The organism is Massilia horti (assembly GCF_004614195.1).
Lineage (GTDB): Bacteria > Pseudomonadota > Gammaproteobacteria > Burkholderiales > Burkholderiaceae_D > Telluria > Telluria horti.
The window spans coordinates 1-50,945 of the sequence record NZ_SPUM01000072.1 but is presented as its reverse complement, the minus strand read 5'-3'; the positions used below and the strand labels follow the sequence as shown (position 1 = coordinate 50,945).

41 protein-coding genes are annotated in these 50,945 nt (G+C 64.0%); 19 read left to right on the top strand and 22 right to left on the bottom strand.

Features of this window, described 5'->3' with window-relative positions:
• Positions 1–242: 242 nt before the first annotated feature.
• On the bottom strand, positions 243–2,498 hold the full coding sequence (locus E4O92_RS11690; RefSeq protein ID WP_135189942.1) for an OPT family oligopeptide transporter: 2,256 nt from the start codon (positions 2,496–2,498) through the stop codon (positions 243–245).
• 117 nt (positions 2,499–2,615) lie between these two features.
• Between E4O92_RS11690 and E4O92_RS11685 the strand changes: the two genes are divergently transcribed.
• Together E4O92_RS11685 and E4O92_RS11680 are read left to right on the top strand one after the other, a co-directional pair.
• Positions 2,616–4,982, top strand: coding sequence for a penicillin-binding protein 1A (locus E4O92_RS11685; protein WP_135189941.1), 2,367 nt, complete (start codon positions 2,616–2,618; stop codon positions 4,980–4,982).
• Between the two features lie 227 nt (positions 4,983–5,209).
• Positions 5,210–6,076, top strand: a complete 867-nt coding sequence (locus tag E4O92_RS11680; protein WP_206076852.1) for a PP2C family protein-serine/threonine phosphatase — start codon at positions 5,210–5,212, stop codon at positions 6,074–6,076.
• Positions 6,077–6,080: 4 nt separating this feature from the next.
• Here E4O92_RS11680 and tagF read toward each other — a convergent pair whose 3' ends face one another.
• The 17 genes from tagF to tssA form a co-directional block, all read right to left on the bottom strand.
• Positions 6,081–6,743, bottom strand: coding sequence for a type VI secretion system-associated protein TagF (gene tagF, locus E4O92_RS11675; RefSeq protein WP_206076851.1), 663 nt, complete (start codon positions 6,741–6,743; stop codon positions 6,081–6,083).
• Positions 6,725–10,270 (bottom strand): type VI secretion system membrane subunit TssM, encoded by a 3,546-nt coding sequence (gene tssM, locus E4O92_RS11670; protein ID WP_135189940.1) that lies wholly within the window; start codon positions 10,268–10,270, stop codon positions 6,725–6,727. Before tssM ends, tagF begins: the two co-directional genes overlap by 19 nt.
• On the bottom strand, positions 10,267–11,586 hold the full coding sequence (gene icmH, locus E4O92_RS11665) for a type IVB secretion system protein IcmH/DotU (protein WP_135189939.1): 1,320 nt from the start codon (positions 11,584–11,586) through the stop codon (positions 10,267–10,269). The genes tssM and icmH overlap by 4 nt, the downstream gene beginning before the upstream one ends.
• A gap of 3 nt (positions 11,587–11,589) precedes the next feature.
• Positions 11,590–12,921, bottom strand: a complete 1,332-nt coding sequence (tssK, locus tag E4O92_RS11660; protein ID WP_135189938.1) for a type VI secretion system baseplate subunit TssK — start codon at positions 12,919–12,921, stop codon at positions 11,590–11,592.
• Positions 12,922–12,927: 6 nt separating this feature from the next.
• Positions 12,928–14,289: a type VI secretion system-associated FHA domain protein TagH gene (tagH, locus tag E4O92_RS11655; protein WP_135189937.1), complete on the bottom strand. Its 1,362-nt coding sequence runs from the start codon at positions 14,287–14,289 to the stop codon at positions 12,928–12,930.
• 90 nt (positions 14,290–14,379) lie between these two features.
• On the bottom strand, positions 14,380–16,305 hold the full coding sequence (locus E4O92_RS11650) for a type VI secretion system Vgr family protein (protein ID WP_135189936.1): 1,926 nt from the start codon (positions 16,303–16,305) through the stop codon (positions 14,380–14,382).
• A 23-nt stretch (positions 16,306–16,328) separates the two neighbouring features.
• Positions 16,329–16,718 (bottom strand): DUF4280 domain-containing protein, encoded by a 390-nt coding sequence (locus E4O92_RS11645; protein ID WP_135189935.1) that lies wholly within the window; start codon positions 16,716–16,718, stop codon positions 16,329–16,331.
• A 46-nt stretch (positions 16,719–16,764) separates the two neighbouring features.
• Positions 16,765–17,289 (bottom strand): putative adhesin, encoded by a 525-nt coding sequence (locus E4O92_RS11640; RefSeq protein ID WP_135189934.1) that lies wholly within the window; start codon positions 17,287–17,289, stop codon positions 16,765–16,767.
• An 82-nt stretch (positions 17,290–17,371) separates the two neighbouring features.
• Entirely contained in the window at positions 17,372–20,098 is a 2,727-nt protein-coding gene (gene tssH, locus E4O92_RS11635; RefSeq protein ID WP_135189933.1) for a type VI secretion system ATPase TssH, read from the bottom strand.
• Between the two features lie 9 nt (positions 20,099–20,107).
• Positions 20,108–21,118, bottom strand: a complete 1,011-nt coding sequence (tssG, locus tag E4O92_RS11630) for a type VI secretion system baseplate subunit TssG (RefSeq protein ID WP_206076850.1) — start codon at positions 21,116–21,118, stop codon at positions 20,108–20,110.
• Positions 21,103–22,977 carry a type VI secretion system baseplate subunit TssF gene (gene tssF / locus E4O92_RS11625; protein ID WP_135189931.1) on the bottom strand — a complete coding sequence of 625 codons (1,875 nt, stop codon included), beginning with the start codon at positions 22,975–22,977 and terminating at the stop codon, positions 21,103–21,105. The genes tssG and tssF overlap by 16 nt, the downstream gene beginning before the upstream one ends.
• Positions 22,974–23,477 carry a type VI secretion system baseplate subunit TssE gene (tssE, locus tag E4O92_RS11620; RefSeq protein WP_135189930.1) on the bottom strand — a complete coding sequence of 168 codons (504 nt, stop codon included), beginning with the start codon at positions 23,475–23,477 and terminating at the stop codon, positions 22,974–22,976. The genes tssF and tssE overlap by 4 nt, the downstream gene beginning before the upstream one ends.
• Positions 23,470–24,273: a type VI secretion system accessory protein TagJ gene (locus tag E4O92_RS11615; RefSeq protein ID WP_229483264.1), complete on the bottom strand. Its 804-nt coding sequence runs from the start codon at positions 24,271–24,273 to the stop codon at positions 23,470–23,472. Before E4O92_RS11615 ends, tssE begins: the two co-directional genes overlap by 8 nt.
• A 50-nt stretch (positions 24,274–24,323) precedes the next feature.
• Positions 24,324–24,815 carry an Hcp family type VI secretion system effector gene (locus E4O92_RS11610; protein WP_135189929.1) on the bottom strand — a complete coding sequence of 164 codons (492 nt, stop codon included), beginning with the start codon at positions 24,813–24,815 and terminating at the stop codon, positions 24,324–24,326.
• Between the two features lie 99 nt (positions 24,816–24,914).
• Entirely contained in the window at positions 24,915–26,405 is a 1,491-nt protein-coding gene (gene tssC, locus E4O92_RS11605; RefSeq protein WP_135189928.1) for a type VI secretion system contractile sheath large subunit, read from the bottom strand.
• Between the two features lie 21 nt (positions 26,406–26,426).
• The gene (gene tssB / locus E4O92_RS11600) at positions 26,427–26,927 is read right to left on the bottom strand and encodes a type VI secretion system contractile sheath small subunit (protein ID WP_135189927.1); all 501 of its coding nucleotides are present in this window, start codon (positions 26,925–26,927) and stop codon (positions 26,427–26,429) included.
• A 33-nt stretch (positions 26,928–26,960) separates the two neighbouring features.
• A complete protein-coding gene (tssA, locus tag E4O92_RS11595; RefSeq protein ID WP_135189926.1) occupies positions 26,961–27,995 on the bottom strand; it encodes a type VI secretion system protein TssA in 1,035 nt (344 codons plus the stop codon).
• A gap of 743 nt (positions 27,996–28,738) precedes the next feature.
• Here tssA and E4O92_RS11590 point away from each other — a divergent pair.
• The 12 genes from E4O92_RS11590 (at position 28,739) to E4O92_RS11535 (ending at position 43,767) form a co-directional block, all read left to right on the top strand.
• Positions 28,739–29,713 carry an HDOD domain-containing protein gene (locus E4O92_RS11590; RefSeq protein ID WP_229483262.1) on the top strand — a complete coding sequence of 325 codons (975 nt, stop codon included), beginning with the start codon at positions 28,739–28,741 and terminating at the stop codon, positions 29,711–29,713.
• Between the two features lie 100 nt (positions 29,714–29,813).
• Positions 29,814–30,308, top strand: coding sequence for a hypothetical protein (locus E4O92_RS11585; RefSeq protein WP_135189925.1), 495 nt, complete (start codon positions 29,814–29,816; stop codon positions 30,306–30,308).
• A gap of 233 nt (positions 30,309–30,541) precedes the next feature.
• Entirely contained in the window at positions 30,542–31,234 is a 693-nt protein-coding gene (locus E4O92_RS11580; protein ID WP_167759768.1) for a helix-turn-helix transcriptional regulator, read from the top strand.
• Positions 31,235–31,296: 62 nt separating this feature from the next.
• A complete protein-coding gene (locus E4O92_RS11575; protein ID WP_135189924.1) occupies positions 31,297–31,914 on the top strand; it encodes a glutathione S-transferase family protein in 618 nt (205 codons plus the stop codon).
• Between the two features lie 132 nt (positions 31,915–32,046).
• The gene (gene mfd / locus E4O92_RS11570) at positions 32,047–35,493 is read left to right on the top strand and encodes a transcription-repair coupling factor (protein WP_135189923.1); all 3,447 of its coding nucleotides are present in this window, start codon (positions 32,047–32,049) and stop codon (positions 35,491–35,493) included.
• A gap of 13 nt (positions 35,494–35,506) precedes the next feature.
• Positions 35,507–36,349 carry a phosphoserine phosphatase SerB gene (serB, locus tag E4O92_RS11565; RefSeq protein ID WP_135189922.1) on the top strand — a complete coding sequence of 281 codons (843 nt, stop codon included), beginning with the start codon at positions 35,507–35,509 and terminating at the stop codon, positions 36,347–36,349.
• A 535-nt stretch (positions 36,350–36,884) separates the two neighbouring features.
• Complete coding sequence (locus E4O92_RS25495; protein WP_370660004.1) at positions 36,885–37,166, top strand: hypothetical protein; 282 nt, start codon at positions 36,885–36,887, stop codon at positions 37,164–37,166.
• Between the two features lie 243 nt (positions 37,167–37,409).
• Positions 37,410–38,567 carry an ABC transporter substrate-binding protein gene (locus E4O92_RS11555; protein ID WP_135189920.1) on the top strand — a complete coding sequence of 386 codons (1,158 nt, stop codon included), beginning with the start codon at positions 37,410–37,412 and terminating at the stop codon, positions 38,565–38,567.
• A 103-nt stretch (positions 38,568–38,670) separates the two neighbouring features.
• Entirely contained in the window at positions 38,671–39,561 is an 891-nt protein-coding gene (locus E4O92_RS11550) for a branched-chain amino acid ABC transporter permease (protein WP_135189919.1), read from the top strand.
• 2 nt (positions 39,562–39,563) lie between these two features.
• Positions 39,564–41,510, top strand: coding sequence for a branched-chain amino acid ABC transporter ATP-binding protein/permease (locus E4O92_RS11545; protein ID WP_135189918.1), 1,947 nt, complete (start codon positions 39,564–39,566; stop codon positions 41,508–41,510).
• 11 nt (positions 41,511–41,521) lie between these two features.
• On the top strand, positions 41,522–42,250 hold the full coding sequence (locus E4O92_RS11540; protein ID WP_135189917.1) for an ABC transporter ATP-binding protein: 729 nt from the start codon (positions 41,522–41,524) through the stop codon (positions 42,248–42,250).
• 158 nt (positions 42,251–42,408) lie between these two features.
• Positions 42,409–43,767 carry a serine hydrolase gene (locus tag E4O92_RS11535; protein WP_135189916.1) on the top strand — a complete coding sequence of 453 codons (1,359 nt, stop codon included), beginning with the start codon at positions 42,409–42,411 and terminating at the stop codon, positions 43,765–43,767.
• A gap of 60 nt (positions 43,768–43,827) precedes the next feature.
• Here the strand turns inward: E4O92_RS11535 and E4O92_RS25490 are convergent, their stop codons facing one another.
• The gene (locus E4O92_RS25490; protein ID WP_135189915.1) at positions 43,828–43,986 is read right to left on the bottom strand and encodes a zinc-finger domain-containing protein; all 159 of its coding nucleotides are present in this window, start codon (positions 43,984–43,986) and stop codon (positions 43,828–43,830) included.
• A 127-nt stretch (positions 43,987–44,113) separates the two neighbouring features.
• On the opposite strand from E4O92_RS25490, the gene E4O92_RS11525 reads away from it, so the two are divergent.
• The gene (locus E4O92_RS11525; protein ID WP_135189914.1) at positions 44,114–44,887 is read left to right on the top strand and encodes a hypothetical protein; all 774 of its coding nucleotides are present in this window, start codon (positions 44,114–44,116) and stop codon (positions 44,885–44,887) included.
• A gap of 16 nt (positions 44,888–44,903) precedes the next feature.
• Here the strand turns inward: E4O92_RS11525 and E4O92_RS11520 are convergent, their stop codons facing one another.
• Positions 44,904–46,064 (bottom strand): glycerate kinase, encoded by a 1,161-nt coding sequence (locus tag E4O92_RS11520; RefSeq protein WP_135189913.1) that lies wholly within the window; start codon positions 46,062–46,064, stop codon positions 44,904–44,906.
• A gap of 222 nt (positions 46,065–46,286) precedes the next feature.
• On the opposite strand from E4O92_RS11520, the gene E4O92_RS11515 reads away from it, so the two are divergent.
• Positions 46,287–47,426 (top strand): sugar diacid recognition domain-containing protein, encoded by a 1,140-nt coding sequence (locus tag E4O92_RS11515; protein WP_135189912.1) that lies wholly within the window; start codon positions 46,287–46,289, stop codon positions 47,424–47,426.
• Positions 47,427–47,597: 171 nt separating this feature from the next.
• Here E4O92_RS11515 and E4O92_RS11510 read toward each other — a convergent pair whose 3' ends face one another.
• Entirely contained in the window at positions 47,598–48,014 is a 417-nt protein-coding gene (locus tag E4O92_RS11510) for a hypothetical protein (protein ID WP_229483260.1), read from the bottom strand.
• A 71-nt stretch (positions 48,015–48,085) separates the two neighbouring features.
• Positions 48,086–48,826: a Mut7-C RNAse domain-containing protein gene (locus E4O92_RS11505; RefSeq protein ID WP_135189943.1), complete on the bottom strand. Its 741-nt coding sequence runs from the start codon at positions 48,824–48,826 to the stop codon at positions 48,086–48,088.
• 103 nt (positions 48,827–48,929) lie between these two features.
• Here E4O92_RS11505 and trxC point away from each other — a divergent pair, with 103 nt between their 5' ends.
• The 3 genes from trxC (at position 48,930) to E4O92_RS11490 (ending at position 50,844) form a co-directional block, all read left to right on the top strand.
• Positions 48,930–49,370: a thioredoxin TrxC gene (gene trxC / locus E4O92_RS11500; protein ID WP_135189911.1), complete on the top strand. Its 441-nt coding sequence runs from the start codon at positions 48,930–48,932 to the stop codon at positions 49,368–49,370.
• Between the two features lie 79 nt (positions 49,371–49,449).
• Positions 49,450–49,812 (top strand): DUF4870 family protein, encoded by a 363-nt coding sequence (locus E4O92_RS11495; RefSeq protein WP_135189910.1) that lies wholly within the window; start codon positions 49,450–49,452, stop codon positions 49,810–49,812.
• Positions 49,813–49,887: 75 nt separating this feature from the next.
• Positions 49,888–50,844 carry a chemotaxis protein gene (locus E4O92_RS11490; RefSeq protein WP_135189909.1) on the top strand — a complete coding sequence of 319 codons (957 nt, stop codon included), beginning with the start codon at positions 49,888–49,890 and terminating at the stop codon, positions 50,842–50,844.
• Positions 50,845–50,945 lie beyond the last annotated feature (101 nt).

The following is a 50,945-nucleotide window of genomic DNA, read 5'->3' as shown; positions in this document are numbered from 1 at the left end:
ACGCATACTGACTTGCGGCTGCCGCTTCTCTGCGCAACGTGCGCGAACCGCGTGCACACCATGTGCTGTGGCCACTGGCTTTGACAGAGGCGTAGGGTGCGCACCTGTGCGCACGCGGTCAACGCATACTGACTTGCGGCTGCCGCTTCTCTGCGCAACGTGCGCGAACCGCGTGCGCACTGGTCCTCGGCGGCCCCGCGCCCCCTACAATGGTGCAGCGACGGGCTTTGGCAGAGGCGTGGTCAGCGCTGGGCCTTTTCGCGCCCCACCCAATACAGCAGCACGATGAGCACAGCGTACGGCAGGATCGACAGCGTGTCCGAGCTCGCCCCCGCAAAGAACGGGTTCGCCGCCTCGGCCCATTTGTTCAACTTATTGTCGAAGTCGGTCATCACGCCGGCCGTGATCGCGATGATGATGCCAGCCAGCGCGCCGCCAGCAATGTAGCCCGATGCCAGCAGCGTGCCCGAGCTGCGGTCGCCCGCGGCCTGCAGCTCTTCCTCGTTCAGCTTCGAATACTGCGGCAGCGTGTTGTTACGACGGTCGACCATCCAGCGTATCAGGCCACCGATCGCGATCGGCAGCGTCGACACCAGCGGCAGGTACACACCGACCGAAAACGCGAGCGACTGGACGCCAGCCATTTCGAGCACCACGGCGATCATCACGCCAAACAGCACGAGGGTCCACGGCAGTTCCTGGTCGAGGATACCCTTGATAATGTACGACATCAGCACCGCCTTCGGCGCGTCGTACTTTTTCACTTCCGAGCCATCCGGACGCTTGTTGTGCTGGCCATTGATGCCCGGGTCGACCAGGTACACCGCCTTGCCATCGTCCGCCACCAGGTATTTGCCGGCCGGGCCGCCCACGGTATCGGTCTTGTGCCAGACCTTGTAGGTGTTGTGATCAGTCTCGGCCTGCGGCCCCTGCAGTTGCGCGGTCGCGTTCAGCTTGGAAGCGTCGACGGAAAGGCCTGGCGCCACCTGCGCGGCAGGCACGTAGACGGTGCTCACGTCGTTCAGCTTGAGCAGGATCGGTCCCAGGATCAGCGCCGATGCGAACGCGCCGGCCAGGATCGCGTACTGCTGCAGGCGCGGCGTGGAGCCGACCAAGAAACCAGTCTTCAGGTCTTGGGAGGTGGTGCCGGCGTTACTCGCGGCGATGCACACGATCGCGCCGACCGACAGCGCCGTCACATAATACTGGCCGCCGGTCCAGCCCATCACCAGGAAGATCAGGCAGGTAAACAACAAGGTGGCCACCGCCATGCCCGAGATCGGGTTGGACGACGAGCCGACCTCGCCCGTCAGGCGCGAGGACACGGTCGAGAACAAAAAGCCGAACACCAGGATCAGGATCGCGCCCAGGATGTTCATGTGCAGCGGCGTGGCCAGCGTAATGATGGCGATGATCGCGAGGCACCCGATCATCACCCACTTGATCGGAATATCGCGGTCGGTACGCAGCGACTGGTCCGCCACGCTGCCCTTGCCGATGCCGGACAGGCCGCCTTTCAGGCCCTTCCAGATCGTCGGCAGCGAACGCGCAAGGCTGATCAGGCCACCGGCCGCAACCGCGCCGGCACCGATGTAGAGCACGTAAGCGCTGCGGATGTCGTCCGGTTCCATGTCCTTGATCAGCATGGTCCCCGGCGACAGCGGGACGGTCAGCAGATCCCCGAAGAATTTAATCATCGGGATCAGGAGCAGGTACGACAGCACGCCGCCCGCCGCCATCGTCATTGCGATGCGCGGGCCGATGATATAGCCCACGCCCAGCAGCTCGGGCGAGATCTCCGCGCCAGCGGAACCAGCCTTGAGCGGCGCGCCGAACACGAAGTTGACGGTATCCTTCCACAGCTTGAGCGAGATGCTGAGCACCTTGTACAAGAGGCCCAGGCCAAAGCCGCCGAAAATGATAAAGGCACGGCGCCGGGCTTCCTGCGCCGCGCTCGAACCTTCTTCACGCACTTCGCCCGCGGCCAGGCGCGAGCTTTCGGTGGCCGCGGCCTTGAGCACCTCGGCGCAGGCCGTGCCCTCCGGGTATTTGAGTTCGCGGTGCTGGTCGACGATCATTGTGCGCCGCATGGGGATCATCATCAGGATGCCGAGCAGGCCGCCCAGCACGCCCACCAGCATCACGCGCGAGATTTCAAGGTCGAAGCCCAGGATCATAATCGCGGGCATGGTCACGCCCAGTCCGAACGCGATCGATTCGCCCGCCGAACCCGCGGTCTGCGTGATGCTGTTTTCAAGAACAGTCAGCTCGCGCGCCCCTGCCTTTTTAGCAATGCCAAACAGCGTGATTGCGATAACCGCGACCGGGATCGAGGCGCTGACCGTCAGGCCGACCTTGAGCACCAGGTAAAGAGACGAAGCGCCGAATACCATACCCAGGATGACACCCATCGCCAGCGCGCGAAATGTCATCTCGGGTAATTGCGCCGACGCCGGAATATACGGCTTGACGTTGGCCGGACTGGGGTCGTATGGCATTCGAGTTCCTTGTGAAGTATTGACAGGCAAGCCGCAAAGTGCTGCGCTGCGCTCCTATTGAGGCGTGACTATCGCACATGCCGGAGAGGAATAAAAGGGGATTATAATTCCCCGCCGATGGCCTCGATACCGAAAAGGCCAAACCTTGAGAGTTCAGTTTTGACAAAATCCTCCAAGCTTCCCAAGCAGTTACGCCGCGTCCGCGGTTTCATCCTGATCGCGCTCGTCCTGATCCTCCTGTTCATTGCCGGTGTCGTGGGCTATGTCCTGATGGCGGTGATACCCAACGTGCCGGCGATCGACGCGGTCACCGACTACAAACCGAAAATTCCGCTGCGCATTTATACCGCCGACCACGTGCTGATTGGCGAATTCGGCGAGGAACACCGCGACTTCGTCCCGATCGGGAAAATCCCGGACATGATGAAAAAGTCGCTGCTCGCCATCGAGGACGCGCGCTTTTATGAACACAGCGGCATCGACTGGCGCCGTGCGATGGGCGCGGTCAAGTCCAACGTGGTCCACGGCTTCGGCTCGGGCGGCGCTTCGACCATTACCATGCAGGTGGCACGCAACTTCTTCCTCTCGCGCGAAAAGATCACGGCGCGCAAGGTCAATGAAGTCCTGCTCGCGTACAAAATCGAAAAGGCGCTGACCAAGGACCAGATTCTCGAGCTGTACATGAACCAGATCTACCTGGGGCAGCGCTCGTATGGCTTTTCCAGTGCCGCCCGCACCTATTTTGGCAAGAATCTCGACCAGCTTTCGATCGCCGAAATGGCAATGCTGGCCGGCCTGCCACAAAACCCTGCGCGCCACAATCCGGCCGTAAATCCAAAACGCGCCAAGGCGCGCCAGCACGCGGTGTTAAAGCGCCTGCGTGAACTGAACTACATCACCCAGGCGCAGTACGAACAGGCGCTGGCCGAGCCATTGCGCGTTAAGAGCGGCGGCATCTCGTTCGACACGCACGCCGAATACGTAGCCGAACTGGCACGCCAGGCAGCCTTCGAACAATTCAAGGAAGCGGCATACACCAGCGGCATCACCGTCACCACCACCATCCTCAAGGCCGACCAGGACGCCGCCTACGCTTCGCTGCGCCGCAACGTGCTGGCCTATGACCAGCGCCACGGCTACCGCGGACCGGAAGCCAGGATCGAGCTGCCCCTCGATCACAACGAGCGCGAGGACGCGATCGTCGACGCGATCGGCCGCCGTCCCTCCTCCGACGGCCTGATTCCGGTAGTCGTGCTCGCGGCCTCGCCCAAGCGTGTGCAGGTCGAAAACGTCGACGGCGACATCATCGACATCACCGGCGCGGGCCTCAAGTTCGCCGAACGCGGCCTTTCGCCCAACGCAAAGGACGCAGTGCGCATCGTGCCCGGATCGGTCATCCGCATCAGCCGGGAAGGCAAAGGCGACTGGAGCATCACCCAGGTGCCGCAGGTGGCGGCGGCTTTTGTGTCGATCGATGCCGAAACCGGCGCCTGCCATGCCATGGTCGGCGGCTTCGACTACAACCTGCAGAAATACAACCACGTCACCCAGGCGTTCCGCCAGCCCGGCTCCTCGTTTAAACCGTTCATCTACTCGGCCGCGCTCGAGAAGGGCTATTCGCCGGCCACGCTGATCCTCGACGCCCCGCTGGAGATGCCGGGCGAAGACGCGGGCAGGACCTGGGCGCCGCAAAACGACGACAACGTGTTCGACGGCCCGATCACCATGCGCCGCGCGCTGGCCGCATCGAAGAACGTGGTCTCGGTCCGGCTGCTGCGCAAGCTCTCGGTGCCGTACGCGCACGACTACCTTGGCAGGTTCGGCTTCGACCCGGCACGCCAGCCGAAGAACCTGACCCTCGCGCTGGGCACCGGCGCAGTCACCCCCCAGCAGATGGCCGGCGCCTACGCGGTGTTCGCCAACGGCGGCTACAAGGTCCAGCCCTACCTGATCGCCAAGATCGAGGACGCAAACGGGCGCGTCGTCGTCGAGAGCAAGCCGCCGGCCGCGCGCCAGGAAGAACAACGCGTGCTCGACCCGCGCAACGCGTTCATCACCGACAGCATGCTGCGCGACGTAACGCGCTACGGCACGGCCGCCAAGGCCACCGAGCAGCTGGGCCGCGGCGACATCGCCGGCAAGACCGGCACCACCAGCGACGCAATGGACGGCTGGTTCGCCGGCTACAGCGGCACCGAAGTTGCGGTCGCCTGGATGGGCTACGACGATCCGAAGTCCCTGGGCGGGAAAGAGTTCGGCTCAACCCTGGCACTGCCGATCTGGATCGACTACATGCGCGTGGCACTCGCCAAGCGCCCCGAATACCAGCGCGAGACGCCGGAAGGCGTGGTGCACGACACGGACTGGGTCTACGCCAAATTTCTCGAGTCGCCGGAATTCAAGACGATCGATATCGAACAGGGGCCCGAGACGGAAGCGCCGGCCGATCCGGCGCCCGTGCCGACGGTGACGACGACGCCTTAGCGCAAGCAGGCGGCGACATTCCTTTTGATGTCGGCGCCGGCACGCCCGTAGGGTGCGCACCCGTGCGCACGCGGTACGTGTGCATACCGGCGCCAACGGCATTCAACCGTACAGCGTGCGCACAGGTGCGCACCCTACGCCAAGCGGCAGATATCCGCTCTCTGCATGAGCCCTGCCCGTGCTAGCATTGCACCAAGCCGCCTTCCTTCGTCCACCAGGAGCCGCCATTGGATCTCTTGAAGCCACCCCGCCAGCCTGACACGAAGCGCCTCGACCTGGGCCTGGCATTCGGCCTGACCGACACCGGCACTGTGCGCAGCTCGAACGAGGACAACCTGGTGCTCGATCCCGCCCTTGGTCTGGTCGCGGTCGCCGACGGCATGGGCGGACACCTCGACGGCGCGCTCGCCAGCGCCAATGCGCTCGCTGCCCTGGTCCACTACATCCGTACCGCCGGCGATATCGACGCCCCGGACTCGGACGACACCATTCCCAAGTTCCAGGCCAGCGCGTTCGACCCGGCCCAGAGCGATCCCGACGCCACCTGGACCGACGACACGATGCGCGCCATGATCACGCTGCACGGCGCGGTCGAGTACGCGAACCAGCGCCTCTTCCAGGCGAACCTGGCGAACGGCCGTGCCGATGGCAGCGGCATGGGCACCACGCTCACCGGCATGTGGCAACCCGCGCCCGGTGCCCCGGTGTTCGTATTCCACGTCGGCGACACCCGCCTGTATCGCTGGCGCGCCGGCCAACTGGAGCAAATCACGCGCGACCAGACCATGTACCAGCAGGCGATCGAATCGGGTATGAAAGGCAATCTCCCGGCGCGCAACCTGCTGCTGCAGGCGCTCGGCCCGTACCTGGACATCCGGCCGGAGCTCCTGACCCAGCCAGTGGAACCGGGCGACCTGTACCTGCTGTGCAGCGATGGTTTGCACAGCGCCTGCAGCGACGAGCGCATCGCATCGATCCTCCAGCAGGCGCAGCCGGGGTCCCTATCCGCATGCTGCGAACAATTGGTTGCGGCGGCCAAGCAGGACGGCAGCCGCGACAACATCACGGTGGTGCTGGCGCCCTGCCGGGCCTAGCGAATCAATCCTTCAACATCGCGCCGTACGCCTGCGGCGCCGGCAGGCCGCGGCACAGCCGCACGCAAGGCTCGACCCGCTCGGATCCATCGGTCCACCACACGCTCTGTCCATACAGCGCAGCACAGGCGACGGCGTCCGCCACGCCTGCCGCCTCGTTTGCCGATTCGATGCCAATCTGCCAGCCCAGCGGCCCGTTCGTGCCCGGCGCCGGCGAAAGCGGAAGGCCTGGCAGCGATAGTAGCGCGGCATCGAACTGTTCAAAACTAAAGGCCACATCGAGCGTGGACAAGGCCAAGTCCTCCACCTGCTCGAACCAGTTCGCGCCCAGCCACTGCGCAAGGGGTACCGCTTGGTCCGCGCCGGCCGCGATCATGAGCGGAAAGTGGCGGCCGACGCGGTCCACACTGGGCATCAGCACGCCGGCCCAGGCTTGTCCATCGCACACGCCCGGCGCCAGGGCAAAGCGCCAGATCGGGCCAGTCAGGTAGACGTCGAGCCAGTTCTCGCCCAGCTGGACGCGACTGGCCTGGATGCACGCCTGCAGCCAGCCATCCCATACTCCAATGAAGCCAGGGGCCAGCCGACGCCAGATAAAGTCGCCATGCGAGGCGAGCTTGCCGTAAAAGCCGGGAGCCTGCCGTTCCATCACAGGTGTTCGCGGCACCGGAACTGCTCCAGCGCCTCGCGCCGGAAGGCATTATTGACACTGCTCGCAACCAGGTCGAATACGACCTTGCGCCCGTCGATGTCATAGGTGAGCCGGAAGCGCTCCGCCTGCGGCGCGCTCTCCAGCACACCCTTGTCGAGCATGCGCATCCAGGCCCACGGCCCTTCAGTCCTCAGGTCCGCGGACGGCGCCAGCTCAAGGTGCACTTGGTTCACGCCCTTCCCGCTCGGGACCTGGAAAGTGGTGGACCGTGCTGGCCCGCCCGGCGCCCAGGCCAGCGGCTGGCCGTCGATGTCCAGGCCCAGTTTGGTAATCGCAGGATCGCTCGCGGCCACCTTCAGGTCGAAACGCATCGATGCCTGCTGGCCGCCGGCCGCGAAATACCGGTCGCGCACCGTCGCGGCACGCTGGAAGTCGTCCAGCACCTCCTGCGGCAGCCCGAGCGAGACGCCGTTCACCGTGCGCCAGCGCCAGCGCGCGCCACCGGTATCCACATACACCTGCAGGTTCTTCTGGAAGAAGTCGTCCATCATTCCGCCCGGCCCGAAGAAGCGGCCGAAGTCATCCGGAGTCACCTCCTGTGCCACGCCGCGCACCAGGGGATAGCGGCCGGCGATGGCGCGCCGGCAGAACGGACCGGCCATCGCGGTCCAGAGTGAATCGATTCGGGCGCGCTCGCTGCCCTGTGTGAGGCCGGCCGCGTTGCTGTCGATGCCCTTGACCAGTGTGTCCAGCGGTGCCGGCAGCTCGAGGGCATCGCGTTTAAGCTGGAGCAGTGCATCGGCCGGCGGGGGCGGCGCGCCCGCGCTCTTTGCGGCATTGGCCGCTTCAAAGAAGGTGGCCACGTCCTTCAGTTTGCCAAGCAACTGGTCCAGCCCGCTCGCAGCCGCTGCACCGCCCGCCGCAGGCCCCACGGCGACCAGTTTATGCAGAGCGTCGAAATGGGCATCGACCGGGTTGCGCGGCGCCTTGGCTGCCTGCTGCGCCACCGGGACATCGCCCAGTGCCGCTTCCAGCCGCCGCCGAGCCGCGTCGCGCAGGTCCTTGACCGCGCCGCTCGCCAGCTCCACTCCCGACTTGGGCTGCGCCACCTTCTCAAGCGTCGTCTCGCGCGCGGCGGCCAACAGGAATTTGCGCAGGGGCGATTCGGGCCCGGACAACAGCCTGGCCGACCGCGCGGCCTGGTCAAGACCGGTCGACGGCGCCAGCACCACGTCGGCCAGCAGCGCATCCCACTGCCGGATGTAGTCGTCGTAGTACAGCTGCGTGACCGCGGCCTTGATCTGCGCCGCGTCATCCAGGTCCGTCACCGCTTCGCGCCGGTCGAGCACCCAATTGTCCTTCGCCACATCGGCGATCGCCAGGTCAAGCTGGGCGAAGAACATCTTGTAGCCTGCCACGGTGTACATGCCGGGGATGCCGCGCGTGAGCGGCTGGCCGCTCTGGCGCACAAGCACCAGCGGCGCATCGCGCCCGGCATTGGAGGCCACGTCGAATTCCGGCAAATGGGACTGCGCCAGCGCGTGACGAACGCGGTTATACACCCGCTCACCCATCGGCATGCGCGCCAGCGCCAGGCGGGTCTGGCTGACCAGGCCTGCGTCGAGCTGCGGCGCCGACGCGGTATCGTCGGCCAGCAGCGCAGCCGCGTGGCGCGACAGCGCCTGGCGTTGCGCCTCGTTGGCCGCGGGCAGGTTGCGCTGCCAGTCCAGGTCGATCCATGCCTGTACCGCCTCCGGCTCGAGATGGCTGCGCTGTCCGAGCATCAGGTAGACCCGCAGCAGCTCGTACAGGTAGTCCATGTTGTTCGAGCCGCCGCGGCGCAACTCGTCTTCCATGCGGCCGACTATCCTTGGCATCAAGGCCTGCGCCAGCGCCTTGTGATAGGCGCCAACCGCGCCCTCGCCCAGCTTGTCCCCCTGGTACAGGCCAAAGCGCATTTTCAAGGGAACGTCGTGGCCGAGATACTGGTAGCCCCCCGGTATATCGCGCAGGACCTCCAGCAGCGGCAGCACGGCCAGCGGCGACGGATCGTCGGGCACGGCGCGCGCAAGCCTGGCCGCATCGCCCGCGCGCGCGGCCACGTCGTCGACATATTCCTGGTTGTTGGCGTGGCTGACGACCAGGCCAGCGGTAACTGTAATCAGCAATACCGCAGCCAGCCCGATCGCCGTCCACTGCAGGTAACGCCGGTTGCGCTCCAGCCTGAGATTGGCCCCGGCCAGCTCGCTTTCGGGGAAGATCACTTCGCGCAGCAGGCGGGTGATGAAGTAGCTGCGTCCGCCAAAAGCGTTCGGCGGCAGCACCTTGCGGTCCAGTCCGAAGCCGGCCGCAAGCGACGACATCACGCGGTCGATCGGGCTGCCTTCCTGGGTACCGCTGGTAAAGTAGACCCCGCGCAGCAGCGCCGGCTCCTCGTACGCCGTGACGCCGAACACCTCGTTCAGGAAGCCTTGCAGCGGATCCGCGAGCGCGGCGAACTGCTGCGGGAAGTTGTAGATCAGCGCGCGCCGCTGCAAGTCGCGCTCCTCCTGCATGCGATCCAAAAGACGGGCGTGCAGCTGCTGCTCCAGTGCCGCAAATTCAGGCGCGAAGCGCTGCAGGGTCTCCCCCACCGCCTGCGGCGCGGCCGGCGGGAAGGTCACGCCCCAGACCTGGCTGCGCTCGTCGCGCCCCAGATTGTCGAAGAACTCGATAAAGCCGGCTAACAGGTCGCATTTGGTGACGATCACGTAAATCGGGAACCGGATCCCCAGTTCGTCATGCAGTTCCTTGATGCGCGCACGGATCGCCAGCGCCTGCGTGCGGCGCTCGGCCTCGCTCTGCTGCAGCAGGTCCGCCACCGGCAACGCGACGATCACGCCGTTGACCGGACGGCGTGGCCGGTTGCGCGAGAGCAGCCGCAAAAAGCTGCCCCATGCGGCCTTGTCGACCTCGGCGTAGCTGTCCTGCGTCGTGTAGCGGCCTGCCGTGTCCAGCAGCACCGCTTCGTCCGTGAACCACCAGTCGCAATTGCGCGTGCCGCCCACGCCGCCCAGCGCCGTCTTGCCCAGCGCGTCGGCCAGCGGGAACTTGAGGCCCGAGTGCATCAGCGCGGTGGTCTTGCCGCTGCCGGGCGCCCCGACGAACATGTACCATGGCAGCTGGTGCCAGCCGCCCTTCCTGCCGCCCAGGCGGGCCTTGCGCAAAATCGCCATCGCTTCCTGCATGCGGCGCGCGAGCTGCTCGGCCTCCGCCTGCGCCTCGGCTTCGCCCGGGAGCGGGGCCGGCGCCTCGTTCTCCGCCACGCCGCGCGCCAGACGCAGGTTGGCCAGCCGCGCGCGCAGCCACTTCCATCCGAACCAGCCGGCCCAGCCCAGGAACAGCAACGTGATCAGGATCCATCGCGAACGGGTTGACGCAAACGGCGCCTTGCCGTCGAAGGCGAACAGCGGCGCCTCGAACCATACCAGCAGCGACAGCACCAGCACGCCGAGGAGCGACAGCACGGGCGGCTTGATCAGCCAGGCAAACAGCTTTTTCATTGGGTTAGCAGGATGATGACGACCCGACGGTTGCGGGCCCGGTTGGCCGCGCTGGTGTTGGGCACCAGCGGCTCGGTCTCGCCCCTTCCCTCGATTGCATAACGCGAGGCGGGGCCGGCACGGCGCGCCAGCAGGTCCACGACGGCGGCGGCGCGCGCCTTGGACAGCGCCCAGTTCGACGGGAATTGCGCGGAAGCGCTCGGCACGTCGTCGGTATGCCCGATCACCAGCACCTTGCCGGGAACGGTGCGCAGTGCCTCGCCGATGCGTCCCAGAAGCGGCTCGAAGGCATCGATCACTTCCGCACGGCCGGACGCGAATACGCCGTCACCGTGCAGGGTGACGGTCGAGCGGTCGGCGGTTTCGGTCACGCCCACCAGAGCGCGTTCGATATCCTGCTGCAGCCACTTTGACAGGCGGGGCTGGGCCGGAACCTCCGGCTTCGGTCGTGTCGTTGCCAGCGGCGCGGCCACCGCAATGCGCTGCAGCGCCGCATACACCGGGTCGGACTTACGGTTCAGGGAGAAGGAGAAGGCCAGATGCAGCGCCAGCAGCACCAGCGCCGCCACGCCGGCAATGATCCAGAGCGGGACAAATTTGCGCAGCGAGCTGCCTGTGCGGCCTGCGCCTTTCCAGTGCGGCGACAGTTCGGCCTCAAATGCCCCGCGCTCCTTTGCGATGAGCTGCTGCAGGCGTTCACGCAGGACATCGAGCTGGCCCCGTCCCCCGTCGAGCACCCGGTAGCGCCCCTCCAGGCCGAGCGCAAGGCACACATAGAACAGCTCCAGCACATGCAGGTTGGCGCGCGGGTCCTGGCACAGCCGCTGCAGGATCACAAAGAATTTTTCGCCGCCAAACGCCTCGTTATGAAAGGCGACCAGCAGGCTGCGGCTCGCCCATACCCCGCCCGCGCCCCACGGCGTGCTCGAAATGGTTTCGTCCAGCAGCGTACACAATGCATAGCGCGCGGCCGCCACCGCTTCAAAGTCGATCATCGCGGCTCTAGCGTCGGCTTCAAACTTTTTGATCGCGCCCACCAGTTGCTGGCGCAGTCCCTCCACGTCCGCATGGCTCGCCATCACGCGCAGCGGCACCACCAGGTCGAGCAGCGGGTTGGCCGCGGCAACCAGCGGATTGACGCCGCTTGTGCACGGCAGCGCGGCGCTCTGGCCCCGGGGCGTGGCCGCCACGGCTGGCTGACCCGCCGCCGGCCCGCCAGGCGCCGGACTCGCGGCCGCACGCCTCCTGCCCGGCGTGGGCACCAGAATGGTTCGGTCGCTGTCGGGCTGCGCGCCCGGTGGCTGGTCTTGGCTCACGGCTTACTTTCGAATCGCCCAAAATTCCATCTGCAGCCCCGGGAACTCGCCCGCGATGTGCATCGCAAAGCCGGCAGACGACGCCAGCGGCGCCCAGTACTCGCTGTTCCTGTCCAGCTCAAAATAGGTGTACCCCGCGTGGAACGGCAGTTGGCGCGGCGCCACCGGCAGCGGCCGCAAACCTATGCCGGGCAGCTGCAGGTTGACGAGATCGCGGATCTTTTCGATCGAACCGATCTTCACCTGGCGCGGGAATCCGGTCCTGACGCCGTCCGGCGCCATGTGCGCGGTCACCGCCAGCACGAAGGTCGCAGACCGGATCAGCTCCGGATCACGCATCACCGCCACCCGGATGCCGAACTGGCGCTCTTCCAGCGGAATCGGCACCGCGTGCGTGTCGAGCACCGCCGACAGCGCCTCGCGCAGGTGGTCAATCACCGGCTGGAACGATTCGCGCAAGTGGTCGTGGCGGTAGGCCGGATACTGCGTTGCGCGTTTGCCGCCGGCGCCGAACGTGGCCAGCTCACCGGCCAGGGCGACCATCTCGCGGTACAGCTCTTCCGGGTGCAGCCCGCTCATGGAACCCAGGTGGCCGAACAGCGGCTCGGCGCGGTTCACCAATTGCAGAAGCAGGAAGTCCGCGATCTCGGCAGCACCCGCGGCGCCCGGCTGCGACAGGCGGCCCGCCAGCAACTGGCCGCGCTGCTGCAGCAGGCCAGTCAGTTCGTCGGCAAACATCGACAGCCTGGGCGCCACGCGAAAATCGAGGCACGGCGGGCAGTAGTCCGGATCGAGCACCAGCCGGTTGTCCGGGCGCCGTTCGAGCACACGCGCCACGCCCAGGCAGGCGTAGGCGTTGGCGACGTCAGGCTCGAGCGCCAGGCGCACCCGCAACTGGCCCACCTGCATGAGCGCGCTGTTGTCCAGGCCATTGCTGTCCAGGGCCTCGTGATCGACCGGGCGGTAGCGCGCATAGTTATCCGCCGCCTGGCTGTCGGCCGTCTCGGGCACGCCGGGACGGCGCAGCGGCAGCGCCAGCACCACCAGCACGTTGCGCGCGTCCTCGGGAATGTCGAGCGGCAGCGGCAGGTCGTCGTCCTGCGGCAGGACAAACGGCGTCCCGTCCGGCAGCACGCCGCTGCATGAGTGCAGCGCTAGCTTGCCGAAGGCGAGCATCTGCTCGTCGACCTTCAACGACGAAAAGCCCCACGCATATGACCGCAACAGCGCCACGCGCGCCTCCAGCTGCGCCTGCAGGTAGCGGTCGTGCTGCTGCAGGTGCTGGGGTTGCAGCAGCATTCCCTCGGACCACACCACTTTACGATTCCACGACATGATCCCTCACTTATCCGTTTTTTGGTTCAGGCGTGCGATCTGGTCCTCGTAGGCGGCCGAGAAGCGCTCCCCGAACAGGCGCTGGAAGTCGTCTTCGGCCTCGCGCACGATCTCGCCGTACAGCTCGACCATCCTGTCCCACAGCTTGGCCTTGCGGCTGGAGGAAAGCATCTTGTCCATCACGCCCTCCGGCTCCATTCCCCGTTCGACCAGCGCCGGATCGAAGCGCGCCAGCACTCCGGCCAGCGCCGCGCGCATGCCGGCGATGACCGCCATTTCATGGGCCTTGAGGTCGTCGAATGCGCTCGCGTATGCCTTGCTTGGTGCCATGTAGCCAGCCATGGCATTGGTCAGCATCTGGGCCAGGGCACTTTCCGCGTCCGGGAAGAACTTGAGCGGATTGTTGGCCTGGGCGCCAAGCACGGTGAGTTCGAGCCGGCTTTCGCGCTTGGTCATGGCGCGCGCCAGCAGCACCGCCATCGTGCCGGCCGTCGCTTCGCGCAGCATGGCGCCGACCAGCTCCGCTGTTTGCGCGGGAGGGCGGTCAAGTTCGAGGTCAGGCACGCCCAGTCCGCGCAGTAGCGCCTGAATCAGCTCGCTGTCGCCGTCAGTCGCGGGAGTCGCCGTCGCCTTCGGCACGTCGATCGGCGCCGGAATGGCGGGCTGCGCGCGCGGCGCCAGCAGGTCCGCCAGCGGATCGTAATCGTCGGGGATGAGGAACTGGCCGGCCGGGACGGCGGGCGGCGCCACGGGCGGAATCTCTTCGACTGCTGTGGGCGGCGGATCGGCGGCCGCGCCGAACGCGGCGTGCTGCGGCGGCACATGGTCCGGCTCCGAACCGCGATACCCATCAGGGCCGGCAGCGGCATCTTCCTGGCCCAGCAGGTTGAGCCCAAGCGGATCGTACGCGCCTGGCGCCGCAAGGTCCGCGCCGGTATCGAGAATGCTGGCGCCAGACAGGGGATCCACCGGCGTCACGTACTCGGGTTCAGGCTGGGTGGGCTGGTCGAACGGATGCCCGGGCGCGAACAACGGTACCGGCGCAGGAGGCGCCTCGTCCACCGCGACCTCCAGCACGTAATCGCCAACCGTCAGCCGGTCGCCATCGGCCAGCACGGCGGATTTGCCGGTGCCCAGCGGCTGGTCATTGACCCAGCTTGGGTTGCTGCCCAGGTCGACCAGCGTGAAACGCCCGTCGACGTAATCGATCCTGGCGTGCGTGCGCGAGATGTACTTGGCCGGATCGGGCAGATGCAAGTCGCTCTCCGACGCGCGGCCGATAGTGCCGCCCAGCCGGTCGAAACGCCGTTCCACTGCCGCGTCAAGCGCTTGCTTGCGGTAGGACTGGATCCGAAGAGTCAATGGCATCGGCGGTCGAGCTTCTTGATTTTCGTTAAAAATATTATACGTAGCGCTACCCAAAAGTCACGGCATCAAGTTAATAAAACAACACCGGCCTCAGTTGATCTTGACCAGCGAGCCTTCGATCGTCATCACCGCTCCCGACTTCACCGTCATCATCGCGCCGGCCTTGAACTCGGCGTTGCCGTCGGCCGCGATCGCGATCTCGGGCGACTTGATCGTCACCTTGGCCGGTTCCAGCTTGATGCTGCTCGAGCCGACCTTCAGCTCGATCGAAGTGGTCGCTTCGATCACGATCGTCTTGTCCACCTTGACCTTCTGGTCGCCCGCGATCTTGACGCTCTGGTTGTTGTCGACCTTGATCGCCTGGTCGTGGCCTACTGTCAGGCTCTGGTCGTTCTTGATCGAGATGGTCTGGTCGCCCTTGTCAGCCTTCTCAAAGCCGACCTTGAGCGTGTCGTTGTTCTTGACCACGCGGTTGAAGTCCTTCTCGGCCTGCACGTAAATCTCTTCCGAGTTCTTCTTGTCCTCGAAGCGGATCTCGTTGTAGCCGCCCCCGCCCTTGGAGCTGTTGGTCCTGATGACCGATTTGGTCTGCTCGCCCGGCAGCGCGTATGGCGGCATCGAATCGCCGTTGTACACGCAGCCGGTGACCAGCGGCCGGTCCGGATCGCCCTCGAGGAAGCTGACCACCACTTCCATGCCGATGCGGGGAATCGACATCACGCCCCAGCCCTTGCCGGCCCAGGCCTGCGCCACGCGCACCCAGCACGAGCTGTTTTCGTCATCCGCGCCATCGCGGTCCCAGTGGAACCGCACCTTGATGCGGCCGTACTTGTCGGTCCATATCTCCTCACCCGCCTTGCCGACCACCATGGCGGTCTGCGGCCCTCGCACCACCCTCTTGCGCAGGTGACGCGGAGCGCGGTAGCTGTGCTTCGTACCAATCGCGCAAAAGCGGCAGTTGAACTGGAGCCCAGCGCCGCCCCCACCGCTTCTGTAATCGTCGGCCACGATGACGTAGTCGGCGGCGGTGACCAGGTACTCGCGGTTCTGGTCCGCATGCGGATGCTCCGCCAGCGTGAACAGTCCGCCGGTGCACAGGCCGCGCGCGTTGGTATCGCCCACGAGCTGCTCGCATTGCCCGTGCAGCGACTCCATTCTTCCCCGCGCCAGCGCGTTGCCATCGTCGGCACTGGCATAGCCGCCCGGGTAGTCGTACTGCTCGAACGCCTGCTGCGAAAACGCGGCGGCGATGGTCGACTTGACCCGCAACCCGCCGCCCGTGCTGGCCGATGCCTTCTCGAAGTCGAAATCGTTCAGCGCGTAGCTGCTCGGCTGGATTTCGCCGGCCGCGCTCCAGCCAAACACCGCCTCGCGATCCAGCACGCCGCGGCCGTTATCGCCCCGGAATTCGAGCTTTTCGTAGCCGGGATTGGCCGTGTGGGCGCCGTACGAGTCGGCCAGCACCATGGTGTGTTTGCTCTCGTCGTGTTTGAAATAGAAGTAGATGCCCGCTTCCTCAAGCAGGCGGCAGACAAAGTTAAAGTCGGTCTCGCGGTACTGCACGCAATACGGCAAGGCCGGGTAGGTGCCCGACAACGAACCGGCATCCAGGTCGACCAGCCCACCGTAGGCAGCGTCGCCGCACACTGCCTTGACGATGTCGAGCACCGACTTGTCCTGGAAGATACGGCAGTTCGAGCTGCGCGTGAGGAGCCACAGCCAGGGATGGATGGTCGCCTCGTAGCACGCGAATTGATCGCGCGAGCCGGTGCTGGCAAAGCGCGTGACGACACCGTGGAAGTGGCGCTTCGATCCGTCCGCGAGCTCCACGCGGATACCCATCGGTTTGCCAAGCACGTCGGCGAACTTGATGTCGCCGCTTTCCGTCAGGAGCTGCACCCGGTACTCGGGCAGCCGCCCCAGCGCTTCGGTGCCTGTCATGCGCTGGAACAGCAGAACCTCCGGCCCGAGGGCGCAGGTGACGGCGACTTCGCGGTTGGCTTGGATTGCGGGCATGGGAACGATCCTGGCCTACGGGTTCACGGCACCATGGTCTTGGTGGTGCCGGCGTTGGTGAAGCTGATCACACCGCCCCAGTTGCACAGGCACTTGGAGACGTTGTCGAGCGCCGGCATATTCGCAATCAGCACCGTGGGCGCGCCGGGCATCCACGGCGCCGAGGTCGCGGGCACGCACGGCATCGGCGTGAGCACGCCCAGCGCCGCGGCGGTGGCGGCAGCGACGGCCGGATTGGCCGGCGACTGGCACATCCCGAACGGCATGATGTTCACCATTGGGATATGGTCCATGATATTGGCCGCCGGTGGTCCTTCGGCCAGCACCTTGTTTTTCGGGAGGACGACCAGCGATGACGGCGCCATACCAAAGCTGCAGGTCATCATTGCGCCCATCGAAACTTGCTGAGGCATCGTCCCTCTCTCCTTTTTCGAAAAAGTTCGCGCCGCGGCGCCCCCTCTATACCAGGTTTCCGCCCGCGTTGTACACTTTGGAATAGATTCTCGCGTCGAAGTCGAAGCCGTAATAGCCGTCCACGCGCTGTTCCACCCTGACAGCCTTATAACCAGTCGGACGGAGGTTAAGGTCCCTGCAACAGGCCCATACGATATCGAAGTTAACTGACGCGTTGACGAATGCGTGAAACAATTCAGACAGTTGTTTCCCTCTGGCCTGTGTTGTGAATACCAACGATACGTCGGCCGGCTTGATCGCCTTGGAATACGCCTTTAATGGCGGGTCATCTGGAAAGAAGCGCATGTTCGGCACCGTCTTGTACGGACCGTGCGAACTTGCAGGCGACAGAGTCGGGGTGCCTTTAATGAGTTCGAAGACCTCATGCGAGTTCATCCACTTCGCGTTTTCGGTATAAAACGTCAGGCGGCAATTCTTGGGAACCTGTGTATACCCATCCTTGGGATCCCATTGTCCATGGCCGCAGATAAAGGTCTTAATCGCGGCATCGGTATCAGGATTGTAAGCCATGATGAACTCCGTTAAATAAATGATGAGAGTGAATGCCCTTCGTTATTACCTGTGCAAACCGCCCGAATACAGCGGGACGGCATCAATGCAATTCGCCTGTGTCCCCGAATTCGTACAAAAAGTCAGCGGAGCGGGCGCTGACAAAAACGCGTTCAATCGTGCTGCCAACCATTAATCTGGAAAGAAATTCCTTCGAAATATCCGGCAGCATCGTATTGGTCAGGATCGCGTCGATCATGCGCCCGCCCGACTCGCTCTCGGTGCAGCGCGAGACCACCAGCTTGATCACGTCGTCGCTGTACTCGAACGGAATCTTGTAGCGCGCCTCGACCCGCTTTTTAATGCGGCCCAGCTGCAGCCGCACGATCTGCTCCAGCATCTGGTCCGACAGCGGGTAATACGGAACCGCGACCAGGCGCCCAAGCAGCGCCGGAGGGAACACCTTCAGAAGCGGCTCGCGCAGCGCCTTGCCCAAGCCTTCCGGGTCCGGCATCAGGTCCGGGTCCTTGCACATGCCGGCGATGAGCTCAGTACCGGCGTTGGTGGTCAGGATGATCAGGGTGTTCTTGAAGTCGATGAGGCGCCCTTCCCCGTCCTCCATGAAGCCCTTGTCGAATACCTGGAAGAACATCTCGTGCACGTCCGGGTGGGCCTTTTCCACCTCGTCGAGCAGCACCACCGAATACGGCTTCCTGCGCACCGCCTCGGTCAGCACGCCACCCTCGCCATAGCCGACGTAGCCCGGCGGCGCGCCCTTGAGCGTCGATACCGTATGCGCCTCCTGGAACTCGCTCATGTTGATGGTGATGAGGTTCTGCTCGCCGCCGTAAAGCGCCTCGGCCAGCGCGAGCGCGGTCTCGGTCTTGCCCACGCCCGACGTGCCTGCCAGGAGGAACACGCCGATCGGCTTGTTGGGGTTGTCCAGCCCCGCGCGCGAAGTCTGGATGCGCTTGGCGATCATTTCCATCGCGTGGTCCTGGCCGATCACCCGCCTGGCCAGCAGCGAGGCGATGTTCAGGATCGTCTCCATCTCGTTTTTCGCCATTCGCCCCACCGGAATGCCGGTCCAGTCGGCCACCACCGACGCCACCGCCTGGTAGTCCACGGTCGGCAAGATCAATGGGGCCTCACCCTGCAGAGCCGCCAGCTCGGCTTGCACCGCTGTCAAACGCTCCAGCAGTTCGGCGCGCGCGGACGGATCGGTCTCCGGTTGCATGGCCTGGGCGGATTGTTCGAGCCGGCTACCCGTGCCCTCCACCGGATGGGCGCCACCGCGCAGCTTTGCGCGCAGCGACAGCAGTTCGTCGACCAGCTTGCGTTCGGCGTTCCAGCGCTCTTCCAGCCCGGCCAGCCGTCCGCGTTCGGCATCGAGCAGCGCGCCAGCATCCGCTTCGCGCTTGCCGGTGTCGATGCCGATCGCCTGTTCGCGGCCGATGATCGCCAGTTCCGTCTCCAGCGCCTCGATCCGCTTGCGGCTGTCGTCCACTTCGGCGGGTGTCGCGTGCAGGCTCACCGCCACCCGGGCGCAAGCGGTATCGAGCAGGCTCACCGACTTGTCGGGCAACTGGCGCGCTGGAATGTAGCGGTGCGATAGCTTCACCGCCGCCTCCAGCGCCTCGTCCAGGATCTGGACCTGGTGGTGCTTCTCCATGGTCGAGGCCACGCCGCGCATCATCAGGATCGCCCGCTCCTCGCCCGGCTCGTCCACCTGCACGGTCTGGAAGCGCCGGGTGAGCGCCGGGTCCTTCTCGATGTGCTTCTTGTATTCGGCAAAAGTGGTGGCGCCGATCGTGCGCAGCGTGCCGCGCGCCAGCGCTGGCTTGAGCAGGTTGGCCGCATCCCCGGTCCCGGCGGCCCCGCCTGCGCCCACCAGCGTATGGGTTTCGTCGATGAACAGGATGATCGGTTTGGCGCTGCCCTGCACCTCGTCGATCACCGAGCGCAGACGCTGCTCGAACTCGCCCTTCATGCTTGCCCCGGCCTGCAGCAGGCCGACGTCGAGCGTGAGGAGTATCACGTCCTTGAGACTGGGCGGCACGTCCCCGCGCGCAATGCGCTGCGCGAAGCCCTCGACGACCGCAGTCTTGCCGACGCCCGCCTCGCCCACCAGGATCGGGTTGTTCTGGCGCCGCCGCATCAGGATATCGACCACCTGGCGGATTTCGTCGTCGCGGCCGACGATCGGGTCCATCTTGCCGCTGCGAGCCTGTTCGGTCAGGTCGACCGTGAACTTCTTGAGTGCTTCCTGCTTGCCCATAGCGGCCGGGGCGATCGCGCCCGAAGCTTCTCCAGGCGCCGCCGTGGTAAAGCCGTCGCTGGCCGTCATCTGCGCTTCGGGCGAATCCGTGAGCAGGCCGGCAAAACGCTCGGCCAGGTCCTCGCCCTTGATCCGTTCGAACTGCCGCGATATGTTGTGGAGCGCGTTGCGCAGGCCGTTGGTCTTCAGGATACCCACCACAAGGTGGCCGGAACGCACCTGCGACTCGCCGAACATCAGCGTGGCATAGACCCACGCCCGCTCCACCGCTTCTTCCACCTGCGATGACAGGTCGGTGACCGAGGTCGAGCCGCGCGGCAGCCGGTCCAGCGCCGCAGTCAGGTCGCGCGCCAGCGCGGCGGGGTCGAGTTCGTAGTGGCGGACGATGCGCGCCAGGTCAGAATCCTGCAGCTGGAGTATCTGTTGAAGCCAGTGAACCAGCTCCACGTAGGGGTTCCCGCGCAGCTTGCAAAACACCGTGGCGCTTTCCACCGCCCGGTAGCACAAGCCGTTCAGTTTGCCGAACAATGCAACGCGACTGATCTCTGCCATGATAAGTCCTTAGCCCGCGTGGGCACTTGGTTTGATGAGCAATTGGTCACGATCCCGTTCGAGGGCGCCGTGCGCGGGCCAGGTGGTCCAGCCCAACCGCGTGGCGCCGCCCAGCCGCAGTGCAGGCACCTGTTCCTTCTTGAGGATCAGCCGCACGTCCCAATCGAGCGCGTCGCCGGCGTACTGGCGCACCCACGCCAAGAGGCGGGTCATGCTGGCGCCGCCCGGCAGCATGCGCTGGTAGTCGTCGTAGTCGAGCGGCCCGACCTCGATCCTGAACTTGTGCTGGCAGTCCCACACCGCGCGCCCCAGCACGCTCGATACGCCGAGACGGTTGCCGCAATCAAGGCGGCCGACGCGCGCCTGCTGGTCCGCCGGCAGGCGCATCCAGTGGCCGACGAACTGCTCCAGGCGCACTGGCAGGCCAAAGTACCGCTGCAAAATCGCCACCAGGCCCGCGGCCGGGCGCGTCTTGTTGGCGAGGAGTCCGGCGAAGTGCAGCTTGGCGAAGTCGGCGATTGCGTCGCGGCCGCGCAGCGCCGGCGCGCCGATTCCGAACAGGCTTCCAACGAAGTCGGCAAAGCGGTCCTGATCCGGGCGATCCAGGCTGACCGCCGGTTCGGCCTGGGCCCGCGCGCGGTAAAACAGCGACAGCATCCGGTGATGGAATACGTCGAGGAAGGCCAGCAAGGTCGAATCGCCTTCGTTGCGCAAGCGGTCGCGCGTGTACTCGGTCAGGTGCCGCGGCAGCGGGCCGTTTGCGCCCAACAGGCCAAAGAAGTTGACCGCGAGCCGGGCCCGGGCCTGGCTTGACGTAGCCGTGAAGCGCGCCAGCGCGCCCTCGTTGAAGGCCAGGGTCGGCTCCTGCCCCAGGCGCAGCACATCGTCGCGCGCACGCAGCGAAGTGCCGATGCGCGGCAATTGCGGGTGGGCCGCGTCGATCAGGCGCAGCACCTGGAAAAAGTCCATCCGGGCTGCCACCCGCTCGAGCCTGCGCTCCAGTTCTACAGGATCGCGCATACGCCCTCCTGCGCAGGCCAACGCATGATCTCGCCGCGGGCGACGGTCCTGATCACGGTTTCGGTAAACGCATTGATCGACACATACTGTCCAAAAAAGCGCGCCAGCACCGCGCCCAGCACAAAGGCGCCGCTGCCTTCGAACGCCGCGTCGTCGAACGTCACCGTGAGCTGCAGCCCCCGGCCGAAGGCGATTGGACCGGGCGACGGCATGCGCCGGATGATCGGGCCGGACGCGATGCCGCGCACGCCTTCCACCTGGCGCTGGCCGCCAGAATCGCCCGCGTGGCAGTACAGGGCCAGCAGTTCGCGCAGCGCCACCGCCCCTTTGTCGGGATCGGTATCGGCCAGCGACAGGTAGTTGAGCGAGAGCTGGTTCAGCAAGCGCCACGCCACTGCCCCTTCGGCGAACGAAGGATACGGCTGGCTTGGCCCGGCCACGCAGCGCACCGACTGCACCGGCGCGCCGGAATCGAGAATGAAGTCGGTCTTGCCGACACCGAGCGGCATCGACAACGGCAGGTCGCGGTTGGTGCACCAGACGCTGACGCCAAGCTGGCGCAGGTCGCCGCGGTACGGCGCCTCGGCCGCGTCCACCAGTGTGAGGAAAGTCTCGCTGCCGATGTAGCTCGAGCGCGGCCCGCTCTGCCGCTGGCGCTGCGAAAGCGCACGCCGTTCACGCCGCAACTGAAAAAAGGCCTTCTGCTGCTCGCCGCCGGCGAGATCGTGCGCGCTGTAGAACGGCATGAAGCGCTGCTCGGCGTTCGTGCCGGCGCCATAGCCGGTCACTTCCTCGACCTGGAAGACCTCGTAATCGAGGGGGCGCGTGCGGTCCACCAGCAGGTGGTATTCGAGCTGTTCCCCGGTCAGGTTGATGCGGTCGGCACGTCGCCGGAACAAGTTGGCCGCCGGCGTGCAGTTGAGCGCAAAGTGCGAGGCATCCAGCACCTGTTCGAGCTGGGGATCGGCGCGATTGAGCAGGACGATCAGTTCAACCTCGGTCTCGTCGCAGCGCGCCAGCGCCTGGCGCAACGCGCTGATCTCGACGAAATGGTAACGCTGCGGGAGTGCGAAATACTCCTGCAGCAGCCGGTAACCGTCCAGCCGCCGCGGCTCGCCCGGCAGCAGCGCCTCGCCAGGGGAAAAGCCGAGCGGCGCAAGCACGCTCTTGGGCAGCAGCGCGTGCCAGGATGCCGGGCGCGTGGCAGGCAACACCAGCACGCCCTCGACCCCGGCCAGCATGGTCTCGTAGATCCGGCCGGGGAGCGCGTCGCTGCCGCGCAGGTGCAGGCACAGGCGATCGAGCGGCAGTTCGGCCAGCCGCGCGCCGCTGCTGCGCAGCCGCAGCCGGATGCCGGCCTTGACCGTCGACGGCAGCCGCAGGTCCACGCCCGGCAGCGCGCCTGCAAAGGTGAAGCAGCGCGCCTCTGCCAGTTCGAGCGGCCACAAGGTCAGTGAATGCGCGGTGCGGTATTCGCAGGCGGTGGTGTCGCCCTTGCCCAGCACGCTGCGCAGCGCCGTCCCGCGCGGCACGGGAAAGCCATCCTTCAGGCTGGGGTTCGCCAGGTCAGGCTGCAGCTGCACCACCGCCATCGAGGGCGTGGGCGCCAGGAACTGCGGATACACCAGCTCCGAAAGATGCTGAGTGAAGCGCGGGAACTCGGCGTCGAGTTTCATCTGCACGCGCGCGGCGAGGAAGCTGAAGCCCTCCAGCAGGCGCTCGACATAGGGGTCGGCGCATTCGAAGCCTTCCAGGCCGAGGCGCCCTGCGATCTTGGGGTAGTCGCGCGCGAACTCGCCGCCCATCTCGCGCAGGTGCTGCAGCTCCTGGCTGTAGTAGCGCAAAAAGCGGGGATTCATTGCGTCCCCGCCCGTTCGGTCAGCCGGATCGATGCACCGATCAGGTCGATCTCGGTTTTCAGGTAGAGCCGTTCAGGATACGGCTGCGCCCATAGGTCGCCCTCGATCTCGAACATGATCTTGTTGTGCTGCGCCTCCCCTGACAGCGCGCGCACGTTCACTGAATTGCGTATCAGGCGTGGTTCGAAATCCCAGATCGCCTGCCGGATCGCGCGCTCCAGGTCGGCCAGGTCCAGGCCGGCGATGGCGATTCCCGAGATGTCGGGCATGCCGTAGTTGAGCACCGAATTGGCAAGGTGCGGCAGGCGCGGCGTGTCGGACACCGACAGCAGGTTGGTGGTGTTGAGCAGCCATGCCAGGTCGCGCAACACCGATTCGCGCAGGGTGCGCAGCGACAGCACGCGCCGCTCGCGCGCTTCGACCGCCTTGTCCGGCTCGAGGTCGGTCAGGCGGTCCAGCAGCGACGGCTGCAGACGCTCGCGCGGGGCCAGTTCAGCCATCTTGGTCCTGGCGGTCGAACTCGATCGCACGCACGTCCATCAGCGCGTACTCCGCATGATCGGTCGCCAGCATGCGCTGGCCCAGCGCGCGCCCGGCCAACGCGCCGTGCTCACACCATTCGGTGCGGCGGCCCATCAGCAGCGCCTCGTCGCCGCTCTGGACGGTTTCGCTGTAGCGGGTCGGCACCAGCGCCACGCTGTCGCCACCGTTGGTCCAGATGAAACGCGCCGGCAGCCAGACCGTGTCGCGCAGATCGCTCGGCGCCTCGAACTGTACGCGGGCCACGCGTTCGACCGGCACCCAGAAGTAGCGGCCGTTGATCACCGCCTCGAACACCGGCCCCAGGCGCGGGTCGGCATCGGCCAGCCAGCCAAAGCGCACGCCGTCGATGTTGCCGCTGCTGGTCGCGGCCTGCTCGAGCGCCTGCGCGCGCAGCCCGTCGGCCTTGGCCGGGTTGTCGCCGTCGATCCGCAGCGCTTCGACCAGCATGCCGAGCCAGGCTTGCGGCTCGCCGAACACCAGCGGCGTGCGGCGGCCGGCAAAAATCTCGGCGCGCAGCACCTCGCAGCGGATCGCCTCGCGGTACACCTGCGCCATCGGCAGCGCGTTGGCATCAAGATGCGCCGCCATGTTGAGCTGGGTGAGGGCCCGGTCCCACTGGCCGAGCACGGCCAGCAGCTGGAACAGGAAGATGCGGTGCCTGGCACATGCCGGTTCCGCGCGCACGGCCTGCTGCAGCACGCCCAGCGCGTCGTTTAGCCTGCCTTCGTTGAGAAGCTCCTGCGCTTGCATCATGCCCTCCCTCGGTTCGCCGGGGAGGCGCGAAGCCATCCCCGGGCCAAACATTACGCGGCGATGTTTTCCGCGATGTTCCAGCCAAATTCGGCGTCGGCGCCGACCTCGCCATGCGAGTCCTGCTGCGCGTAGGCGAACTTCACCTTGCCGAAGTTGAGGGTCACGTTTTCGGTGAGGCGATCTTCGCCCCCGCTGCCGCCGGTCGAGATCGCAGTCACCAGCACCTCTTCCATTGTGATCTCGATATAGCGTTTCTGGCCCTCGCCCGCCTTACGCACAAGGAGGTGCGCCTTCGGGATGTGGGAGCCCTTGGCCAGCGCCGTCATCAGGCCGTTGGATGACTTGTCGACGTACTTGGTGAACGACAGGTCCTGGAAGCTGGCCTTGCCAGCTCCGCCCCCGCCGCCCATGTGGGTGGTGCCGGACTGCGACATGCCCCAGCTCCAGGCCAGCACGTCGATGTCGCCTTTCGGGCCTTGCACGCTGTCGCGCGATTCGCCCTTGATCTTGTCGCCCATGTTGATGAACATGTCAACTGCCATTTTTTTCTCCTCATGGCCGGTACCTGGCGCCGGCGTCGTGACGCACAAAGAATGCCGGCCAGGCGCCGGCCCGTTGCTTGGCCATGAAGGCCGAAATGACTAGCCCTTGGCGGACGGCAGCTTGGATACCAGCCGCAGCGACACCGTCAGGCCCTCGAGCTGGTAATGCGGGCGCAGATAAAACTTGGAGGTGTAGTAGCCGGGATTGCCCTCGACCTCCTCCAGCACCACCTCGGCCGCAGCCAGCGGTTTGCGCGCCTTGGTCGCTTCGCTCGAGTTGGCCGGGTCGCCGTCCACGTAGCGGTTGATCCACTTGGTCAGCCAGCGCTGCATCTCGTCGCGCTCCTTGAACGAGCCGATCTTGTCGCGCACGATGCATTTGAGGTAATGCGCGAAGCGGCAGGTCGCGAACAGGTACGGCAGGCGCGCCGCGAGGTTGGCGTTGGAGGTGGCGTCAGGGTCGTCGTATTCGGCCGGCTTGTGCAGGGACTGGGCGCCGATGAAGGCGGCAAAGTCGGTATTCTTCTTGTGCACCAGCGGCATGAAGCCGTTGGCGGCCAGTTCGGCCTCGCGCCGGTCCGAGATCGCTATCTCGGTCGGGCACTGCATGTCCACTCCGCCGTCGTCGGTCGGGAAGCTGTGCACCGGCAGGCCCTCGACCGCGCCGCCCGATTCGATGCCGCGAATGCGCGAGCACCAGCCATACATCTTGAACGAACGATTGACGTTGACCGCCATCGCATAGGCCGAGTTGGCCCAGGTGTAGTTCTTGCTGCCCGGGGCCGAGGTATCCTCCTCGAAGTCGAATGCCTCGACCGGGTCGGTCTTGGCGCCATATGGCTGGCGCGCCAGGAAGCGCGGCATCGCCAGGCCGACGTAGCGCGAATCCTCGGACTCGCGGAACGAGCGCCACGCGGCGTGCTCCGGGGTCTGGAAAATCTTGGTCAGGTCGCGCGGGTTGGACAGCTCCTGCCACGACTCCATCAGCATCACCGACGGCGCCGCGGCTGCCATGAAGGGCGCGTGCGCGGCGGCCGCAACCTTGGCCATGCTTGAGAGCAGTTCGACGTCGGGCGCGGTGTTATCGAAATAGTAGTCGGCCACGATCGCGCCGAACGGCTCGCCGCCGAACTGGCCGAACTCCTCCTCGTACATCTTCTTGAAAATCGGGCTTTGGTCCCAGGCGGTGCCCTTGTACTTCTTGAGCGTTTTGCCCAGCTCGTTCTTCGATATGTTCATGACGCGGATCTTGAGCGTCTCGTCGGTCTCGGTGTTGTTCACGAGGTAGTGCAGCCCGCGCCAGGCGCCTTCCAGCTTCTGGAATTCGGGCGCATGCAGGATCAGGTTGATCTGCTCGGTGAGCTTGCGGTCGAGCGCGGCGATCATCGACTCGATCGTCGCCAGCACGTCGCCCGGCACCAGGCTGGCGCCGGCCAGCGCCTGTTCGGCGAGGGTGCGCACCGCGCTGTCGACGGCGTCCTTGGCCTTGTCGGACTGCGGCTTGAATTCTTTTTGCAGCAGGCTCGCAAAGTCGCTCATCTCGAGCGGGGCGGCCGCGCCCTGCTGTACTTCTGCGGTCATTTCAGTCATCGGATTCTCCTGGGCGGTCGGTTACTCTTGCGGCTTGGGCGCGGCGGCAAGCGCCTGCATCAGCGCCGGGTCCTGCAATACCCGCGCGACCAGTTCCTCGGCGCCGGTCTTGCCGTCCATGTACGTCATCAGGTTCGACAGCTGGCCGCGCGCTTCCAGGAGCTTACGCAGCGGCTCGACCTTGCGTGCGATCGCGGCCGGCGTAAAGTCGTCCATGCTTTCGAACGTCATGTCGATCGACAGGTTGCCTTCGCCTGTGAGCGTGTTGGGCACCGCGACCGCAACGCGCGGCTTCATCGCCTTGAGGCGTTCGTCGAAATTGTCGACGTCGATCTCGAGGAACTTGCGGTCCGCGACCGGCGCCAGCGGGTCGGCGGGCTGGCCGGACAGGTCGGCCATCACGCCCATCACGAACGGCAGTTGGACACTCTTTTCGGCGCCATAGACCTCGACGTCGTACTCGATCTGCACACGCGGCGCGCGATTGCGCGCGATGAATTTCTGGCTGCTTTCGGTACCCACGATTTACCCCTCCCCAGAGTGAGAAAACTGCATTTACGCGTCGGTCTGCCGGCCCCGGATCGCCGCCAGTTGCTCGATGCCGCTTGGCGCAAGGTCTTCCAGCAGCTCGATGAAATTCTTGGGAACCAGCCGCTTGGCCCGCTCCAGAAGCAGCGGCACCGGGCTGGAAGGTTCGTAACGTTGGTAATATCTGCAAATCCTGTCGAGCATGTGCAGCACGTCCTCGCGCGAGGCTATTTCGCCGCTGATCGCGGGCGCGTTCGCGGCCCCTGCCACGGTGGACGACGCCATACCATCCACCTGTTCCTGCGCCGCCTGCGCATCGGACGGCGGCGGGACGGCGGGAAGGAAGTCACGCGCACGCCGCAGGACCCGGCCAAGCGCATCGAGGCTGATCGCATGGGAAGCGCCCACGCGCTGCACCAGCACGCGCTCGATGGCGGCCAAACTGTCGTGGGCACGCGCGAGCGCCCGAGCCGCACCTTGCAGCTGGTCCGGCGCCACGTCAGCCAGCGCCGCTTCGATGGTCGACAGCGCCAGCTTGTCGTGCGCCTCAAGCGGCGCCACTTCGCCATATGCGATCTCGATCGTGCGCACGGTCAGGGGGCCCAGCGCGGGCAGCACCAGGAGCGGCGCGTCTTTCAGTTCGCGGATGGTGGTGGCGGCATCGGCCAGGGTGGCGATCGAATTGACGCGTAGCGTTGGATCGAGGTCGTCATCCGGGTCGAGCTGCGGATGGACGCTGTCCCAGCGCTCGTCCAGCAGGCGTTCGACCAGCTTCAGCCCGTCGGCAAGGCCTGCGGGCCCCTCCAATGCCAGCAGGGCACGTGAGAGCGGAACCGCAATGCGCAGATCGCGCGTGCGGGCCAGCAGGTCGATAGCGAGCCTGCGCACCTGTTTCCATTCAGGGGGAACGGCGGGTGTGATGGTGCCGCCGTACTGGACCTCGGGCTTGCCGAGCACGGCCTGCTCCAACTCGAGGAACGCAGGGTCGTACTCCAGGTTGGGACCGCATGGCTCAACGGGGTCCACCTCCTGCAGCAGGAAATCGACATCGACAAGGCTCATGTTCGAGGACGGTCAGCCGCAGCCCGGCACTGGTTCGCCGGCGGCGCGCAGCCCTAGTAATGTTATTGTTATAACTGCCTGTCTTTGAAACAATTGTTGCGAAGACATCAAATTCAATATACGCCGATTTTTGCATAACCAACTAGAATTTTTTTTGCACTGCAAAATTGAGACATTCAGGCCTGAGGGGTTGACAAATTTCCTCGAACGACGCAAGAAAATCTCCCGCACATGCGAATCGCCTGGCCGGATCGGTGGCCAGCGCGTGCTGCGCCTTTTGTCCGGACAAGCGCTCCAACCCCAGCCAGGCCACGCGGTGCGCGTGGTCTTCGCCGCATTCGAATAGGCGTACCAGATGCGGTGATTGAGATGGCCAGCGAGTGCGAGCTCGTACGGCAGCTGTGCGCCCGCCTCTGAATCGGACGGCGCCAACTGGAGCGCACGCAGCGCACCATTGCTGCGCTCGCACACGCGCCATACACGACTATCCGCTCCCTCACCCACCAACTCCCCAGTGCAAACGGGCCGATTTCCACGAATTTCCACATATGTTTTGTGCAACCCCAAAATGCAACCGACGATAGCATCATGATATTTCCATCCAATTGTCCTTCACCGCTATCCATGAATAACGAAGCGATGCCGACATCATCCGTTCACACAACGGCATGCGCTGCACGTGCGCATTAGCAACCACCAGCTCGGTTAGAATGGGCGCCCTGCGGCGTGAACGAGGCCTGGCGATGAAAAACTGGATAACCCGATTGTTTGGCAGTAGCGACGGCAAGGCAGCCATGCCCGAAGGCGTGCTCGCCCCCTCCCCGGTCCCGGCCTCGGCGCCGATGCCCGGCACAGACGATATCGAATATATGTTTTGCCGCTGGCTCGCCGGACCAGCGCTGCAGGATGTGCCCCCGGCGGCCGAAACCCTGATCATGGGCGAACTGGCGCGCCTCGAAGCCACACCTGGCGCGGCGGCCGACCTGGTACCGCGCGTGCCCGCTGTGATTCCACAACTGCTGCGCAGCCTGCGTGATGACTCCGCATCCGCCGCCGACCTCGCGCGACAGGTGGCGCAGGACGTGGTGCTGGTGGCGGAGGTGATCCGCGAGGCGAACAGCCCCTACTACCGGCCAACGGCGCCAGTACGCACAATCGAAGGCGCGATCATGCTGCTCGGGCAGAACGGGATGCGGATGCTGCTGGCCCGCGTGGCCTTTCGCCCGGTGATCAGCGCGCAGTCCGGGCGCCTGGCGCGCCTGGTCGCGCCAAATGTCTGGCGCCACGCCGAAACCTGCGCGCTGGCCGCCAGCCTGCTCGCACCGCAGGTGAATGCCGATCCGCTCGAAGCCTACCTTGCCGGCCTGCTGCAGGATGTCGGCTTGATCGTCGCATTCCGCGTCATTGACCAGGTGTGCCAGGCCGACGCGCTGCCGCAATCCGAAACCTTCTGCGCGCAGTTGATGGCGGCGGCGCGCGTGCTGTCGGTACGCATCGGCGCACACTGGGAGTTCCCGGCTACCGCAACGAGCGCGGTCGCCCTTGCCGGCCGCGGCGATGCCACGCCGCTGGCACGCGCACTCGCGCAAGGCGACCAGTTGGCCAAGCTGCGCCTGCTGCTCGATGCCGGTCAGCTCGCCGAAGACGTTCCGCCGCTGGCGACCTTGGACGCCGGCGCGCGCAGGTGCTTCGAAAAACTCAGGGTCGAACAGGCCTGACCGGCGATACCGCCTTCTTGTGCATTTCCTCAAGGCTACCGGCCTCATCCCTAGTTAGATTGAAGTTTTGCGCTGAAAATCTAACTGCGAAAGGGATGCCATGATCACCAGATACCACATCACGGTCGGCGCGAAGACCACGGCCGGAATCAGGACTTCTCATGCCAGGACATCGATGCTGACTGGCACGCTGGACAAGTTGTCCTTCGACCAAGCAGTCGCCGTGCTGGAAGACCTTCAAAACCAGTTCAAGGCTGGCGGCTGGGAGCCATGGGCAAAGAACGGCAGCAAGTGGTTCGACCTGACGCCGCAAGGCAAGAAGCGGCTGTATGAGCGGATGTTTGAGCCGGGTTACAGCCAGACCGCACAGTTGCGCATCCCGAAGAAATACGGCATGACGTTCCGGCTCAAATGCACAGATGGATGCTGGCCTGACGAGCAGCCGCCTTACTTGTTTCTTATCGATGTAGGGGTTGGCAGCGACACCGTTGGATGGGAACAAGGAGACCCTGAAGTTTGGGACAAATCGTTCCCTGGCTCCGTTGCATCCAACGCGCCAGCACGATTCAAATGCCCCGATGGCCGCTCTCATTAGCCCTGATTGCAAACGGCCTCCCACGAAAATCAACTTCACCGCAAATAGTTGCTTCGGCTAAAATTAACTTTAAGGAATGTCCGAAACGATGAAAGTGTTTGCCGCTTGTGGCGTGAAATAGGAATGCTGGGAATCGATTTTGCGATCCACTCTTCGTTTGCCTTGCCCCTCCCCTTCTTCGTATTGATGATCGTGTTCCGGCCACACATCTTTTCCCACAATTGGCGCACCGCATGAGCCGTGCCGGCCGTCTGTTCCAACTGATGGACGCGCTGCGGGGCAACCGCAGGCCGGTCACCGCTGCCGCACTGGCCGAACGCCTGGGCGTTTCGGAACGCACGATCTATCGCGACATCCAGACGCTTGCCCAACTCGGCGCCCCGGTCGAGGGCGAGGCTGGCGTCGGCTACCTGCTGCGCGCCGGCTTCTTCCTGCCGCCGCTGATGTTCAACGCCGACGAACTGGAGGCACTGGTGCTGGGCGCGCGCTGGGTACGCCGCCAGGGCGACCCGGCGCTTGCCGGCGCCGCTGCCAGCGCGCTGGCCAAGATCGCCACCGCCACGCCGAGCGACCTGCGCGATCATATGGCCGACACCAGCCTGTGGGTGCCGATCGGCGGCACAAGAGGGGCTGTCGACCCGTTCGTGCAGCCAGCGCGCGAAGCGATCCGCCGCCAGCACAAACTGCGCATCTGCTACCGCGACGAACAGGGCGCGGCGTCGGAGCGCGTGGTCTGGCCGTTCGCGCTCGCGTTCTTCGAGGGCCGTCGCCTGCTCGCCGCGTGGTGCGAACTGCGCGAGGCCATGCGCCACTTCCGGATCGACCGCATCGAACAACTGCTCGCGCTGCAGGAGCGCTACCCGAGGCGGCGCCACGAGCTGCTCCAGGAATGGCGGCAGCAGGTCGGCATTCGCGAAGACTCCTGACAAAAGTTGTCAGTGCCCGCCCTTAGCATGTGCGCATCACTGAACCACTGAAGGAGTCTGCGATGCGCCTGTACTATCACCCGATGTCCTCCAATTCGCGCCGTGTCACGATGGCGGCAATGCACCTCGGCCTGAAGCTCGATCTGGTCGAAACCAACCTGATGAGCCCTGACGATCGCCGTCGCCTGGCGGAGCTCAACCCCAACAACAAGATCCCGGTGCTCGAGGACGACGGCTTCCTGCTGTGGGAATCCGCGGCGATCATGCAGTATCTGGCCGACTGCACGCCGGGCCAGACCCTGTACCCCGTTGATCCCACCCTGCGCGCCGACGTGAACCGCTGGCTGTTCTGGTCCTGCCAGCACTTCTCGCCAGCGATCGGCGTGATCGTCTGGGAAAACCTGTGGAAGAAAGCCGTCCACGGGACCGACCCGGACCAGAACGAACTGGCGCGCGGGGCACGCGATCTTGAAAAATTCGCCGGCACGCTCGACGGCCACCTGGCGAACCGCGAATGGCTGTCGGGCGACGCAGTGAGCCTGGCCGACTACGCGGTGGCCGCGCCGCTGATGTACAAGGAGACCGCGCGCCTGCCGCTCGACCAGTACCGGCACCTGCTGGCCTGGTTCGGCCGCGTCCAGCAGCTCGACGTGTGGCGCCGGACAGATCCGGTCTGGTGACACTGCAAAACCGAAGGCGGATGGGGGGCCCGGTACCATTCCCCCCGATTGCCGGGCATGGCTTGGCGGCCGGCGAACCGGCGAGGGTTCGTCTATAATTGTCAACCCTTCCGCCGATTGTTCTGCTCGCGCATGCCTTTCGATCTCAAAAAGCATCTTCCCAAACCTGGGCAACGCTTCGTCTTGCCAAGCCTGTACGGTTCGTCCGACGCCTATGCCCTGGCGCAGGCGGCGTTTGCGCTCAAGGCGAACAAGCAGATGCTGACGGTAGTCGTGGCCAGCGCCAGCGACGGCCAGCGCCTGCTCGACGAGATTCCCTGGTTCGCCGAGGGCAAACTGTCGTGCCACCTGCTGCCGGACTGGGAAACCCTGCCTTACGACGCGTTCTCGCCGCACCAGGACTTGGTATCCGAACGCCTCGCGACCCTGCACGAAATCCGGAACGGCCACTGCGACGTGCTGGTGGTGCCGGCGACGACCGCGCTGGTACGCCTGGCGCCGCCCTCCTTCCTCGCCGCTTACACCTTCTTCTTCCGTCAGGGCGAGAACCTGGACGAGGCCAGGCTCAAGGCCCAGCTCACGCTGGCAGGCTACAGCCATGTGTCACAGGTGATGTCGCCGGGTGAATATTCGGTGCGCGGCGGCCTGATCGACCTGTTCCCGATGGGGTCAAGCCTGCCTTACCGGCTCGACCTGTTCGGCGACGAGATCGAAACCATCCGCACCTTCGACGCCGACACCCAGCGTTCGCTCTACCCGGTCAAGGAGGTGCGCCTGCTGCCCGGCCGCGAGTTCCCGATGGACGAGCAGGCAAGGACCAGCTTTCGCAGCCGCTGGCGCGAGCGCTTCGAGGGCGATCCTTCGCGCTCGCCGATCTACCGCGACATCGGAAACGGTATCGCCTCGGCCGGCATCGAATACTACCTGCCGCTGTTCTTCGACCAGACGGCAACCCTGTTCGATTACCTGCCGGACGAAACGCCGCTGGCCTTTGTCGGCGACATCGAGGCCGCGATCCAGCGCTTCTGGCTGGACACCGAATCGCGCTACCGCTTCCTCAAGAGCGACCGCGAACGCCCGATTCTGCCGCCGGATGAAATCTTCCTGTCGGCCGAACAGTTCTTCACACGGGCCAAGCCGCATGGACGCTGGGCCATCGCCAGGGATCTGAACGGGCAAGCGTCCGAGCTGTCTGCGCCGATTCCTGACATCGCGGTCAACCGGCGCCTGGATGATCCGCTTGCGAACCTGCGCTCGTTCCTGATGCGCACCCAAACGCGTGTCATGATCTGCGCCGAGTCGAACGGCCGGCGCGAGACGCTGCAGCAGTACTTCAATGAATACAAGCTGGACCTGACGCCGGTCGAGGGCCTCGACGGATTCCGTTCGTCAAGTGCCAAGGTGGCCCTGGGCGTGGCGCCGCTGCAGGCAGGCTTCGAACTGTTCGAGGAGGCAAGCGGGAACCTGGTCTTCATTACCGAGACCGAGTTGTACGCAGGCTCGGCGCGCCGCGCCGGCAAAAAGAAGCAGGAAGCGACCAGCCAGGTCGAGACGATGGTGCGCGACCTGTCGGAGCTGAAGATCGGCGACCCGGTGGTGCACATCAACCATGGCATCGGCCGCTACCTGGGCCTGGCCAGCATGGACCTTGGCGAAGGCGAGACCGAATTCCTGCACCTGGAATACGCCAAGGAGGCCAAGCTGTACGTACCGGTCTCGCAGCTGCACGTGATTTCACGCTACTCGGGCGCCTCGCCGGATGACGCGCCGCTGCACGCATTAGGCTCCGGCCAGTGGGAAAAGGCCAAGCGCAAGGCCGCCGAGCAGGTGCGCGACACGGCGGCCGAGCTCCTGAACCTGTATGCGCGGCGCGCGGCGCGCCAGGGCCACTCGTTCGAGTACTCGGCGGTCGACTATCAAAATTTCGCGCAGAGCTTCGGCTTTGACGAGACGCCGGACCAGTCCGCGGCGATCCATGCCGTGATCCAGGACATGACCTCGGGCCGCCCAATGGACCGGCTGGTGTGCGGCGACGTCGGCTTCGGCAAGACCGAAGTGGCGCTGCGCGCCGCCTTCATCGCCGTCATGGGCGGCAAGCAGGTTGCGATCCTGGCGCCGACCACGCTGCTGGCCGAGCAGCACGCGCAGACCTTCGCGGACCGCTTTGCCGACTGGCCGGTCCGCATCGCCGAGCTGTCGCGATTCAGGACCGGCAAGGAGATCAACAACGCGATCAAAGGCATGGCCGACGGCACGCTGGATATCGTGATCGGCACCCACAAGCTGCTCTCGCCGGACGTCAAATTCAGCCGCCTGGGCCTGGTGATCATCGACGAGGAACACCGCTTCGGCGTGCGCCAGAAGGAAGCGCTCAAGGCGCTGCGCGCCGAAGTGGACGTGCTGACCCTGACCGCAACCCCGATTCCGCGCACGCTCGGCATGGCCCTCGAAGGGCTGCGCGACTTTTCAGTGATCGCGACCGCGCCGCAAAAGCGCCTGGCGATCAAGACCTTTGTCCGCAGCGAGGACGGCTCGGTGATCCGCGAAGCCTGCCTGCGCGAACTCAAGCGCGGCGGCCAGATCTACTTCCTGCACAACGAGGTCGAGACGATCGAGAACCGCCTGGCTTCGCTGCAGGAGCTGCTGCCGGAAGCGCGCATCGGCGTGGCGCACGGCCAGATGCACGAGCGCGACCTGGAAAAGGTGATGCGCGACTTCGTGGCCCAGCGCTTTAACATCCTGCTGTGCACCACGATCATCGAAACCGGCATCGACGTGCCGACCGCGAACACCATCATCATGCACCGCGCGGACAAGTTCGGCCTGGCCCAGCTGCACCAGCTGCGCGGGCGCGTGGGCCGTTCGCACCACCAGGCCTACGCCTACCTGCTGGTGAACGACGTGCACGGCCTGACCAAGCAGGCGCAGCGCCGGCTCGATGCGATCCAGCAGATGGAGGAACTGGGCAGCGGCTTCTTCCTCGCAATGCACGACCTGGAGATCCGCGGCGCTGGCGAGGTGCTGGGCGAGAGCCAGTCGGGCGAGATGCTGGAAGTGGGCTTCCAGCTGTACACCGACATGCTCAACGAGGCGGTCCGTTCGCTCAAGGCAGGCAAGGAGCCTGACATGAGCGCGCCGCTGGCCACGACCACCGAAATCAACCTGCACGTGCCTGCCCTGCTGCCGGCCGACTTCTGCGGTGATGTGCATGAACGCTTGTCGATCTACAAACGCCTGGCCAACTGCGAACGCCAGGACCAGATCGACGACATGCAGGAAGAGCTGATCGACCGCTTCGGCAAATTGCCGGATGCGGTGAAGGCGCTGATCGAAACGCACAGGCTGCGCATCGCGGCCAAGACGGTGGGCATCACCAAGATCGACGCCCACACCGAAGCCGCAAGCCTGCAGTTCATGGAAAAGCCTCCGATCGACCCGATCAAGATCATCACGCTGATCCAGAAGAACCGCCACATCAAGCTGGCGGGCCAGGACAAGCTGCGCATCAGCGCCAGCATGCCCGACCTGGCAGCGCGCGTGACGCAGGTAAAGCAAACGATCAAACAACTGCTGGCTTGAGAATGAGATGAGGATGAATCTGGTATTGCAGGGCCCGCGGGCCGATATTGGACTGCTCAATGAAATCGCGCAAATCTCCCGCCCGGCCAGGGTGGTGGCGCTGAGCGAAAGCGCGGTGCGGTGCGAGGATGTCGAGTATTCGGAACAAATAAAGCACGAAGTCGAGACACTCGCCTACGGCTCGCAGGTCGACGCGACCTTTATCGGAGCCCAGTGCAAGCTTTCCGACTTCAAGCTGGTGGCAATGGACATGGACTCGACCCTGATCACCATCGAGTGCATCGACGAAATCGCGGACATGCAGGGCTTGAAGCCTCAGGTATCCGAAATTACCGAGGCAGCCATGCGCGGCGAACTCGATTTCGCGGCCAGCCTCACCCGGCGCGTTGCCCTTCTCGAGGGTCTGGATGCATCTGCGCTGCAGCGTGTGTATGACGAACGCCTGCGTATTTCGATGGGCGGCGAGGCGATGCTGGCGGCGGTGAAGGAAGCGGGTCTGAAGACCCTGCTGGTTTCGGGCGGATTTACCTTTTTTACAGAACGGCTGCAGGAGCGGCTCGGCCTCGATTACACCAATGCGAATGTGCTGGAAGTCGAAAACGGCAAATTGACTGGCCGCGTGGTAGGCGGCATCGTCGATGCCACTGAGAAGATGCGCACGGTCGAACGTGTGTGCGCCGACATGGGCATCGACCCGAAGCAGGCGATCGTAATGGGCGATGGTGCCAATGATTTGAAAATGATGGGTATCGCCGGTTTATCTGTCGCATTCCGCGCCAAGCCGGTGGTGCGCGCGCAGGCATCGGTTGCGCTCAACTTCTGCGGGCTCGACGGCCTGCTTCCGATTCTCGCTTAATGTCGGCGCTGCCGGGGTGCTGATGACTCCGTGCGTGTGCAGGAGCCAACACTATACGAAGGTACCGCGTGCGCACAGGTGCGCACCCTACGAGTGTGTGAATTAATGCCGTCCGTAGGGTGCGCACGTGTGCGCACGCGGTACGTTTGCATGCCGTTGGCTCCTCCGGCAATCCGGAACCTGACCTTTTGTTCCATAAGTTTCCGGTTTAGCCAAAGGTGTAACAAGCTGTAATTCCAATGCAGGCGGAAGCAAAAGTTCTTATAGTAGAAACACTAGGAGAACTGTCATGAAAAACCTTTTAATTGCCTCATCGCTCGTAGCATTGGCCGGCTGCGCTGCGGCCCCTCCGGGTCCGCCCAATTACGGCACTCGTGCTGCTTACGCCCAACCATACGATCAGAGCCAATGGCACGTCGTGTCGGTCACTCCGGTGCCTGCCGGAACCGGTGCCCGCGTCGCCGCCAGTGGCGATACCGGAACAATTACCAGTTCCGCCCCCACCGGCGAGCCGAACGGCACTACAAGCTCCACGATGCCATATTCGGCCCCGCAGGCCGGTACGGTTGTGTCATCCCAGCCGGTGTACGTGCCGACGCCAGTGTATGTCCAGGCGCCGATCTACGCACCCCCGCCCGCCTATTACACGCCCCCGGTCTACGCCGCACCTTACTACTGGTACCCGCCGATCTCGATCGGATTGGGCTTTAGCTGGGGTCGCTGGGGCGGTGGCCACTGGGGTGGTGGCCACTGGGGCGGTGGACATGGCGGCTGGGGCGGCCATGGCGGCGGCCACGGCGGCGGCCGACACCGCTAATCCCATTCGCGGACAGCGCGGTCTGGCTGTCCGCACTTCCCCTTCACTTCTTCCGCATCTCCCTCCGCCTCCAGGCGTTCCTTACGCCCGTTTCCTTACGCACCGCTTACACCATGGCAGCAATTGTTACATGGTGCAACGCGTCACAGCAAACAATTGCTGTTACCCAATTGCTATCCTAAAATGGATTGTCGATGAGGCATCATTGGGCGTTCGGCAACACAAAAACTACGGAGACAGCAAATGGATTTCAAGTTGAAAGCATTGGTTGCGGGTGTAGTACTGGGTTTTTCGATGTCGGGGATGGCCGCCGAGGCAATCAAGATCGGAGTGTCCGGCCCGTTCACCGGCGGTTCGGCGCCAATGGGCGTGTCGATGCGCGATGGCGTGCGCCTTGCAGTGGCGGAGATTAACGCCAAGGGCGGCGTCCTGGGTCGCCAAATCCAGCTGGTCGAACGCGACGACGAGGCCAAGAACGAACGCGGCGTGCAGATCGCCCAGGAGCTGATCAACAAGGAACGCGTGGTGGCCACCGTCGGCTACATTAACACCGGCGTGGCCCAAGCCTCGCAGCGCTTCTACCAGCAAGCCAAGATCCCAGTGATGAATAACGTGGCCACCGGCTCGATCATCACCAAACAGTTTGCCGACCAACCGCAGAACTTCATCTTCCGTAATTCTTCAGCGGATGTCATCCAATCCGAGATGATCGTCCAGGAGGCGGTCGACCGCCGCAAGTTCAAGAAGGTCGCGATCCTCGCCGACTCCACCAACTACGGACAGCTCGGACGGGCCGACCTCGTAAAAGCGCTGGAAAAGCGCGGCGTCAAGGCGGTCACCGAAGAGAAGTACAACATCGGCGACGTTGACATGACCGCGCAACTGCTCAAGGCCCGTGAGGCCGGCGCGGAAGTGGTGCTCACCTACGGCATCGGCCCCGAACTGGCCCAGATCGCCAACGGCATGGAAAAACTTGGCTGGCACGTGCCCATCGTCGGCAGCTGGACGCTGGCGATGGCGAACTTCATCGACAACGCCGGCAAGAATGGCGAAGGCACACGCATGCCGCAGACCTTCATCCAGGACCCAGATACGCCGCGGCGCAAAGCTTTCATCGACGCCTACATCAAAGCCTACAACCCGCCGGGCGGCCGCATGCCATCGGCCGTGTCGGCAGCCCAGGGCTACGACTCGGTTTATCTGCTGACCGCGGCAATCAAACAGGCCAATAGCACCGACGGCCCGGCGATCGCACAGGCGCTCGAAAATCTCAACGAAAAGGTCGAGGGCGTCGTCACCACCTACAGCAAACCGTACAGCCACGACAACCACGAGGCCATCAACTTCGAAAACACCAAGTTCGGAGAAGTGCGCAACGGGCGCGTGGTGCTGGCCAAGTAAGTCATTCGTATCAGCGCTGTGACATGGCCGGCCTTCGGCAAGGCTGGCCATTTTTTTGCTGTTGGTAAGGCGGAGCCCATCGCTTCGCCAATTGGACGGAAAAATGGAAATCCTTCTGCAACTCGTGATCAGCGGGATCGCACTGGGCATGATCTATGCCGTGATCGCGTTCGGTTATCAACTCACCTTTGCCACCTCCGGCACCCTCAACTTCGGCCAGGGCGAGGCCCTGATGCTGGGCGCCCTGGTCGGCCTTTCACTCGTCGGCACGATCCATGGCGGTCCTTACATGAGTTACTGGCTCATGATCCCGCTGGTGATCCTGTTCGGTGCAATCCAGGGCATGGTCGTTGAATGGTTGGGCGTGCGCCCGGCCCTCCGCATCAAATCCGAATTCGGCTGGATCATGTCCACCATTGCGCTCGCCATCATCTTCAAGAACGTGGCCGAGAACATCTGGGGCAAGGATGTGCTGCCCTTCCCCTCCCCGCTGTCATCCAAACCATTCCAGGTATTGGGTGCGAACGTGCAGCCGATGCAGATGGCGGTGGTCGCCGGCGCGTTGGCGATCATGGCAGCCGTCGAGATCTTCAATCGCAAATCGATCTACGGCAAGGCCGTGGTCGCAACCGCGAACGACCGTGGTGCAGCCGGACTGATGGGGATTAATACCGGGATGGTGATCACCTTTTCGTACGCGCTGTCGTCCGCCACCGCCGCCTTTGCCGGCGCGCTGATTGCACCGCTCACCCTCACCAGCGCCACCATGGGCGCTTCGCTTGGCCTGAAAGCATTCGCGGTGGCGATCATTGGCGGCCTGACCTCTGGCCTGGGCGCGATCGTCGGCGGTGTGATCCTCGGCGTGTGCGAAACCACTGCCGGCTACTACATCTCCACCGGCTACAAGGACGTACCCGGCCTGGTGCTGCTGCTGCTCGTGTTGGCGGTCAAACCGGCAGGCCTGTTCGGCAAGGCCGCGATCAAGAAGGTGTAAAGATGAACATGAAGATCGTCATCGCGAGCTTGCTTGGCATCGCCGCGCTCGTGCTGTATCCGCAGCTGTTCAGCAATCCGTACTATGTGCACCTGGCCGAGACCATTCTGATCTATGCCATTTTGCTGTTCGGGCTGGACATCGTGGTTGGCTACACCGGCCAGGTCTCGCTCGGCCACGCGGGCCTGTTCGGGATCGGGTCCTACGTCACCGGCGTGCTGGTGACCAAGCTCGGCCTGGGCTGGTATCTCGCCATCCCGTGCAGCATCGCTGGCGCCGCCCTGTTCGGCGCAATCCTGGCACTGCCGGCGCTGCGCGTGACCGGCCCCTACCTCGCCATGGTCACGCTGGCTTTCGGGACCATCGTCCAGATCCTCATTAACGAGATGACCTTCATCACCGAAGGACCGATGGGCATCACGCTGTCCAAGCCGGCGGTGTTCGGCCATGAGCTGGGCGAAACCGGATTTTTTTACGTGGTCGCAACGCTGATGGTCGCGTCGCTCGCGCTCGTGCACCAGCTCCTCAAGTCGAACATCGGGCGCGCGTTCGAGGCGCTGCGCGACAGCCCTATCGCCTCCGATTGCATGGGCGTTTCGGTCTACCGCTACAAGGTTTATGCGTTCGTCATCAGCGCCGGCTTCGCGGGGCTGGCGGGCAGCCTGTACGCCTACTCGGAACAGTACATCTCGCCCAACACCTACAATTTCGAACTGACGATCCTGTTCCTGCTGGCCGTGATCATGGGTGGACGCAAAACCCGGTCCGGCGCGCTGATCGGCGCGGTGATCGTGGTGATGCTGCCCAGCCTTTTGGCCGACATCGCCCTGTTCCGCATAATCGCCGTGGCCGCCGCCGTGCTGGGCGTGGCCGGTTCCGCGCTCGCGCTGGCCAAAAAGCGCGCAAGCGTTCGCGGCGTGCTCGTGCCGCTGATCGCGACGGTCGGCATGGCTATCGTCTCGTACCGCATCGAGAACATGGTCGACTGGCGTTTGACCATCTTCGGCCTGATGACGCTTTTCGTCGTCTACTACCTGCCGGACGGGATCGTCGGCTACCTGCGCGAGCTGCTGGGACGCGGCATCCGGCACGTCAGTGCGCTCGCTGCCACCTCCGAAACCGATCCGTTCGCAGGCCTGAAGGCCGAGCAGCACGAAGGCGAGCTCCTGCGCGTCGAAAAGATCCTGATGCAGTTCGGTGGCCTGAAGGCGCTCAACCAGGTCGACCTGAACGTGCGCCACGGCGCCGTTCATGGCCTGATCGGTCCAAACGGCTCGGGCAAAAGCACGATGATGAATGTCCTCACCGGCATCTACCGGCCCGGAGCGGGCAGCGTCGTCTTTGCGGGCAGTGCCATCACCGGCCGCACGCCGTCGCAGATCGCGCTTGGTGGCGTGGCGCGCACCTTCCAGAACGTGCAGCTGTTCGGTGAGATGAGCGCGACCGAGAACGTGCTGGTCGGCCTGCACCATACGTTCAAGTCGACCGTGTTCGACGCAATGCTCGGCACGCCGCGCTACCAGCGCGAAGAGCGCGCTGCGCGCGAACGCGCCGCCGCCATTCTCCAATTCGTGGGACTGTCCGCGTTTGCCAACGAGGAGGCGCGCAATCTCCCGTACGGCAAGCAGCGCCTGCTGGAGATCGGCCGCGCGCTTGGCCTGAATCCCCGCCTGCTGCTGCTCGATGAACCGGCCGCCGGCCTGACCGCGCCCGACATCAAGGAGCTGATCGCGATCATCCGCAAGATTCGCGACCACGGCATCACCATCATCCTGATCGAGCACCACATGGACGTGGTGATGGCGGTGTCAAGCATCGTGACCGTGCTCGACTTCGGCCAGAAGATCGCGGAAGGTACGCCGGCGCGGGTGCAGGCGGACCCGAAGGTCATCGAAGCTTATCTCGGCGGCGCGGAGCAGGAAGAACCACCGGCCGCGGCGGCGGTTTGAGGAGGACAAACATGTTATCGATCCAAAACCTGCAGGCTGCGTACGGCAAGGTCGAGGTCCTGCACGGCATTTCGCTCGAGGTCCCGAAGGGCAAGCTGGTCACGCTGATCGGTTCCAACGGCGCGGGCAAGACCACGACCATGCGCGCCATCTCCGGAATGATCAAGCCGAAAGGCGGCACGGTCACGCTGCATGGGGTTGATGTGACCGGCATGGATTCGCACCGCATCGCGCGTGCGGGCCTGGCCCATTCGCCCGAGGGACGGCGCGTGTTCGCGACGATGAGCGTGACGGACAACCTGCTGCTCGGTGCATTTCCGCGCCTTACCCGCGCCCGGCCTAAGGGTGACGTGCAGTGCGACCTCGAGCGCGCCATGGACCTGTTCCCGCGCCTGAAGGAGCGGCGCCACCAGCTGGCGGGCACGCTGTCTGGCGGCGAGCAGCAGATGCTGGCGATGGCGCGCGCAATCATGCTGAATCCCGAAGTGGTGCTGCTGGACGAGCCGTCGATGGGCCTGGCGCCGATCCTGGTCGACGAGGTGTTCCGCATCATCGCCCGGCTCAAGGACGAAGGCGTGACGATGCTTTTAGTCGAGCAGTTTGCCGCCGCGGCGCTGAACGTGGCCGACTACGGCTATGTGCTGGAAAACGGCAGCATCTCGTTGCACGGGCCGGCCGCAAGCCTCAAGCATGACGCAAAGGTGGTTGTGGCCTACCTTGGCGGCGCGCACGCCCATTAGTCGGTCGGAAGCGGCCGCGGGCGTAGCTGGGGAGCGCTCTCGGCCCATTCACTTCTGTGATAAAGCGCGTACTTTTTATCATATTCATTTGATACCCTGTGTTTCTTGTCCCGAAGTGCTTCTTAAATATTTCTCAAGTCTTTGAATGGAGCCAAGCTGTGCGTCTGAAAGCCCTCGTATGTGCCAGCGTGTTTGTGATGCTCGTTTGCGACACCTCCGCAAGCTATGCCCAAGATTCCACCCGTCTTGACCAGATCGTCCAATCCTATGTCGATGACAACAATTTCACAGGGGCCGTGTTGGTCGCGCGAGACAATAAAGTGCTGTTGAACAAGGGGTATGGCGAAGCCAATCGAGAGTGGGCTATTCCAAACGGACCAGATACTAAATTTCGGATTGCCTCGGTCTCCAAGCAATTCACAGCGGCAGCAATCCTCGTGCTTGCCGAACGCGGCAAACTCAACGTCGACGATAAAGTTTCCAGCTACATTCCGGATGCGCCTGCTTCATGGAAGGACATCACAATCTTTCATTTGCTGACGAATACATCAGGCATTCCCGACTTCACGGGCTTTCCGAACTTTTCTGCAATTCAGGCAACTCCGACCACCGCTGCCAAGACCATCGCCAGCTTTCGTGACAAGCCGCTCGAATTCACACCGGGCGAGCGGTTCAAATACAGCAGCTCCGGCTACGTATTACTTGGCTACTTAATCGAAAAAATTAGCAATCAAAGTTACGAACAATTTCTCCAGGATGCGATCTTCACGCCCCTGGGCATGAAGAATTCCGGATACGATAGAAACGCCACCGTAATGGCGCATCGGGCTAGTGGTTATACCATGACGAAAGCCGGCGTCGAAAATTCTCAATACACCGACATGAGCCTACCCTATGCTGCCGGGGCCTTATATTCGACGACACAGGATTTGCTGCGTTGGCAGAGGGCCCTGTATGGTGGCAAATTTCTTTCGCCGCAATCCCTGAAAAGAATGACTACCGCGTACAAGGATGATTATGCGTTCGGGCTCGATGTGATCAGCAGCGCGGGCGTACAGGAGATTTCACACGACGGCCATATCCAAGGATTTCGCAGCTTTATCGGACACTATCCCGCCTCCAACGTCGATGTCATCATCCTTGGCAACCTTGACGGGCGCGCTAACACACCACTTATGCAGCATAAATTAGCCAAGGTGGCCGCGGGCGGCACCGTAGTATTGCACTCCGAGCGGAAAGAAATCCCTGTGGCCGTCTCGACGTTGAAGAAGTATGAAGGCACGTATCGCTTGATGGGCGAAAAATACACGCTCGAGGTGAGGGGCGATAAATTGTGGGCGGGCGGCAATGGCAAGTGGCGATGGCAACAACTTAAGGCCGAATCGGACTCCGTGTTTTTTTATGAGCACTTGAAGGATGTGAGCGTGGAAGTTATCCGTGATAATTCAGGCAATGCGACATCCATTGTGATGCACAACTTAGGTAAATCTTACCCAGCTCCGCAGTGGGTTGACTGATCAATCAATTTGATTGCCCACTTGCTGTTCACTCTATCGGCGAGTTGCCTGCAGACGGCCCTATAAGTCTGCAGGCGGCAAAAAGGGCCTTCTCTTTCCAATTATTTTGAAAAGTGCATTCAGCAGGAGCGTGCGCTTTATCCCTCTATTTCGACAGTTTGTCGCACAGAACTTGTGCGCTTTGCGCCGCCCAGCGCACTTTTTGAATGTCTGCTTCATGGAATTGCGTCCAAAGGAATCGCACGCCAGATGCTGAACGCGCCGGCCCTGATGTTCGACAATCGCTTCCGGCCAGAGTGGCGGCGGAGAGAATTGATGAATAAGCAACGGGCGGCGTTAGCTATACTTGGGGAAAATGAACAGCCTTACCATACACTCACTCGCCCCGGTTGCAGGCCGTTCCGCCGACCGCCGCCTGATCGGCGCCTTCATTACAGTCCTCATTCATGTGGCCCTGATTTTGGGCTGGCAGATGGTGCGCACGCTGCCGTCGTCGCAGCCGGAAGAAGCGCACTCCAGCATCCAGTGGATCGACCTGCCAGCCCTGATGCCGCCGGTCGGGCCAGCGCCCTCCGACCGGCCGGCGGATGCACCAAGGCGTTCGCGCCGAGCGTCTGCCCCGTCCGCCCGGTCCGACATGTCAGCGATTCAAACCACGCCGCCCTCAGCGCCAGCGGCGACGCCAGCAGCCGCAGAGCCTGTGGCAGATCCGTTCTCCGCCGCCGAGGTACCGAATCGGCCCGGTGCCGAAGCAATCATGGAAAGCGCGCGGCGCAGCGCCGGCAGCATCGACCGCGCGCTGCGCAAGGAAAACCGGCCCTACATCACGGCACCGCTGGACAGTCCGCAAATCCGAATGCGCAACGGCATGGAGCAGGCATTCGCCATGGCGCCGCCACGGTTGTCGGAAGCGCCCAAGGTCGAGGAGCTGGTGAACAACACAGGCGATGGCGCGCGTCGAACACGCGTTATCACCGGCAACCGCACCTACTGCGTTACTGAAAGGTCCCCTGCCACCAGCATCGATATGATCGAAAAACACGGCAAGCTGAGGTTCACCAACTGCCCGAAGTATGAAGAGCCCGCCAAGCAGCAGAGATGGCGCACCGCGCGCGACTGAGAGCCTCGGACAAACCTTAGTGCGGCTGTTTTCGATCCAGTTGCGCGCCAAGCCTGAGCGCGGCCGCGATATTTCGCCCCGCGCTGTGCAGGTTTGCGCTCGCCGCCGCCAGCGCTTCCTGTACCGTGCACGGACAGTTGACCGCGGCGAAGATCGCATCGATGCCGTGCTCGTGAACCACGCTCGCGTTCGGAGCAAGGCAGCCGCCGATGCCGATGACCGGCTTGCCGTGACGCTGCGCCACCCGGGTCACGCCGATCGGCGTCTTGCCGTTGATGGTCTGGCTGTCGATCCTGCCCTCGCCGGTGATGACGAGGTCGGCGTCCCGGATCGCCGCGTCCAGCCCGATCGCTTCGGCCACAATCTCGCTGCCCGGACGCAGCCGGCCATTGAAGAACACCAGCATCGCCGCCGCTATGCCGCCGCCCGCGCCCGCGCCCTCCACCTGCGCCACGTCGCGCCCGAGGTCGCGGTCAAGCACCTTGGCGTAGTGCCGCAGATTGGCATCGAGCTGCTCCACCATCTCCGGGGTAGCGCCCTTTTGCGGTCCAAAGATCGCTGAGGCGCCTTGCGGTCCCACCAGCGGGTTGCTGACATCGCTGGCAATCTCGAATGTGCAGTCACGGATGCGCGCATCCAATCCGCTCACGTCGATCCGGTCCAGGCGCGCCAGTTCACCGCCACCATATGCAAGTTCGGCGCCCTGCGCATCGAGCAGCCGCACGCCCAGTGCCTGCACCATGCCGGCCCCGCCGTCGTTGGTGGCGCTGCCGCCCACGCCCAGCACGAACTTCCTCGCCCCTGCATCAAGCGCATGTCGAATCAGCTCGCCGGTGCCAAAGCTCGTGGTCGTGGCCGGATTGCGCGACTGTGGCGGAACCAGCTCCAGGCCGCTGGCAGCGGCCATCTCGATCACCGCAACCGGGTCGTCGCCTCCGGTCAGCCCGTAGAAGCCGGCTACCTGCTCGCCCAGCGGGCCGGTCACCTGGCATTCGATCTTGCGGCCACCGGTGGCGTCGATCATGGCCTGCACCGTGCCCTCGCCGCCGTCGGCCATGGGCTTCTTGACGTACTCGGCATTTGGGAAGATTTCGCGAAAGCCGCCTTCAATGGCGGTCGCGACATCCATGGCGGACAGGCTTTCCTTGAACGAATCGGGCGCAATAACGATTTTCATCGGGGATCTCTCCAGTTGGCGATTAGCGGTGAATCGATTATCACGGATTGGTTCAGATAAATCCTCGGCCAAGAGCACCATGGACAAGCCTTTTTTCGCGGTCATTTTTGGGCATTTGCACAATCCGATGTCAACCAAGCGACCTCGCATCCAACATTCACTTGTCAGTTGGCACAAAGTTCGGATTGGTTTATTGTTGAGCGCAAGATTACACTCGAGCCCATGAACATGCTGAACACCGGTCTGGCACAGGAAATCGTCACGCGGACGATGCGCATTATTCCGTTTAACGTCAACGTAATGGATGCAAAAGGCGTGATCCTCGCCAGCGGCGATCCCGGACGGGTCGGTCAACTGCACGATGGTGCGTTGCTCGCCCTGGCGAAAAAGCAGCCCGTCGAAATCGACGCGGCGTCGACCCGGCACCTGCATGGGGCCAAGGCGGGCGTCAACTTGCCCCTTGCCGTCAACGGCCAGATTGTCGGGGCGCTGGGCCTGAGCGGCGAGCCCGATCAAGTGCGTCAGTTCGGCCAACTGGTCCAGCTGACCGCCGAAATGATCCTGGAACAGGCCAGCCTGACCAGCGAACTGCAGCACGATTCACGCTACCGCGAGGCCTTCTTGCTCAATCTGCTCCGCTGTGAAGCCTCACAGCGGGCGGAACTCGAAGCGTGGGGGCAGCGGCTGGGCATGGACTTTACGCGGACTCAGGTTGTGTTCCTGCTTGAGTTGCAGGTCGATCAAGCGGGCACCGAACGCGCCCTCGCCGATATCCAGCGGCTGCAGATGCGCATGCTGGCCAGACAACCGTCCGTGCTCACGGCCACTGTTACGCCGTGCGAGATGGTCATCGTCGATACTTACGAAACGGCCAAAAACATCGAACGCGCTGGACAGCGGCGGTTGCAAGTGTTCTCGGATCTGGTGCAGGAAGAATGCCAGTTGCCGTTCACACTCGCGATGGGCATTGCCCAGATCGGAGTCGAGGCGGTGTCGATTTCCTACCAGAGTGCCAGGCAGGCGGCGCTGATCGGGCTGCGTCGCAATCCGCGGCTCAAGCACTTCAGCTATTACGACCTCGCGTTGCCGGTGCTGCTGTCGGGTCTGGGCAACAGTTGGCAGGCGAATCAGCTGCGTCTGCCAATCGCAAGGCTCGGGCAGGACAGGAACAGGGAGATGCTACGCGAGACCCTGGATGCCTGGTTTGCCAACGACGAAAACATGGGCGCCACGGCGAAGGCGTTGGACATCCACCGCAATACGCTGGACTACCGGTTGCGAAGGGTGGCGGAATTGACTGGGCTTGATCTTGCGCGTAGCGAGGAGCGGCTGCTGCTGTATGTGTCGACACTGCTTGCGTGAAGGCGTAGGGGGCGCGGGGCCGCCGAGGACCTGTGCGCACGCGGTTCGCGAACGATGCGTAGCGAAACAGTAGCCGCGAGTCGGCATGCGGCGACCGCGTGCGCACAGGTCCTCGGCGGCCCCGCGCCCCCTACGCCTTCCGATCGCATGTGCATGAATGCCCCTGCCGCGTTACACTGAACCAAACAGGTCATGCGCGTCAAGCAGGCGATAGATGATCTCGGGATTGCGCTCCAGGCAACGGCGCACCGCGGCCGGCACCGACTGCCGTACCTTTCGGCACAGCCCCGGCCGCTCTTCGAGGACGATGATGATGCCCCGTACCGTCTTCACCTCGTTGGGTCCAGGTTCGATGCGCAGGTCGGCGCCCAAATGGACCTTGATCAGCTCCTGCACTCTCTTGAGATCGGCATAGTCGCTGATGCGCTCGATGCGCTCGATCAGCCGCTGCTCTTCCATCCGCGTTAACCGCAGTGGACGCAGGTCGGCGTACGGCTCGGCCAGCAGGCGCTCACGCTCGCACACGCACGCGCCCGGCGGGCATTCGTTGCGAAGCGGATAAGTAATCTTGGGCAAATTCGTGGTCACACGGACATCGAATAGTAGTTGGGCACCGAAAATGATTGTACATCAGCACATTGTGTCGCAGTCGCCCGGTATCAATCTCCAGTCGCGGCCGCCAACACCGAGGTCATCCGTTTCCAGTGCGAGCCCTTCCAGAACACGCGGTGGCAGATGTCGCAGGTATTGAATTCATCTTGCTGCTCGCGCACGGAGGGCGGGAGCTGGTCGATCACCTCGTCCTTGGCTACCCAACGCAATGGCGCGTTGCAGTGCAGGCAGAGCGTGAACGGCTGCAACGAGCCGGCCAGGTCGAGCCTGTTAAACAACTCGCGCAGCTGGTGCGTCGCCTTCAAGGTATGGATGTAGCAACCATGGGTGATCGTGCGACGCTTGAGCAGTTCGCGGTCGCGCGTGAGCACGACCCTGTCCTCGGCTTCGGCGATCGCCTCGATCTCGGCATCATGGTAGTTGTTGTCGTAAAGCGTATCGAAGCCGGCCATGCGCAGCAGCCTTGCAAGGCCGCCTAGATGAGCGTCGGCAACAAACCGCAGGCGCCGCAACGGGCGTTCGCGCACGCGCAACAACTGACTGATGTCGAGGCTTTCGAATTTGGGATAGACAGCAACCCTGTCGCCCTCTTCCAACAGCCGGTCGAACCCGACCGATTCGCCGTTGACCAGCACCAGTTCAACTTCGGTGTGCGGTACACCCAGCGCCTCGATCATGTGCTTGGTCGTGGCTGCCCTTGCGCAAGGCGTGCTGAATGAATGGCCGCGCCTTTCGCGCGGCAGGAAATCGTTCAGCTCTTCGTAAAAGCGGAAGGTTGCCATTACCATGGCGTGAGTATCACATCTTCGCCGGAAACGCGCCGTTCCTCCCGTCCGCAACCCACGCAGCATACAATACGGGCAACGAATACTTGCTACCGAGGAGATTTACATGAGTGATCCCCTGCACGTGGTCTGCCCCAATTGCGATGCCGTCAACCGCCTGCCAGCCGAGCGCCTGTCCGAAGCGGCGGTATGCGGCAAGTGCTCGCAGCCGCTGTTTGCCGGCAAACCCACCGACGTGACGAGCGAGCGCTTCAACAAGCACATCAGCCGCAATGACATTCCGGTGCTGGTCGACTTCTGGGCCGAGTGGTGCGGGCCTTGCAAGATGATGGCGCCAGCCTACGCGCAGGCGGCCCAGCGGCTGGAGCCGCGGGTGCGGGTCCTGAAGGTGAATACGGAGCAGGCGCAGGACCTCGCCGCCCGCTTCCAGATCCGCAGCATTCCGACGCTGGCCTTGTTCAAGGGCGGGCGCGAGCTTGCGCGCCAGGCCGGCGCAATGGATACGGGCAGCATCGTGGCGTGGGTCCAGTCGCGGCTGGGGGCATAGCGGCGCATGTGCTTGCCTGGATGCTATCCCTGCTAAAATCCTGGCATTACTCGGGGGTCGTCCCGACCAAGGAGGGTTTATGGCGCAAGAATTGGTTTTTGATAGCGGCCTGGAGGATGCCAAGCAGTTTGCGCGGATCCTGTACCTGGCGCATGCGATCACCTTTTTCTTTTCGCTAGGCATGCTGTCGCTCCTGCCACTGATCGTCAACTACATCAGGCGGCCGGATACCGCGGGCACCTTCGTCTACAGCCATCACACCTGGATGATCCGCACGTTCTGGTTCTACATCCTGTGGATTGCGGTGGGGGTGTTGCTGTTCTTTACAATCATCGGCATCCCCCTCGCCTGGCTCATTGGCGCGGTGGCCTGGGTCTGGTACGCCTATCGGCTGATCCGCGGCTTCCTCGACCTGAACAGCAACCGCCCAATGCCTGTCTAGCACTGATATAGAGCAAGACGGGGTTTGCTCAGCTGGAATACTGTCCTAAAGGCACTTCAACCTTGGGGACAGGACATGAAATCAGTTCAGCAGGAAGTCGATGAGCGCAGCAACCTGGCGGGGACCAACAAATTCGAGCTGCTGCTGTTTCGCCTCGGCACTGACGAGCGCAACGGGCGCAGCGAGCTGTTCGGCATCAACGTCTTCAAGATCCGCGAGATCGTCGCCATGCCCGAGATCACCTCGGTGGCCGGCGCCCAGCCGCAGGTGCTGGGCGTGACCAACCTGCGCGGGCAGATCATCCAGGTGCTCGACCTGCCGGCCATCGCCGGCTGCACGCCCAAGACCGGCCTGAACATCATCCTCGTCACCGAGTTCGCCCGCACCACGCAGGCATTTGCCGTCGAAAGCGTGGAAGAAATCGTGCGCCTGGACTGGAGCTGCGTGATGTCGGCCGAGCATAGCGCCAGCAGCAGCATGGTCACCAGCATCGCCCGGCCGGTGGACGAAAACGGCGGCCCGGCGCGGCTGGCGCAGGTGCTGGATGTGGAGACGATCCTGCGCGATATGAGGGCATCCCAGGAGCCCGCGCTCAATGCCCACGGCATCGCCAAGATCAGGCTCAAGCCGGGGTCGATCGTGCTGGCTGCCGACGACTCGGTGGTGGCGCGGGCGCTCGTCGAACAGGGCCTGGACGCCATGGGCATCCCGTTCATCATGACCAGGAGCGGCAAGGAAGCATGGGACCAGCTCAACGCGCTGGCGGCAAGCGCGGAGGCTGAAGGCAAGACAGTCTACGACAAGGTCGCGATGGTGCTGACCGACCTGGAGATGCCCGAGATGGATGGCTTTACGCTGACCCGCAGCGTGAAGCAGAGCCCGCGCTTTGGCAACCTGCCGGTCGTGATCCATTCCTCGCTTTCGGGCACGACCAATGAAGAGCATGTGCGCTCGGTCGGGGCGGACGGGTATGTGGCCAAATTCTCGGTCGAGGACCTGGCAAGCATGATAAGGCGCGTGCTGCGGCAGTAGCACCGCAAACCCTAGGGGGTGCGGGTGGCCCGAGGCCGTCACAATTCGTAGGGTGCGCACCTGTGCGCACGCGGTCACCGCATGCTCACTTGCGGCTGCCG

Bases quoted from the DNA above. Each gene is read 5' to 3' on its own strand.
- tssG (WP_206076850.1), bottom strand. From the start codon at position 21,118: ATGCGCGATCCTGTAGAACTGGAGCGCAGGCTCGAGCGGGTGGCAGCC.
- tssA (WP_135189926.1), bottom strand. From the start codon at position 27,995: ATGAGCCTTGTCGATGTCGATTTCCTGCTGCAGGAGGTGGACCCCGTT.
- E4O92_RS11610 (WP_135189929.1), bottom strand. From the start codon at position 24,815: ATGGCAGTTGACATGTTCATCAACATGGGCGACAAGATCAAGGGCGAA.
- E4O92_RS11690 (WP_135189942.1), bottom strand. From the start codon at position 2,498: ATGCCATACGACCCCAGTCCGGCCAACGTCAAGCCGTATATTCCGGCG.
- tssE (WP_135189930.1), bottom strand. From the start codon at position 23,477: ATGGCTGAACTGGCCCCGCGCGAGCGTCTGCAGCCGTCGCTGCTGGAC.
- serB (WP_135189922.1), top strand. From the start codon at position 35,507: ATGAATCTGGTATTGCAGGGCCCGCGGGCCGATATTGGACTGCTCAAT.
- tssK (WP_135189938.1), bottom strand. From the start codon at position 12,921: ATGTCGTGGAATCGTAAAGTGGTGTGGTCCGAGGGAATGCTGCTGCAA.
- E4O92_RS11645 (WP_135189935.1), bottom strand. From the start codon at position 16,718: ATGCCTCAGCAAGTTTCGATGGGCGCAATGATGACCTGCAGCTTTGGT.
- tssF (WP_135189931.1), bottom strand. From the start codon at position 22,977: ATGAATCCCCGCTTTTTGCGCTACTACAGCCAGGAGCTGCAGCACCTG.
- trxC (WP_135189911.1), top strand. From the start codon at position 48,930: ATGAGTGATCCCCTGCACGTGGTCTGCCCCAATTGCGATGCCGTCAAC.
- E4O92_RS11550 (WP_135189919.1), top strand. From the start codon at position 38,671: ATGGAAATCCTTCTGCAACTCGTGATCAGCGGGATCGCACTGGGCATG.
- E4O92_RS25490 (WP_135189915.1), bottom strand. From the start codon at position 43,986: ATGAAGCAGACATTCAAAAAGTGCGCTGGGCGGCGCAAAGCGCACAAG.
- E4O92_RS11685 (WP_135189941.1), top strand. From the start codon at position 2,616: ATGGCCTCGATACCGAAAAGGCCAAACCTTGAGAGTTCAGTTTTGACA.
- E4O92_RS11615 (WP_229483264.1), bottom strand. From the start codon at position 24,273: ATGATGCAAGCGCAGGAGCTTCTCAACGAAGGCAGGCTAAACGACGCG.
- E4O92_RS11575 (WP_135189924.1), top strand. From the start codon at position 31,297: ATGCGCCTGTACTATCACCCGATGTCCTCCAATTCGCGCCGTGTCACG.
- E4O92_RS11580 (WP_167759768.1), top strand. From the start codon at position 30,542: ATGAGCCGTGCCGGCCGTCTGTTCCAACTGATGGACGCGCTGCGGGGC.
- tssM (WP_135189940.1), bottom strand. From the start codon at position 10,270: ATGAAAAAGCTGTTTGCCTGGCTGATCAAGCCGCCCGTGCTGTCGCTC.
- E4O92_RS11495 (WP_135189910.1), top strand. From the start codon at position 49,450: ATGGCGCAAGAATTGGTTTTTGATAGCGGCCTGGAGGATGCCAAGCAG.
- E4O92_RS11650 (WP_135189936.1), bottom strand. From the start codon at position 16,305: ATGCCCGCAATCCAAGCCAACCGCGAAGTCGCCGTCACCTGCGCCCTC.
- E4O92_RS11640 (WP_135189934.1), bottom strand. From the start codon at position 17,289: ATGGCTTACAATCCTGATACCGATGCCGCGATTAAGACCTTTATCTGC.
- tagH (WP_135189937.1), bottom strand. From the start codon at position 14,289: ATGCCATTGACTCTTCGGATCCAGTCCTACCGCAAGCAAGCGCTTGAC.
- E4O92_RS11555 (WP_135189920.1), top strand. From the start codon at position 37,410: ATGGATTTCAAGTTGAAAGCATTGGTTGCGGGTGTAGTACTGGGTTTT.
- E4O92_RS11490 (WP_135189909.1), top strand. From the start codon at position 49,888: ATGAAATCAGTTCAGCAGGAAGTCGATGAGCGCAGCAACCTGGCGGGG.
- E4O92_RS11540 (WP_135189917.1), top strand. From the start codon at position 41,522: ATGTTATCGATCCAAAACCTGCAGGCTGCGTACGGCAAGGTCGAGGTC.
- E4O92_RS11590 (WP_229483262.1), top strand. From the start codon at position 28,739: ATGAAAAACTGGATAACCCGATTGTTTGGCAGTAGCGACGGCAAGGCA.
- E4O92_RS11520 (WP_135189913.1), bottom strand. From the start codon at position 46,064: ATGAAAATCGTTATTGCGCCCGATTCGTTCAAGGAAAGCCTGTCCGCC.
- E4O92_RS11505 (WP_135189943.1), bottom strand. From the start codon at position 48,826: ATGGTAATGGCAACCTTCCGCTTTTACGAAGAGCTGAACGATTTCCTG.
- E4O92_RS11515 (WP_135189912.1), top strand. From the start codon at position 46,287: ATGAACATGCTGAACACCGGTCTGGCACAGGAAATCGTCACGCGGACG.
- tssC (WP_135189928.1), bottom strand. From the start codon at position 26,405: ATGACTGAAATGACCGCAGAAGTACAGCAGGGCGCGGCCGCCCCGCTC.
- E4O92_RS25495 (WP_370660004.1), top strand. From the start codon at position 36,885: ATGCCATATTCGGCCCCGCAGGCCGGTACGGTTGTGTCATCCCAGCCG.
- E4O92_RS11545 (WP_135189918.1), top strand. From the start codon at position 39,564: ATGAACATGAAGATCGTCATCGCGAGCTTGCTTGGCATCGCCGCGCTC.
- E4O92_RS11585 (WP_135189925.1), top strand. From the start codon at position 29,814: ATGATCACCAGATACCACATCACGGTCGGCGCGAAGACCACGGCCGGA.
- mfd (WP_135189923.1), top strand. From the start codon at position 32,047: ATGCCTTTCGATCTCAAAAAGCATCTTCCCAAACCTGGGCAACGCTTC.
- tssH (WP_135189933.1), bottom strand. From the start codon at position 20,098: ATGGCAGAGATCAGTCGCGTTGCATTGTTCGGCAAACTGAACGGCTTG.